This window comes from Pseudomonas sp. KSR10 (assembly GCF_022355455.1).
Taxonomy (GTDB): domain Bacteria; phylum Pseudomonadota; class Gammaproteobacteria; order Pseudomonadales; family Pseudomonadaceae; genus Stutzerimonas; species Stutzerimonas stutzeri_E.
Map to the genome: position 1 here is coordinate 1 of NZ_JAKOEN010000016.1, position 42147 is coordinate 42147.

The window sequence follows — 42147 nt, forward strand, 5'->3', positions numbered from 1 at the left end:
CGCGCCTCCCACAAGGGGAGCGTCGTGCACAGATCGCTTTCGTGGGAGGCCCGCCCCCGGGGCGAAGCTTCTCGGGCGCCGAGCCGTCGTCGTTCGCCGCGGGTCGCGCCTCCTACAAGGGGAGCGCTGTGCGCGGCCTGTTTTCTTGAAAGATTAAAACGGCCCCGACGAATTCGGGCCGAAGCAAAACAACAAAGAGGAATCCGCAATGTCCGTCTTCACCCATCCCGATTTCGATCATCACGAGCAGGTGGTGTTCTGTCACGACAAGGCATCGGGTCTGCGTGCGATCATCGCCATCCATGACACCACGCTCGGCCCGGCGCTGGGCGGCTGTCGGATGTTCCCTTATGCCAGTGACGACGATGCCGTGCGTGATGTGCTGCGTCTCTCGCGCGGCATGACGCTGAAATCCTCGCTGGCCGGTCTCAAGCTCGGTGGCGGCAAGGCGGTAATCATCGGCGACCCGCACACCGGCAAGAGCCAGGCGTTGCTGCACGCCATGGGCGATTTTGTCGACAGTCTCGGCGGACGCTATATCACCGCGGCTGACTCCGGCACCGGCGAGCCGGAAATGCAGGCCTTCGCCCAGCGCACGCGTCATGTCATTGGTGCAACGCCGCGCGCCACACTTGACGGCAGCATCGCCAGTGGCGACCCGTCTCCTTCCACCGCCCTTGGTGTGTTTGTCGGCCTGCGTGAAGCGGTGCGCCAGCGTCTTGGTCGGGACAACCTTCAAGGGCTGAAAGTGGCGATCCAGGGCGTTGGTCACGTTGGCTTCGGGCTGGCCCGGCACCTCAAGGCAGCCGGTGCCGAGCTGTGGGTTTGCGACATCTTCGAGGCCAACGTACAGCAGGCGGTGGACGAGCTCGGTGCACACGCCGTGCGTCCTCAGCATATCCACGGCCTGGACGTGGATGTGTTCGCGCCCTGCGCCATGGGCGGCATCCTCAATGCCGAAACCCTGCAGACCCTGCGCGCGCCGGTGATAGCCGGCGCGGCGAACAACCAACTGGCGAACCCGCAGATCGGCGTCGAGCTGCAGCGGCGCAATCATCTTTACGCGCCGGACTACGCGATCAACGCCGGCGGCATCATCGACGTCTATTACCAGCGTATCGGGGGCAGCGCGGCGCAGACCGACACTCACGTCAAGGGCATCGCCGACACCCTGCGCGAGATCTTCAATCGCGCTGCCGCCAGTGGCGAACCGACCTCGATCATCGCTGACCGCCTGGCCCTCGAACGGCTGCACATCGGTGAATCCAGGGTGCAGCCGAGCGAGCAGCGATTGCACGCCTAGCGATCTTCCGGGCGGCCCTGTACCGCCCGGTTTCTGTCGGCAGCCCAGCCGTACTGCCGAGCCATTGACGGAGGCGTTGAGCCGCTCAGCCAGGCGCAGCAAGGGATGGCGTGCAGGCATCTGGCGTTCCAGGGCCGTACTCGCAAAGCGGACGGTCCTGGCTCCGCTATCGGCGTATCCGTTGTACCTCCCTGACAAAAACAACAAGCAGGAATCCGCAATGACAGACAAAAGCAGCCTCGTCGCCGGCACGCTCGGTGGCGCTTCCGTTCGTACTCAGCAAAGCGCGGCGCGGGGTCTCTGGTCCTCGCGCTGGGTATTCTTCCTGGCCGCTACCGGTTCGGCGGTTGGCCTCGGCAATATCTGGAAATTCCCCTACATCACCGGCCAGAACGGCGGCGGTGCCTTCGTGTTGGTGTATCTCGCCTGCATCCTGCTGATCGGTATCCCCTTGCTGATGGCCGAGGTGATGATCGGGCGCCGTGGTCGGCAGAACCCTGATGGCGCCGTTGCGCGCCTGGCCCGCGAGGCGGGTGCTAGCTCGCGCTGGCGCATCGCCGGGTGGCTCGGTGGGCTAACCGGATTTCTCATCCTGAGCTTCTACCTGGTGGTGGCTGGATGGGCCCTGGCGTACGTCCCAACGACCTTTAGCGGCGGTTTCAATGGCGTCGGTGGCCAAGCCAGTGGCGATATGTTCGGCGCCTTGCTGGCCGACCCGCTGCGGCTGATCGTCTGCGGCAGTCTGGTGCTGGCGGCGACCATGCTGATCGTCGGCCTTGGTGTGCGTGGCGGGCTGGAGCGCTCGCTGCGCTTCCTCATGCCGGGCTTGTTCATCCTGTTGTTGGCGTTGGTCGGCTATGCCGCGGTGAATGGCGAATTCGCGCGTGGCGTGGAGTTTCTCTTCGTGCCCGACTTCTCCAAGCTGACCGCGACCAGCGTACTGGTGGCCCTGGGGCATGCCTTCTTTACCCTCAGCCTCGGCTGTGGCGCGATGATGGTCTACGGGTCCTACCTGCCGGAAGGCACCTCGATCGCCAAAACCTCGATTCTGGTCGCGCTGGCTGATACAGCCGTCGCCCTGCTGGCGGGGCTGGCGATCTTTCCTCTGGTGTTCGGCAACGGCCTGGAGCCGGGCGCTGGGCCGGGGTTGATCTTCGTCACCTTGCCGATCGCCTTCGGTCAGATGCCGCTGGGCCAACTGGTCGGCGGGCTGTTCTTCGTCATGCTGGTGATCGCCGCGCTGACCTCGGCGATTTCGTTGAGCGAACCGAGCATTGCCTGGATGACCGAGCGCTTCGGCATGACTCGCTTGAAGGCTGTGCTGGCCAGCGGTGCGCTGCTGTGGCTGCTCAGCCTGGGCAGCGTGTTTTCGTTCAATCACTGGGCGGAATACCAGCTGTTCGGCAAGACCTTCTTCGACAGCCTCGACTATCTGACCACCAATTGGCTGATGCCCTTGGGCGGGCTGTGCACGGTGCTGTTCGCCGGCTGGGTATTGCAGGAGAAGGTGGTGCGTGACGCCATTGGTATTCGTCAGGGCGGGCTGTTCCGCGCTTGGTGGACACTGCTGCGCTTCGGTACGCCCTTGGCCATCGTGCTGGTGTTTCTCAACCTGAGCGGGTTGATCTGATGTGTGATTACGGTTGAACGGCAGGGTAGTGGGTCCGCCTACATAGCCGATCCAGTCGGTGCGGTGCGACGGGCCGTCGCACCTGGCTGTAAATTTTTCGTTACGACTGGGCCGACGCGATGTCGCCACCGGGCGGTTCCAGAAGGCTGTAAAGAAATGTTGCCAGCGGGTTGGCCGTAGCGCTGTTGATGACGCTTGCAGCGGGCTTGTGCGGCTCCTTTCGCTGGTTTGTGATGGGCGCAGCCAAACCGTGCAGCGGCACCCAAAACAAGAATCAGGAGGCGAAAATGAACGCCGTGACCAAGATCGAACAGCACAACCCTATCGGTACCGACGGCTTCGAGTTCGTCGAATTCACCGCCCCGAACGCCGAGGGTATCGAGAAGCTGCGTCAGCTGTTCAACCAGATGGGCTTCACCGAGACGGCCAAGCACCGCTCCAAGGAAGTCTGGCTATTCCAGCAGAACGACATCAACATCGTCCTCAACGGTAGCCCCACCGGGCATGTCCACGCGTTCGCCGAGAAGCACGGGCCGAGTGCCTGTGCCATGGCGTTCCGGGTGAAAAACGCCGCCCAGGCCGCCGCCTACGTCGAATCCCAGGGCGCCAAGCTGGTCGGCAGTCATTCCAATTTCGGCGAACTGAACATTCCCTGCGTCGAGGGCATTGGCGGCTCCCTGCTGTATCTCGTCGATCGCTACGGCGACAAGTCGATCTACGACGTGGATTTCGAGTTCATCGAAGGCCGCACGCCGAACGACAACGCGGTCGGCCTGATGTGCATCGATCACCTGACCCACAACGTCATGCGTGGGCAGATGGACGTCTGGTCCGGGTTTTACGAGCGCATCGCCAATTTCGCGAGATCCGTTATTTCGACATCGAGGGCAAGCTCACTGGCCTGTTCTCCCGCGCGATGACCGCGCCGTGCGGCAAGATCCGCATCCCGATCAACGAGTCGGCCGACGATAAGTCGCAGATCGAGGAGTTCATCCGTGAGTACCATGGCGAAGGTATCCAGCACATCGCTCTCTCCACCGACGACATCTATGCCACCGTGCGCCAGCTGCGTGCCAACGGGGTAGATTTCATGAGCACGCCGGAGACCTACTACGAGAAGGTCGACACCCGCGTCGCGGGTCACGGCGAGCCCACCGAGGTGCTGCGCGAGCTGAACCTGCTGATCGATGGCGCGCCGGGCGACGATGGCATCCTGCTGCAGATCTTCACCAACACGGTGATCGGTCCGATCTTCTTCGAAATCATCCAGCGCAAGGGCAATCAGGGCTTTGGCGAAGGCAACTTCAAAGCACTGTTCGAGTCGATCGAGGAAGACCAGCTCCGCCGTGGCGTAATCAGCGGCGAATAAGCCGCTGACGGCGAAGAAGAAACGATTCAGGGAATGTCATGAACGACCGCGAAATGAAAGAAACAACCGGCTCACCGATGCTGAAGCTTTACGGCTACTGGCGTTCCAGCGCAGCCTACCGGGTGCGCATCGCGCTGAACCTGAAGGGGTTGGCGTTCGAGAATCTGCCGGTGCATCTGGTCAAGGACGGCGGCCAACAGCATTCGGCCGATTACAAGGTGCTCAATCCGCAAGAACTGGTACCGCTGCTGGTCGATGGCAACGAGCGCATCAGCCAATCGTTGGCGATTCTCGAATACGTGGAGGAAGTCTTCCCGCTTCCGACCCTGCTGCCGCACGATCCGGCCGATCGCGCGCGGGTGCGTTCACTGGCAATGCACATCGCCTGTGATCTGCATCCGCTGAACAATCTACGAGTGCTGCAGTACCTCAGTGGACCACTGGGCGTCGAGGATGAGGCCATGCAGCAATGGATCCGTCACTGGATCGCCACAGGTCTGGCCGGCGTCGAGCAGGGGTTGGCCGCGTTCGACGGCAAGCTGTCACTCGGCAGACGGCCGGGTTATCTGGAGGCATGTCTGGTTCCACAGGTATACAATGCGCGCCGTTTTTCCTGTGACCTCAGCGCCTACCCGCGCATTTTGCAGATGACCGAGCAGTGCGAAACCCTCGAAGCATTCGCCAATGCCGCTCCGGAGGTGCAGCCCGACGCTCAATGAAATAAAGGTCGATCCGCCTTGCCACTCCGTCGCGTCACAAGCGCGGCGGGTTCGATTTCCGTCACAGATAACAACAAGCAGGTGACGCATGACCCGTGAAACACCCAAGAACCTCTGGCTTTCCCGCTGGGGCTTCATCCTCGCCGCGACCGGTTCGGCCGTCGGCCTTGGCAACATCTGGAAATTCCCCTACATCACCGGACAGTACGGCGGTGGCGCCTTCGTGCTGATGTATCTGGCGTGCATCCTGGCCATCGGCATCCCGGTGATGATGACCGAGATCGCCATCGGCCGCCGCGGCCGTGGCAGCCCCATCGATGCGATCGGCCGCGCCGTGCGTGAGAACGGCAGCAGCGCCCTGTGGAAGGGTGTCGGCGGCATGGCCATGGCGGCCGGTTTCCTGATTCTGTGCTTTTACGTGGTGGTAGCCGGGTGGGCCTTCGCCTACACGGTCAAGATGCTCGACGGCTCGCTCGCCGCCAGTTCCGTCGACAGCCTGGCGCAGGTGTTCGAGGCACACAACGCCAACCCCTGGCAGCTCGGCGGCTGGAGCGTGCTGGTGGCGTTGCTTACGCTGTGGATCGTCGCCAAGGGCGTGCAACAAGGCATCGAAAGTGCGGTGCGCTGGATGATGCCGGGGCTGGCCGTGATGCTGCTGATCCTGGTGGGTTACGCCTTCACCAGCGGCGGCTTCGACGAAGGCTTCGCCTTCCTGTTCAGCTTCGATACGTCCAAGCTCACCGGTGAAGCGCTGCTGGCTGCGCTCGGCCACGCCTTTTTCACCCTCAGCCTGGCCTCCGGGGCGATTCTCACGTACGGCTCCTACATCCCTGACGGCCAGTCCATCACTCGCACCACCTTCATGGTGGCCATCGCCGACACCGCGGTGGCGCTGCTGGCGGGCCTGGCGATCTTCCCGATCATCTTCGCCAACGGCATGGATCCGACCGCCGGCCCCGGGCTGATCTTCATGAGTCTGCCGCTAGCCTTCCAGCAAATGCCGTTCGGCACCCTGTTCGGCACCTTGTTCTTCGCCATGGTCTCGATCGCGGCACTGACCTCGGCCATTTCGATGATCGAGGCGACGGTCGCCTACCTCAACGAGAAGCACGGCGTCAGCCGCCTCAAGGCCGCAGTGGGCGCTGGTGCCGTGTTGCTGGTGATCAGCTTGCTGGCGATGCTCTCGTTCAACCTGATGGCCGGCTGGACGCCGCTGGGCAAGAACTTCTTCGACTGGTTGGACTACCTGACCTCGCGCTGGATGATGCCGTTGGGTGGGATCTTCGTCGTGGTCTTCGCCGGCTACGTACTGCGCAGCGAAATCATGCGCGACGAGCTGGACCTGCCACCGCTGGGCTATGCGCTGTGGTTGTTCATGGTGCGCTATGTCTGCCCGGTGCTCATCACCATGGTGTTCCTGCACGCCCTGGGCTGGCTGGGCTTCGACCCGCTGGTGCGCTGGTACTGGATCGCTGGAGCCATCGGCGCGCTGACCATCCTCGGCGAGGGTCTGCGGCCACGGGTGATGCCGGCGCTGGCCGGACGCTGACTTCACCGGCCGGTTATTGAGATAGCCGAGCGGCACACCTGGCAACGGGTGTGCCGTTTTTTTGTTCGTGGCTCAGGGTGTGCTATCGCGGTGTCGGAAGTTTGCTCAGATCTCCGATCACCTTGCTAGAACCCACGGCTGACGGCACTTGAGCGCTATTCGGAAGCGATGATCGGCTGTAAAGGTTCGTTGATCGTGGCCGACAGAATGGCTAACGCAACGGATGCTTATTCGGACGAGGGATCGCCAATTCGATCCAGCCCATCCGGACACGCACCCATGCCTAGCCGTCTCAAGTTCAGCCACAAGATTTTGCTGGCCGCGTCACTCGTAGTGATCGCGACCTTCGCTCTGTTCACGCTCTACAACGATTATCTACAGCGCAACGCTATTCAGGCCAAGCTGGAAAGCTATCTGGACGAGATGGGCAAGGTCACTGCGCACAACATCCAGAACTGGTTGTCCGGCCGCCTCGTGTTGCTGGAAAACACAGCGCAGACCATTGCCCGCGACAGTTCCGGATCGGCCGTCGAGGCGCTGGTGCAGCAGCCGGCGCTCAGCTCTACCTTCGCCTTCACCTACCTGGGGCGCAGCGATGGCGAATTCATCGTCCATCCGCGCTTCGAGTTGCCGGCAGGCTACGATCCGCGTCAGCGTCCCTGGTACAAGGACGCGATCAATGCCGGCAAGACCACGCTGACCGAACCCTATCAGGATGCGGCCACCAACGAGCTGATCATCACTGCGGCGACCCCGGCCAAGGCCGGTAGCCAGAACCTGGGCGTGGTCGGTGGCGACCTCAGCCTCAAGGTGCTGGTGGACATCATCAATGCCCTTAACTTCGACGGCATGGGCTATGCCTTTCTCGTCAGCGGCGACGGCAAGGTGCTGGTCCATCCTGACCAAAGCAAGGTGATGAAGACCCTCGCCGAGCTCTATCCGCAGAACACTCCCGCGTTGACCAGCGGCTTTACCGAGGCCGAGCTCGATGGTCAGGAGCGCATCCTCAGCTTCAGTCCGGTAGCCGGCCTGCCGTCGGTAACCTGGTACGTCGGTATCTCGGTGGACAAGCAGAAGGCCTACGCGGCGTTGTCCAGTTTTCGTACCTCGGCCCTGGTTGCTGCGGTGATTGCTGTGGTGTTCATCCTGATCCTGCTGGGTATGCTGATTCGCGTGCTGATGCGCCCGTTGACCGAAATGGGGCAGGCAATGGAGAACATCGCCGCGGGCGAGGGTGATCTCACGCGACGCCTGAAGGTCGAATCGAACGACGAATTCGGCACGTTGGCCACGGCGTTCAATCGATTCGTCGAGCGTATTCATGGGTCGATCCGGGACGTGGCGTCCGCGACCGAACAGGTCAACGAGGTGGCGCAGCGGGTGCTCGCGGCCTCCAACTCATCGATGGTCAATTCCGACGAGCAAGCCAGCCGGACCAACAGCGTTGCCGCGGCGATCAACCAGCTCGGCGCTGCTGCCCAGGAAATTGCCCGCAACGCTGCCGACGCCTCGCAACAGGCCAGTGGCGCCAGCCATCAGGCCGAAGACGGACGCAAGGTAGTCGAGCAGAACATCGAGGCGATGCGGCAGCTGTCGAACAACATCAGCGCGTCCTGTGCGCAGATCGAAGCGCTGAACAGCCAGACGGTCGGCATCGGGCAGATCCTCGACGTGATCAAGGGCATCTCCGAGCAGACCAACCTGCTGGCACTCAACGCGGCCATCGAAGCGGCCCGCGCTGGTGAAGCCGGGCGTGGTTTCGCAGTGGTTGCCGACGAGGTGCGCAGCCTGGCGCATCGCACCCAGACCTCGGCGCAGGAAATCCACGGGATGATTGAAAAGCTGCAGGTCGGCGCGCGTGATTCGGTGAGCACCATGACCGAGAGCCAGCGCCAAAGCGAGGCCAGCGTGGGCATCGCCAACCAGGCCGGCGAGCGCCTTGGCAGCGTGACCCAGAGCATCGGCGAGATCGATGCGATGAACCAGTCGGTGGCCACCGCCACTGAAGAACAGACTTCGGTGATCGAGTCGCTGAACATGGACATCACGGAAATCAACACGCTGAATCAGGAAGGGGTGGAGAACCTGCATTCGACGTTGCGTGCCTGCGGGGATCTGGAGCAGCAGGCTGCGCGGTTGAAGCAGTTGGTGGGGAGTTTTCGGATCTGATCAGGGGTTGATGAAAAGGGCGCTTCGGCGCCCTTTTTGTTTAGCTGAGTTTGCCATCCGCTGCCCTACATCCGTGGGATGCCTAGTTCTCTCACGCTATCCATGCCGCTCGCCCGCTGCGCAGCGATTCCATTCGGCCTGCTGAATGGGGCATTCGGCGTTGTCTGGTAGTTCGGTGGGCAAGGATTCGGGTTCGTGGGTTACCCCGATTGGCCGGGTGGCTGAGGCATTGGTTTCGCCCTGCTGGGCGAGTCACTTTTTCTTGAGTGGCCAAGAAAAAGTAACCAAAAAGAAGGCCACCCCCGGCATCCGGGTTTTGCTTCGCAAAACTTCCCTCCCTCCGGCGCCGCTCCGGGGTCGTCGCGAAGGGACATCCATGTCCCATCGCTCCTCGCTCGGCATCCATGCCTCGCGTCCCCCTGCGCAGCACCTGCGCTCGGCCTTCTGAAGGGGATCGGGTCCGAGTCGTCTGAAGTTTTTGAACAGCGACAGCAACAAAGCACGTCAATCGCCGGAGGGCTTGGTAGGGTGGAAAACTGCGAAGCATTTTCCACCACAATCCACGCTGCAATCGGTATCGAATTTTGCCGACAAAATCGGTGGGTAAGCTTCGTGTTACCCACCCTACAGAGGGCCTCTGCAAACGCGTCGTTGCACAGCCCAACAGACGCCACCGAATCGCCCCATCAGGAGGCCGAATGGAATCGCTGTGTAGAGGGGCGAGCGGCATGGACGCCGCGAGAGCCGTGAAGGGCCATGGATGGCCCTTGCGCGGCGACCCTCGGAGCAGCGATGGAATGAGGGAAGTCGAGCGCCGCGAGACCCGGATGCAGGGGCAAGCGTTTTTGCTTACTTTTTCCGCGTTTGGAAAAAGTGAGTCGCCCAGCAGGGCGAAACCAATGCCCCAGCCATCCCGGCCAACAGGTGTAAACCAGATGACTCCAGCCCACTAAAGCTTCGCAGCCAAGGCCACTCCTATAACAGCGCATTGTGCAGGGCTCTCGAACTTGCAACAGTCTCGTCGTAGCCCGGCATTACGGCTCGTCACGGGGCCGAGTTCGTGGCAGCGGGCAACCGCGGCCTCGGCGCCACGCCCACCCGTTGACCCATTTCCTACTCCCACGGTCCAGATAAACCAAGGCCCCGCCAATCTCGGGCCACCCGACCACAGGAGACCCCCATGAAAATCCTCATCGTGCTCACCTCCCACAACAAGCTCGGCACCACCGGCAAACCCACCGGCTTCTGGCTAGAAGAATTCGCCGCGCCTTATTACGTATTCAAGGACGCCGGCGCCGAGATCGTCCTGGCCTCACCCAAGGGCGGGCAGCCGCCGCTGGATCCGAAAAGCGATGCGCCGGATGCCCAGACCGAGATGACCCAACGCTTCAAGAACGATGCCGAGTCCCAGGCCCTGCTGGCCAACACCCGCACGCTGGACGAGGTGTCGTCTGAGGATTTCGATGCGGTGTTCTATCCCGGTGGCCACGGACCGCTGTGGGACCTGTCCGGCAATCCCACCTCGATCTCACTGATCGAATCCTTCATCAAGGCGGGCAAGCCAGTGGGGGCGGTCTGCCATGCGCCGGCGGCGCTGATCGAGGTGCGCGGCGAGGACGGCGAATACCTGGTAAAGGGCAAGCAGGTGACCGGTTTCACCAACACCGAGGAAGCAGGCGTGCAGCTCACCGACGTGGTGCCCTTCCTGTTGGAGGAGAAGCTCAAGGAGATCGGTGGCGACTACAGCAAAGGGCCGGATTGGTCATCCTACGTGCGGGTAGACGGCCTGCTGGTCACTGGGCAAAACCCGGCGTCCTCGGAAGAGGCCGCTCGGGCATTGCTCAAACTAATGAATGCCGGTTGAAGGACTTCAGCGCGGGAGGCCGTTCGGCCATACCAGGATATCGGCCTGGCTGCAGGCTTCGAACAGCGGTTTGCTGAACAGATAGCCCTGCATCAGGCTGATACCCAGATCATGCAGGGCGCTGCATTCATCCAGCGTTTCCACGCCTTCGCCGATCACCTGGATGTTCAGCTCCTGGCACATCGCAACCGTTGCCCTGACGATGGCCTGGCGGGGGCGGCTCTGGTCGATGCCACGTATCAGGTCCATGTCCAGCTTGATGATGTCCGGCTGGAAGTCGGCAAGCAGATTGAGACCGGCAAAGCCGGCACCGAAATCATCGATGGCGGTGAGAAATCCAATGCGCTGGTATTCGCGCAGTACTTCGGCCAGCCACTTGGCATCGCTGATGCGCTCGCCTTCGACGGTCTCGAAAATGATCCGCTCGACCGGAAAGTCATGCGCGCGGGCTGCTTCCAGCGTCGAGCGAATGCACAGCTCCGGCCGGTAGATGGCGTTGGGCATGAAGTTGATCGACAGCCGGCTTTGCATGGCGAGCTTGGCGGCGGTCTTGATCGCCTTGATCCGGCCGGCCTGGTCGAAGCGGAAGCGGTTGTCCTCGTTGACCTGCGACAGCACGCTCGGTGCGGGCTCGCCCTCAGGGCCACGGACCAATGCTTCATGAGCGAAAATCTCGCGTTTGCCTAGATCCACGATCGGCTGATAGGCATAACTGAAACGAAAGCCCAGGCGTTCGCCATTGGCGCAGCTGGGACAGGCGCCATGTTCGCTGGCCGCATGGCAGACATATTCGCTTGGGGCAGGGTTGCCGTCAGTGCTGCGTTGAATCATGGGCGAGCTCGCTCGAAACCTGTTGCTGAAGATAGCGGCCGGGCCGGCCGCGGCTGAAGTCCATTCGTCACCAGGCTGCGCATTCCGCAAGATTGACCAAGCGTCATATTGAGTTAGAAATTCAAGATGTGATGGCTAAATGCTGCGGCCTGGCGCGGTCAGTCGAGTTCCGCCTGAGCTATCGATGTGGAGCGGCAATCATCGGAAAGATGGCCTGGGGCCCGGTTGCAGGCTTGGCCCCGGTGCGTTCGAGATGCGCAGCGCGCCCGGTCGTGACATGTCATGTCCGGCCTGCGCATAACGACGGTGTAGGGCATCCATGGCAAAAAAAGGCCAGCATGGTTGCCGGCCCGATGCCCTTCACGGGGAGTGCTTATGCCGTGACGCGTGCGATCGCCGCCGCCAGCTGATCCAGCCGCGCGGCATCCAGCCCGGCAATGTTGGCGCGGCCGCTTTCCACCAGATACACCGAATTCTCGCGGCGCAGGCGCAGCACCTGCTCGGCGGTCAGGCCGGTATAAGAGAACATGCCGCGTTGCTGTGTAATATGCGCGAAGCGCTCGGCCAAACCATGCGGTGCGAGGGCTTCGACCAGGCCCTTGCGCAAGCCGGCGATCCGTTCACGCTTGGCGGCGACTTCCTGCTGCCAGAGCTGACGCAGTTCAGGGTTGGCCAGGATCGTCGCGACCACGGCCGCGCCATGTGACGGGGGCGTGGACCAGAGGTTGCGTGCCACCGAAGCGAACTGGCTGCGCACGTCGAGCAGCGATTCGCCATTGGCGGCCACCACAATCAGTGCACCGGTGCGTTCGCGGTACAGGCCGAAGTTCTTCGAGCAGGAGCTGGTAATCAGCACTTCCGGCAGCGCCTCGACGAACAGACGAACCGCCCAGGCGTCTTCATCGAGACCGTCGCCAAAGCCCTGGTAGGCGAAGTCGAACAGCGGCAGCAGTTCGCGCCGACGAACGATCTCCAGCACCTGGTGCCACTCGTCCCGGCTCAGGTCGTAGCCGGTGGGGTTGTGGCAGCAGGCGTGCAGCAGCACCACATCGCCGCTGGGGATCCGCTGCAGCGCTTCGAGCATAGCGGGTACGTCGAGGCGGTTCTGCGCGTCGACATAGGGGTAATGCTCGACCTTCAAGCGGGCAGCGGCGAACAGGGTTTCGTGGATAGGCCAGGTTGGGTCGCTGAGCCAGAGGCCGCGGCTCGGCAGGCACTTGGCGATGAAGTCGCCCACCAGCCGCAGGGCGCCGGTGCCACCGGGTGTCTGGGTGCAGCCAGCGCGGTTTTCGATCAGGGCTGGCGAGCCCTCACCGAGCACCAGCTTCAGCAACTGCTCACCGAACAGCGGATCGCCATGGCCGCCGATATAGCTTTTGGTCTGCTCGCTGTCGATCAACCGCTGTTCGGCCAGCTTCACCGCCTTGGGGATCGGCGTCAGGCCCAGCGCATCCTTGTAGACGCCGACACCGAGGTCGAGCTTGGCCGGATTGGGGTCGGCGCGATAAGCGTCCAGCAGACCGAGAATCGGGTCGCCGGGAACCCGTACGACATCAGCGAAATGCTTCACTTGCGGCCCTCGGCAGTCTTGGCCACCTCATCGGTGCGCGCGGCCATGATGAAGTCGTTGCGGTGCAGGCCCTTGATCGAGTGGCTCCACCAGGTCACTGTGACCTTGCCCCATTCGGTGAGCAGGCCGGGGTGGTGGCCTTCGGCTTCGGCTATTTCGCCGACGGCATTGGTGAAGGCCAGGGCGTGGCGGAAGTTCTTGAACGCGAAAACCTTCTCCAGCTCCATGTGGCCGTCGCGGGTCTCGATGTTCCAGTCCGGGATCTGCTTGATCAGCTCGGCCAGTTCGTCGTCGGAGACCTTGGGTGCGTCGGCGCGGCAGGCTTCGCAGTGGGATTGGGTGAGAGCGGTCATGGTTGGGTCCTTGTGATGAGAGTCATAAGAGTTAAGCAGCGTAGGGTGGACAACGCCGCAGGCTTGTCCACGCGTCGGGTTCGGTCCGGCACGTTGCCGAGGGCTCATCCACCAATCGGCCGAAACGACCGGCATCGCCGCGAGACGTCGTTGTGGCCGAAATCAACGCGTGGAAAATGCTTCGTAGTTTTCCACCCTACGCCGCTTTCGGCGGGAATTTCGGCTGGTGCAGGCCCAACTGCATGGCGGTGCGGACGTGGGCCATGATGTCTTCATGAGCGACGTCGAACAGTCGCTTGAGTTCCGGCAGGGCGAAGTACACCGGCTGCAGGATGTCGATGCGATACGGCGTGCGCATCGCTTCGACCACGTCGAAGGGCTGATGCTCTGGCGCGTCCGAGAGGCAGTAAAGCGTCTCCTTCGGTGAGGAGAGGATGCCGCCGCCATAGATGCGGCGCCCGGCCGGCGTGTCTACCAGGCCGAACTCGATGGTCATCCAGTACAGCCGCGCCAGGTAGACGCGTTCTTCCTTGCTGGCCTTGAGGCCGAGCTGGCCGTAGGTGTGGGTGAATTCGGCGAACCAGGGGTTGGTCAGCAACGGGCAGTGGCCAAAGATCTCGTGGAAGATGTCCGGCTCCTGCAGATAATCCAGTTCCTCCGGGGTACGGATGAAGGTGGCGACCGGAAATCGCTTGCTGGCCAGTAGTTCGAAAAAGGTCTGGAAGGGAATCAGCGCCGGCACTCGCGCCACCTGCCAGCCGGTGGTGGACTGCAGCACGCGGTTGATCTCGTCCAGTTGCGGGATGCGGTCGCGGGGCAGGGCCAGCTGTTCGATACCGTCCAGATACTCCTGGCAAGCGCGACCGTCGAGTAGCTTCAACTGGCGTTCGATCAGCGTCTGCCAGACCGCGTGTTCGGCGTCCGGATAATGAATCTGGCCGTGCGCATCCGGTTCGCGGGCGACGTATTTCGTAGCTTTCATCTGACCTCCTGAGCGGGATGGCCGCGTAAATCTTGTTGTTATGGATGCCTCATCTGAACGCGCTGTAGATGCGCTGGGAAGTGCTTCGGACGGTCTTTCGCGAAAAGATATGCATCGGTTCGTAAAGAAAAGCTTACGGGTAGGCGGGTTGGCGTGATGATCGACTTGCTCGGTGCTGCTGCTGTCAAATAATCTTGACGATAATCAGCGGCAAGCGATAAAAATCGCCGGCGCTACCAACGACAACGGAGGCTTTCTCGCATGCGCATCAGGATTCTCTGCCAGAATCGCATCGGCATCCTCCGGGACATGCTCGAGTTGCTGGTGGATTACGGGATCAACGTCGCGCGTGGCGAAGTCGGCGGTGAGCATGGCAATGCGGTTTACCTGCACTGTCCCAACCTGATGAACCTGCAGCTGCAGGCCTTGCGGCCGAAGATCGAGGCCCTGCAGGGTGTGTTCGAGGTGCGCAAGGTTGGCTTGATGCCCAGCGAGCGGCACTCGCTGGAGCTCAACGCATTGCTTGGCGCGCTGGAATTCCCCGTGCTGTCCATCGACATGGCCGGCGCGATCGTTGCCGCCAACCGTGCCGCGGCGCAGCTACTCGGGGTGCGGGTAGACGAGGTGCCGGGCATGAGCCTGTCGCGCTATGCCGAGGATTTCGATCTGCCGGAGCTGGTGCGGGCGAACAAGGCGCGGATCAACGGCCTGCGGGTGACCATCAAGGGCGACGTGTTCCTCGCCGATATCGCGCCGCTGCAATCGGAACACGACGACAGCGAGGCGCTGGCCGGTGCGGTACTGACCTTGCACCGGGCCGATCGTGTCGGTGAGCGCATCTATAACGTGCGCAAGCAGGAGCTACGCGGTTTCGACAGCATCTTCCAAAGCTCGAAAGTGATGGCGGCGGTGGTCCGTGAAGCCCGCCGGATGGCGCCGCTGGACGCGCCGCTGCTCATCGAAGGCGAGACCGGCACCGGTAAGGAACTGCTGGCGCGTGCCTGTCACCTGTCCAGCCCGCGTGGACAATCCCCGTTCATGGCCCTCAACTGCGCGGGCCTGCCGGAATCCATGGCCGAAACCGAGTTGTTCGGCTACGGCCCAGGCGCCTTCGAGGGCGCGCGCCCGGAAGGCAAGCTCGGCCTGTTGGAGCTGACCGCCGGCGGCACGTTGTTCCTCGATGGCGTCGGCGAAATGAGCACACGCTTACAGGCCAAGCTCGTGCGCTTCTTGCAGGACGGCTGTTTCCGCCGGGTGGGCAGCGACGAGGAGGTCTACCTGGACGTGCGGGTGATCTGCGCGACGCAGCTGGACCTGTCCGAACTCTGCGCCAAGGGCGAATTCCGCCAGGACCTGTACCACCGGCTCAACGTACTGTCGCTGCACATCCCGCCGCTGCGTGAATGCCTGGACGGGCTGGAGCCGCTGGCATTGCACTTTATCGATCAGGCCAGTCGGCAGATCGGTTGCGCCTTGCCGAGGCTGTCAGCGCAGGCTCTGGAGCGGCTGGCCGCTTATCACTGGCCCGGCAACGTGCGGCAATTGGAAAACACCCTGTTTCAGGCGGTTTCGCTGTGCGAAGGCGGGTTGATCAAACCCGAGCACATCCGTCTCCCGGATTACGGCACGCCGCAGCCGCTGGGTGATTTCTCCCTGGACGGCGATCTGAACGGTATTGTCGGGCGCTTCGAGAAGGTGGTGCTGGAGGCGCTTTACCAGCAGCATCCGAGCAGCCGCCTGCTGGGCAAGCGGCTGGGCGTCTCACACACCACCATCGCCAATAAACTACGCGACTACGGGATCGGCAAGGACGGCTGAGCGGCGGCTCAGCGCACCGCCTGCAGCACCGCGTCGATCAGCGCCTGCAGATCGATCGGCTTGCGCAGGTGTAGGGTAAAGCCCGCGCTTTTGGCCTTCTCCACGTCGCGCAGGGTGCCGTAGCCGGTCAGTGCGATGCTCGGGGTCTGGGCATTGGTGGTGCCGCGTCGTATTTCGCTCATCATCTTGTGGCCGTCGATGACCGGCATGCCGATATCGGACACGATCACGTCGAAGCGCGACTGCTCCGCGAGTTCTATACCCTGGGCGCCGCTGTCGGCGACAGTCACCTTGGCACCTTCGCTCTCCAGCAGTTCGCGCATGGTGTCGAGAATGTCCGGTGAGTCGTCGACCAGCAGAATTCGGATGCCGAACAGGCCGCCGTTGAGCTCATGCGACGCCAGCCCGCTGAGTTCAAGTTCGGTCTGCAGGTGCATCGGCAGCCAAATGCTGAAGCGTGCGCCACGGCCCAACCCTTCGGAAAAGGCCTCGATACGCCCGCCGTGCGCTTCCACCAGCTGTTTGACCAGCGCCAGGCCGATCCCCAGGCCGTGCTTGGAGCGCTGAGCATGCTGCATCTCCGCCTGGCCGAACATGTCGAAGACCTTGGGCAGGAAATCCGCAGTGATCCCTTCGCCGGTATCGATGACGTCCAGGCGGGCCAGATCGCCGTCGCGTTCGAGCTGCATGCAGATGCGGTCGCCGCCCTTGGTGAACTTCCAGGCGTTGTTCAACAGGTTCCAGATGATCTGCTCCAGGCGCGTTGGGTCGGCATGAATGAAAACCGGTTGCTCCGGCTTGAAGGTTTCGAAGCTGACACCTTCGGCCTGAGCCAGCGGGCCGAACACCGCCTCGATGCCCTTGAGCAGTTCCTGATAGGACAGCGTGATGAAGTTGAGCTTGAGCTTGCCGGTGCGGATGCGCGAAACGTCCATCAGATCGTCGATGATTCGCGACTGGCTGCGCACCGCGTTCTGAATCGCCTGGGTGGCTTTCTGCAGAGAAGGTGTGTTTTTCGCGGCTTGGGAGCGGGCAATCAGGTCGGCATTGAGCTGGATGAGGTTCAGCGGGTGCTTGAGCTCGTGAGAGAGCACCGCGAAGAATTGATCCTTCTGCTGGTTGGCCGCCTGAATGCTCTCCAGTTCGTTCTGTTGATCGTGGCTGCGCTGTCGGTCCTCGGTGATGTCGCGCGCAATTTTGGCGAAACCGGTCACTTTGCCGCCGCCATCCACCAACGGATTGACCAGGCCGCTGAAGAAGCACTGGGTACCGTCCCGGCGCAGGTGCCATCTTTCGTCGGCAGCCTGACCCTGCTCCAGGGCACGCTGACGTTCGGCTTCCGGTACTCCGAGCGACCGATCCGCCTCCGTATAGATCAGCCGGATGTTCTGGCCCAGGACCTCCTTCTCGGCATAGCCGAAGATGTTTTCGGCGCCGCGGTTCCAGGTGGTGATGATGCCATCGCAGTCCAGGGTGATGATGGCGTAGCCCTTGGTGCTCTGCGCCAGCTGTTTCATATGGGCTTCGCCAGCGCGCACCTGCTCTTCGGCCCGGCGGCGGTCGGTTATGTCGATGAAGGTCAGCACGGCGCCCTGAATTCGATCGTCCAGGGTTCGGTAGGGCAGCACGCGCGCCAGGTACCAGTGGCTGCGGTCGAGGTTGCTGATCTCACGTTCGACCAGGTGCAGCGATTCGAAGGCTTCGGTGGCGTCCTGATGCAGCTGCGGATAGTCGAGACGATGGGTGATGTCCAGCAGCGAGCGCCCGGCGTCATTGTCAATCACGTTGAAAACGTCCTGCGCGCGCGGGGTGAACCACTTGATGCGCATGGTGCGGTCGACGAACAGGGTGGCGATGTCCGTCGAGGCGATCAGGTTCTGCAGGTCGTCGTTGATCTTGCTGGTTTCGTCGACCTTGGTCTTCAGTTCGAAGTTGACCGTGGTCAGCTCCTCGTTGATCGACTGCAGCTCTTCCTTGCTGGTTTCCAGCTCTTCGGTGGCCGAGCGCAGCTCTTCATTGATTGCCTGTAGCTCCTCGTTGGAGGCACGCAGCTCTTCGGTCGAGCTTTCCGAGTGCTCCATGGTCACCTGCAGCTGCTCCTTGGTCTGCTGCAGTTCGGCCTCCAGCTGGGTCAGCACCCGGTCCTTGGTGGTGGGATTTGCCAGCGTGTTGCCGTCCATGCAGTCTTCGACTTCATCGAAGATCACCAGCATGTATTCGCTGCCGGCTTCGTTATCGCGGAACGGCCGCACCACCATATTCACGTAATAGTGCCGGCCGTCGCGCTCCAGCCGTACCCGCCGCGCCTCGACGCTCTTGCCGGTGTGGGTGGCCTGGTATAACGCAGTGCGCAACTCCAGGCGCAGCTGCGGGTGTACCAAGATGGTCAGGTTCAACGAGGGCTCACCGCCGACATAACGCAGGAAGTTTCCGGCGCGGTCGGACATGTGGACGATCTCCGCGTCGTGATTGACGATCACACTGGGCGGTGCGTACTGCTCGAGCGCCCGTTGGTGCACGTCGGCAAAGGAGAACTTGCGGTTGCGTCTGTGCGGCTGGCTGGTCTGGGATTGGCTCAGCGGACCGGTCGCAGTCAACGAGTGAAAAGGGGCTGTGGGCGCGCGGCGCAACCCCGATCCGACATTCTTGGCACGGTAGATACGGTTCTTTTTGTCGACCGGCTCGAACAATTGGCTGCAGGCATCGGCGGTTTCCGAGCTGCCGAGAAACAGATAGCCACCGGCATTGAGCGCAAAGTGGAACATGCGCAGCACTTCGATCTGGATGTCCCGGTCCAGGTAGATCATCAGGTTCCGGCAGGAGATCAGATCGAGCCGGGAAAACGGGGGATCGCGAAGGATGTTGTGGCGGGCGAAGAGAATGCGCTCGCGCAGCTCCTTCTGCATACGGTAGTGGTTCTGCTCCTTGACGAAGTACTGGCGCAGGCGCATGGGCGGTACATCAGTGATGATGGCTTCCGGATAGACGCCGGTGCGCGCAGCTTCCAGAGAGCGATCGTCGATGTCGGTGGCGAATAGCTGCAGGTGCACCTCGTCGTCATGGTGAGGGCGTATCTGCGCATAGTCGGAGAACAACATGCCCAGCGAGTAGGCCTCTTCACCGGTCGAACAGGCGGCGGACCAGATGCGCAGCGACTTATCTTCGGCCTGGGCTTTTTCTTCGAAGAGCGCCGGGACGATGTCGCGCTCCAGCGCCTCGAACGCCTCGCGGTCACGGAAGAAGTTGGTCACGCCGATCAGCATGTCGGCAAGGAGATTGGGTGTCTCGTCCGGATGGTTCTGCAGGTATTTGGCGTAGCTGGGCATGTCGCGTAGCGCATTGACCTGCATGCGTCGCTCGATGCGGCGCAGCACGGTGGCCTGCTTGTAATGCCGGAAGTCGTGGCCGGTCCGGCTGCGAAGCGCCGCGAGGATTTCCCGTAACGCCAGCTCGTTGGGCTTGGACTGAGTGTGCGCGCGCTCGCTTTCCAGATCGCCCTGGTCCTGTTCGACGTCGCCGGGCGACGGGATGGGTGGGCGCTGGGTCAGCAACTCCACCATGTTTCGCCCCAACTCAACCAGGCGCTGCGGCATTTCCGCCACCGGCAGCACGATATCGACCATGCCGGTCTCGATGGCGTTGAGCGGCATCGAGTCGTATTCGGCGTCCTCGGGGCTCTGCGCCAGGGTCACCCCGCCTTGTTCCTTGATGCGCGCCAGACCGACCGAGCCATCGGCACCGCTGCCGGATAGCACGATGCCGATGGCGTGGGTGTGGTGCACGTCCGCCAGCGTGCGGAAGAACAGATCGATGGCGACCTGAGGCCCGCGTTCGCGGGTGGACTTGAGCAGGCGAAGGTAGCCGTCGCTCATCGACAGGTCCATCGCCGGCGGAATCACATAGATGTTGTTGCGCTCGATGGGGACGGGCTGCTGAACCTGCAGCACACGCATCCTGGTGACGTTCTGGAGAATCTTGTCGGCGTTGCTTTCGTGTTTGGGCGACAGGTGCATGATGACCACAAAGGCCATGCCGCAGTCGCTCGGCATCTGCTCGAAGAAGGTCAGCAGCGCTTTCAGGCCTCCCGCCGAGGCACCTATGCCAACCACCGGGTAATCCAGCGTGCTTCTGGCCACTTGGCTGTTTTTCGGCGTAGAAGGCTCAGAGCTGGTGTTCATCGATTCCTCGGCATTGGGTGCGCATTTTTTGTTCTGGCGGCTTGGAAAGAAGACAGCAGGCCCGCTGGGCGAATTCCTCTGAACGCCGGTTTTGTCGCGAAAGGGTCAGATGATACGGCTTGCCGCTGTCGATTGGCGCATTTTGCAGGGCGATGCGACGAGCCGGGCGGCTCAGCATTCGATGATATTGACCGCCAGGCCTCCACGGGCGGTTTCCTTGTATTTGCTTTTCATGTCCGCGCCCGTCTGGCGCATGGTGCGGATCACCTTGTCCAGCGAGATGAAGTGGCTGCCATCACCACGCAGCGCCATCCGCGCGGCGTTGATCGCCTTGACCGCGCCCATCGCGTTGCGCTCGATACAGGGCACCTGCACCAGGCCGCCGACCGGGTCGCAGGTCAGCCCGAGGTTGTGCTCCATGCCGATTTCGGCGGCATTCTCGACCTGTCTAGGGTTGCCGCCCAGCACTTCGCAGAGCGCGCCCGCGCCCATCGAGCAGGCGACGCCGACCTCGCCTTGGCAACCGACTTCGGCGCCGGAGATCGACGCGTTTTCCTTATATAGGATGCCGATCGCCGCGGCGGTGAGTAGAAACCGTACGACCCCGTCTTCGTTGGCGCCGCGGATGAAACGCACATAGTAATGAAGCAACGCCGGGATGATTCCGGCCGCACCGTTGGTCGGTGCGGTGACTACGCGCCCGCCGGCAGCATTTTCCTCATTCACTGCCAGCGCATAGAGATCGACCCAGTCGAGCACGCTGAGCGAATCGCGCAGGCTGGCTTCGGGATGCTCGCTGAGCTGCCGATACAGGCCGGCCGCGCGCCGTTGCACCTTGAGCCCACCGGGCATCACCCCTTCGGTGCGGCATCCGGCCTTGACGCAGTCCTGCATGACTTGCCAGATCTTCAGCAGGCCGGCACGGGTTTCGGCTTCCGGGCGCCATGCGGCCTCGTTGGCAAGCATCAGTTCGCTGATCGACAGACCCTGTTCACCGCACAGCGCCAGTAACTCGGCGGCGCTACGGAACGGGTAGGGCAGGGGTGTGCGATCTTCGACGATACGGTCGCTGCCGGCTGCCTGTTCGTCGACCACGAAACCGCCGCCCACTGAATAGTATTCGCGGCTGCGCAGTTGCAACCCGGCGCCATCGAAGGCGCGCAGAATCATGCCGTTGGGGTGATAGGCCAGCGGTTTGCGGATGAACTGCAGGTCGTTGCTGACTTCGAATCTAATCGGTTTCTCGCCCAGCAGTCGCAGCTCGTGGGACTCACGGATGGCCGCCATGCGCTGCGGGATGCTGTCGGTATCGACGGCCTCCGGCAGCTCGCCTTCGAGCCCGAGGATCACCGCCTTGTCGCTGCCGTGGCCCTTGCCGGTGGCGCCGAGCGAGCCGTATAGCTCGACCCTGACGCGCTCGGTGGCGCTCAGCAGCTCGTCATCGCGCAGGCCTTCGGCAAACCGCAGCGCCGCGCGCATCGGCCCCACCGTGTGTGAGCTGGACGGGCCGATACCGATCTTGAACAGGTCGAATACACTGAGTGACATGACAGGCTCCGGGCGAACAGACGTATATTGAGCCTAGACCCTCGATGCCGCTCAGCTGTTGCAATCGCGTCACTGCGACGGTGAATGGGGGTGGTTTCAGCGCGTCGCCGCCGAGCCGCCCCAGGGCTTGGCTTCCAGGCTGTTGTGCACCGCCGTGGCGGCCTGTGCGGCCTGACCAACGGCGACACTCATCTGTTTCAGGCCCTGGGTCACGTCGCCAATGGCGTAAAGCCCGCGCACCGAGGTTTGCATATGCTCGTCCACGCGTATGCCGCCGTCATCATTGCAACCCACATCCAGTTGCTGGGCGAGTTCCGAACGAAAGCGCGCGCCCAGACAAGGGTAGACGATGTCGAAATGATAGGTGTCGCCTCGGCAGGTGATCATCTCGATTCCGGTTGCGCAAGGGCGCAGCGCTTCGACGCGATCGCTGATCAGGTGCACGTCGTAATGCTCGGCCAGGGCGATGGCTTGGTCGCAGGCATCCTGCTCGCCATGCACCACCACCGTGACCTGGTCGGTGAAGGTGCGTAGAAACACCGCATGGCCGATGGCGCATTCCGCCTCGCCGTAGACCGCGACGTTGTCGCCGTTGACCTCGTAGCCATCGCAGATGGCGCACAGCCGCAGCTTGCCATCGCCGATGGCCTGCTCGACATCCGGCATGTCCGGCAAGGTATCTTCGATGCCGGTGGCCAGAATGATCCGCCGGGTCACACAGCTTTTGTCCCCGTAGCGCACGCTGAAGCCATCGGCGTGGGGCTCGATGTGTTCGACCCGACCATGCTCAAGCTCTGCGCCGTAGCTGCGGGCCTGTTCACGCAGACGAATCAACAGATCGTTGCCGTTGATGCCTGGCGGGAAGCCTGGGTAGTTATGCGACCGCGGTATCCATGAGGCGCGGCTGGAGCCTGCATCGACCACCCTGCAGCTACGGCGAAAGCGCGCCAGATAGAGCGCAGCGGTCAGTCCGCCCGGCCCCCCGCCAATAACCAGGCAGTCGATCAGGTCGGGGTTCGGCGGCGGTGGGGTCGAAACGTCGTTCATGGCAGATCGGAATGGCTGGGGATGTTGCCTGTAGAAGTGGCGGGCGATTTGAAAGTTCGCTTCTTCCGATGAGTGAAATGTTCCGTTTTGAGAGCTGATCGGACCTTCAACCCTTGTGCTAGAGCGTCTGATGGCCAAAACTGCGCCGCTCGGTGACTGGGCGGATTCAATCCGTACTGACCGGTCATCGCCATTCCAATAAAGGCCAGCCTGCGATTCGTCGCGGTGCTCTGGTCACCCCGCTTTACCCATTCAGGCGTACCACAACAGGTTCCGGCTGAACGCATATCGAACCGCAATACACCACTCGAACGGTGCTCACGAGGCGCCGCATCGAGCTTATTTCCCGTGGGGGTCAAAATGTTCAAATCATTCTTCGTTGCGCCTTGTACGGCGCTTTTCCTGTTGTTCGCGCCAATGGCCAGCGCCGCGGAGCCCATTGTGATCAAGTTCGCCCATGTGGTCGCGGACGACACGCCAAAGGGCAAGGGCGCCTTGCTGTTCCAGAAACTGGTTCGCGAGCGGCTCGCTGGCGCGGTGGAGGTCGAGGTCTATCCGAACTCGACGCTGGTTGGCGACGCCGATGAGATGCAGGCGCTGCTGGATAACAAGGTGCAGATGCTGGCGCCCTCGCTGTCCAAGTTCACCGAGTACTCACCGAAGCTGGAAGTCTTCGACCTGCCGTTTCTGTTCGATGACGAGGCGGCAGTGGCGCGCTTCCAGAAGCGCGAGATGAGCCGCGAGCTGCTGCGCTCGATGGCCCACCGTGGGATCTACGGTCTGGCTTATTGGAATAACGGCCTCAAACAGTTGTCGGCCAGCCAGCCATTGCGCAGCCCGGCGGACGCGGCGGGTCTGGCGTTCCGTATTCAGCCCTCATCGGTGCTCGAGGCGCAGTTCGCGGCAGTGGATGCCAAGACCATCCGGTTACCGTTTGCCGAAGTGGCAAAAGCCATGCAAAGCGGTACGGTGCAAGGCACTGAAGGCCCCTGGTCCAACATGCGCGGACAGAACGCGGGCATTAAACGGAGCTACGTCACCGAGACCAATCATGGCGTGCTCAATTACATGTTGGTGACTAACTCCAAATTCTGGACCAGCATTCCTTTTGCGGTGCGCTCCGAGCTGGAAAACATCCTGCTCGAAGTGACACAGACCGTGAATGCAGAAGCCGCGGCAATCAACCAGCGCGAGCGTGAACGCATTCTGGCCAGCGGCAGCAGCACGCTCGTTACGCTAACCGCCGAGCAGCGCCAGGCCTGGCGAGACAAGATGCAGCCGGTATGGAAATCCTTCGAGTCGCAGATCGGCGCCGACGTCATGCGCGCGGCGCTGACGGTCAATCGCCGCTAACGCGGTCTGCGCCGGCGTCCGTATGGAGGCGCCGATGCTTCAGCACTCCTGCCGAGCGCGCACTCATTCGCGCGCTCAACCAATGTGTCGTTTTGAGAGCTGGTTGGACTTTCTGGCCTTGTGCCACGCCCGGTGATCGCGAAGACTTCCGCTCGGTTGGTAAAGGCTCTAGCGCTCTGCTTTTCGCCAACCGCATTCCAATAAAGGCCAGCCGCCGACCGCCGCAGTCGAGATGATCTGGCCAACTCGAACTGAAAAAACGAACCGACCACGCCGCTGCGTGAGTCAGGCCTTATCGTTGTCGACTAACCACTCGAACGGTGCCCACAAGGTGTCGCTTCGGGCTTTTCCCGTTGGGGGGTAGATGTTCAAGTCTTGTGTCGCTGCGCTGGTCGCAGTTATGTGTGGGTTGAGTGCCTCGGTCATGGCGGCCGAAGGCGAGCCGTTCGTCATCAAGTTCGCTCACGTGGTGGCCGATGACACGCCCAAGGGCAAAGGGGCATTGCTGTTTCAGAAGCTGGTGCATGAGCGCCTGGGTGGCAAGGTCAAGGTCGAGGTCTATCCGAATTCGACATTGGTTGGCGATGCCGACGAGATGCAGGCGCTGCTGAACAACGACGTCCAGATCCTCGCGCCTTCGCTGTCCAAGTTCGGCAAGTACACGAACAAGTTGCAGGTCTTCGATCTGCCCTTCCTGTTCGATGACGAAGCGGCGGTTCAGCGCTTCCAGAAGCGCGAAATGAGCCGTGAATTGCTGCGCTCGATGGCCGACTCCGGCATCTATGGCCTGGCGTACTGGAACAACGGCCTTAAGCAGCTTTCCGCCACCAAGGCGTTGCATCTGCCCGAAGATGCCGCCGGATTGGCGTTTCGCGTACAGCCTTCGGCGGTACTGGAAGCGCAGTTCAACGCGGTTGGGGCCAAGCCGGTGGTGCTGCCTTTCGCCGAGGTGTACAAGTCGCTCCAGGCTGGCGTGGTCCAGGGCGCGGAGAACCCATGGTCGAACATTGCCAGCCAGAACATGCACAAGGTCCAGCCGTTCATCACCGAGAGCAATCACGGGGTGCTCAACTACATGCTGGTGACCAGTTCGAAGTTCTGGATGAGCATGCCCTTTGCGGTGCGCTCGGAACTCGAGGGCATCATTCTCGAAGTGACCCAGGCGGTGAACCGTGAGGCTGCGGCGCTGAACCAGCGTGACCGTGACCGCATCCTCGCCAGTGGCAGCAGCAAGCTGATCACACTCACGCCGGAGCAGCGTCAGGCCTGGCGCGAGAAGATGATGCCGGTGTGGCAGTCCTATGAAGCGCAAATCGGTGCAGACGTAATCCGCGCAGCACTGACGGTCAATCGCAAACGCTAACCTCGTGCCTTCCGCTCGCCGGCACTGCCGTGCGGCGAGCTCGGCGCACCCGCGCCGCTTCCGTTCCCCTTCTTTCCTCTCCTTGTGGCCTGTCCACGCCGGACGTTTGCCGCGGTGCATCAGCAGACTAACGCGTTGTCAAGCCCCGCCCCGCCGCCTGACGGTTCTAAGCTTGTCGATGCCGGTCCCTGAACGTTGGGCTTGATACCTGGCTGCTAGCATCATCTAGCAGGCGGAACCAGCCCGGTTGCAACAGGGGGCTTGTTCGTCCGTTGTGCGTGTGTTTCGAAGTGCCAACCAAGAATAAGGAGAACAGCAGGTGGCGACTAATCCTGGAAAGAACACGGCGTCGGCCGTGGAGAGTATCCCCGCCCCGACCGGGGCGGCCAACCTGATCGATACCGACTACGTCATCGGTCAGGACAACATCAAACGCAAGTTTTTCGACATTCATGGCAAGGTTTTCACTATCTCCGCCCTGACCATCGTGCTTTTCGTGGTCGTTACGCTCGCCCTGCGCAGCGATGTCGAGCCGCTGTTCACTGCGCTTCGCGACTGGCTGACCAGCAATCTGGCCTGGTTCTTTCTCGGCTCGGCGAACATTTTCGTCCTGCTGTGCCTGGGGCTGATCCTTTCGCCGTTGGGCAGGGTACGCCTGGGCGGCAGGGACGCGACCCCGGATTATTCCTACACGGGCTGGTTCTCCATGCTGTTCGCCGCCGGCATGGGCATCGGCCTGATGTTTTACGGCGTCGCCGAACCCATGTCGCATTTCTCCACGGCCATGGGGGGAACCACCGTCGAGAATGGCGTGCGAACCGACTGGGCTCCCCTGGGCGCCGCGGCGGGCGATGCCCAGGCTGCTGCCAGCCTGAGTATGGCTGCCACCATCTTCCACTGGGGCCTGCACCCCTGGGCAATCTACGCCATCGTGGCCTTGGCCTTGGCGCTGTTCTCCTTCAACAAGGGATTGCCGTTGAGCATCCGCTCGATCTTCTACCCGCTGCTCGGTGAGCGGGTGTGGGGTTGGCCGGGCCATATCATCGATATCCTGGCGGTGTTCGCGACCCTGTTCGGTTTGGCCACTTCGCTGGGCCTGGGTGCGCAACAGGCAGCGGCCGGTCTCGAGTTCCTGTTCGACATGCCCAATACGGACACCAGCAAGGTTCTGCTGGTAGCTGGTATCACCGTGATCGCCCTGATGTCGGTGCTGGCTGGCTTGGACAAGGGGGTCAAGCGCCTGTCGGAAATCAACATGGTGCTGGCCCTGTTGCTGCTGTTCTTCATCATCGTAGTCGGGCCGACCCTGGCGATCGTGACCGGCTTCTTCAGTAACTTGGGCAGCTACCTGACCAACTTGCCGGCACTGTCCAATCCGATCGGTCGCGACGACGCCAACTTCAGCCAGGGCTGGACAGCGTTTTACTGGGCCTGGTGGATCAGCTGGTCGCCCTTCGTCGGCATGTTCATCGCCCGGGTCAGCCGCGGCCGTACCGTACGTGAATTCCTGATCGCCGTGCTGCTGGTACCGTCGCTGGTATCGGTACTGTGGATGACCGCGTTCGGCGGCACGGCCCTCGGCCAGTTCGTCACCGATGGCTTCACCGGGGTGCAGGATGCGGCGCTGGAACTGAAACTGTTCGCCATGCTCGGCGAGCTGCCGCTGACGCAGATCAGCTCCTTTGTCGGAATCGTGCTGGTGGTGGTGTTCTTCGTCACCTCGTCGGACTCCGGTTCCCTGGTGATCGACACCATCACCGCCGGCGGCAAGGTCAACGCGCCGGTTCCGCAGCGGGCGTTCTGGGCCGTGTTGCAGGGAATCGTGGCCATTTCCTTGCTGCTCGGGGGCGGCCTGGTCGCGTTGCAAGCCATGGCGGTATCGACTGGTCTGCCGTTTACCATCGTGCTGCTGGTGGGCTGCGTGTCCATCGTCAAAGGTTTGATGAGTGAGCCGCGGTAGTTAACGGACGTATCCGGGGGTGCATGCCGATCAGGTGTGTACCCCAGTGTTCTACAAAGAAACGCGACCCATGGCGGTCGCGTTTTTTTAGTTCCAGAGATCGCCCACCGCCGTCGTCGGTGGATAGTGCCTGGCCGCCTGCGCCTGCAGCAGTTCGGCGGTGGCCAGGGCGTCGGTCAGGGCATGGTGTGCCTGGTACAGCGGCAAGCCGTAGCGCAGACGGCTGTCGGCCAGCCGGATCGATACCGGCCGCTGCTTGTCGATCAGACGGCGCAGCCAGCCGGGCCGGCGTCGGCGCGGATGCAGCCGTGCTTCAAGCTGCATGGTGTCGATCACCGGGAATTGCAGCCCTTCACCCAGCAGGTGGCGCACCGCTTGGTCTAGAAAACCCCGTTCGATGTTGCGGTAATGCACCACCACGATCTTGCCGGCCATGGCGGCGAGCAGCTCGTCGAGCACGGTGGCCAGTCGTGGCGCCTCGCTGATATCCGAATGGGTGATGTGATGGAAGGTGACCGATTGGCTGCTCAGCTCGCAAATCGGTTTGACCACCCAGTAACTGGCCTCGCGGCAGCGGATGCGGCGCAGGTCGAAGGGCACCAGGCCGAGACTGACGATCGAGTCGCGCTGACTGTCCAGGCCGGTGGTCTCGACATCCAACGCGAGCAAGGGCACCTGCTCCAGGGGCGTGTCGGCGCTGACCGTGCCGGCTTGGTAGAAGCGTACCAGGCGTGGATCGCGGGCCGTTTGCGCCAGTTGGGCGAACAGGCTTGGCCAATCGGGGGTTGGCGTATGGGCGTTACGCTTCATAGTGGTCGGCTTTGAGCTTGACCAGGGTAGCGGAAGCGCAGGAACTGCTGCGCATTGCTCAACACCTGGAAGGCCGACTTGAGGTTGTGTCGTTCGTTGGCTGACACCTTTTCCGGTTCTATGTAGTTATCCGGCTCGCGCCCCTCCAGCAGGTCCATGGCCTGATGACGGATGCGCACGATCGAGAGGAACTCCAGGGCATTGCGCAGCTGGGTGATGGCGTCTTCGGTCAACAGTTTGGTGGCGGCGATGGCGTCCAGGCGCTCCAGCGAGTTCTGGGCTTTGGAGCCGACGGCCAGGGCGTGTACCCGGATCAGGTCGGTCAGAGGCGCGGTGCCGCGGCCCTTGAGGTTGATGATGTTGTTCTGCTGGCCGTCCTTTTCCATCACGAAGGTGCGAAAGAAGCCCAGCGGTGGTGTGCGGTTGAGCGCGTTGCGTGCCAGGCTGGCGAGAAACAGCGGGTTGCTGCTGGCTTTCTGCGCAATCAGATCCTTGAGGCCTTCCACCAGGCTGGCCTCGCCGTAAACACTGTCGAGGTCGAAGAAGATCGAACTGTTGAGCAGGGTTTCCGGGTTGGGCTGCTCGATCCACTGGGTGAAATAACTTCTCCAGACCCTCAACGGCTGGCGCCACTTGGGGTTGCTGGCCATGATCCCACCCTTGCAGTAGCTGTAGCCGCAGGCAGCCAGACCGTCGCTGACGAAGCTCGCCAACTGGAGGAAATATTCGTCGTGGATTCGCGGGTCGAAGCGGTTGTCGATTACCAGGGCATTGTCCTGGTCGGTAACGATCAGCTGTTCGTCACGCGCCATGGATCCCAGGACCATGTAGCAGTAGGGCACCGGCGGTGGTCCCAGCCGTTCCTCGGCCAGTTCCAGCAGGCGATGGGTCAGGCTGCGGCCGATCCCTGACATGGCGCTGCCGATCATGTGCGCGGTGGCCTCTTCATTGACCATGCGCAGGAAGGTTGCGCGCAGGTCCGGCAGCAGGGCCTGCAGTTCGGCCACCGATTGCTTGTTGAAGATGCTGTTGACCAGATACAGGCTGCTTTGCGATTCGTACTTGATGATGTCCGACAGGTTGATCACCCCAACCGGGCGCTGGCGATGCATCACCGGCAGGTGATGGATGTTATGGCGCAGCATGCACAGCATCGCCTCGAATACCGAGTCGTCGGCCTGAATGGTGATCGGGTTGGGTGACATCACCTGGTCGACCGGGGTATCCAGTGCCAGGCCTTCGGCTAATACTCGAGTGCGCAGGTCGCGATCGGTGGTGATGCCGGTCATAATCTGGATGCTGGACGGCGCGGAAGCGGTCGCTGGTGGGCCCAGGATCACCAGCGAGGAGACCCCATGTTCGGTCATCACCTGCGCCGCCTCCTGCACGCTGGTGCCCAGCGGTACGCTGACGGTGCGCCGGGTGATCAGCTTGCGCACCTTGATCTTCATCAGCTCGCTGGCCTTGCCGTTCGGCTCTTCCGGCTTCAACCGCGACTGACCTTCGGCCTCGACGAAGTCGGCGAAGGCGTCATGCGCCTCGCACAGCTGTTCGAACAGCTGGCCGGGAATGAAGTAGATCAGGCTGTCTTCGATCGCCCGTGCCGGCAGGCGCACCCTGTGCCCGCGCAGCAGGCCGAACTGGCCAAACACCTCACCCTCGGACAGGCGGTTGTACAGCTCGCCGTTGCGCCGGTAGATTTCCACCGCGCCGCTGCGAATGTAGTGCAGGTCCTCGATCGGTTCGCCATAGCGGAGGATGTCGCTGCCGGCCTTGAAATAGCTGACCTCGACCTGCCGGGCGATTTCGTCGAGGGTGTCGTCCGGCAGTCCGTCGAAGGGGGCGAAGCGACTCAGGTGGTCGCGTATCTCTATCAGCTCGACCTGCATGCAAATCTCCTGGCAGCACGCTCACGCTATTGAATGCATTGAACCATAGCCGCGGCTCTCAGCGTCGGGGCGCGGTGGCGCGAGTCGTTGGCTGGCAGCTGCATGTCGTTCGGTGGCGCGCTCGGGTTCGTTTGAATGCTGGTGCGAGGAGATCCTGTCCTATGGCCGTCGTATGACGCGCAAATCAGAGCCGACGTGATGCGTGCGCTGACGGTCAACCGCAACCCTGCCCCTCACGCCATCCGCTCGCCGGCATAGCAGGTCGGCGAACTCGGCGCGCCACGCCGTTCCAGCTCTTCCTCCAGCCATTCGGCCAGTACTCGCGCGTTGTTCTGCTGCTCGTCGCGGGCGGCGTAGATCAGCGTCAGCGGGCCTTTAGTGGCGATGTCCAGTAGCGGCCACCAGTGCTCCGGGTGGCCCGCCAACTCTCGCCGGTAATCGTCTCGAAAGGTCTCGTATACCTTTTCGCCTGCCTTGAACGCGCGTCGCAGCTCGGTCGAGGGCGCCAGATCCTTGCGCCAGTCATCCAGCGCCAGCGCTTCCTTGCGCAGGTTTCGCGGCCAGAGCCGATCAACCAGCACACGATGTCCATCGTTGGGTTCCGGAGTCTCGTAGGCGCGTTTGCAGCGGATCATCGGCCGGCTCCATCAGCATGAAATATAAGGCGATCAAATAAGGGTTAAAAAAACTTATCGCTAGGTCGTTATAACCATATGGATGGGGGTAAAAAGTACATCACCTGTTTCAGGTGTTTGAAAAATAAAGAAATTAAAAGCGGCACGCTTCGTGATTGTCATCAAGGGAACGACACAACACCTTGAAGGAGCATCGCATGAAAAATCTAGTCGCTTTGGTTACCTGTGCAACCCTATTGTCCAGCTCGCTGGCTGTCGCTGATTCGGTGGTAACGGCGCAAGAGGACCGCGTCGTCGGCGGCGGTTTCGGCGGGCTCAGTGGATTCATGCTCGGGGCCGCTGCCGGTGGGCCAATCGGCGCGCTGGTCGGCGGTGGCTTGGGCTATTTTGCCGGGCAGGGCGTGCAGAAGGCGGCGGGGCTCGAACAGACGCTCTATGTTGTTGAGCACGAAGATGGCAGCCAATCACGCCTACGCAGTTCTCACAATGGCCTGGTCGCCGGGGAGCAGGTACAACGCGACGGCACGCTCATCAGCGCAGACAACCGCTAGGGCCCCGCAGCGCAGGTCTGCCGTTCTGATAGGCTGGCCGGCATCAGACGCGAAGGAGCCGAGATGAGCTACTCCTTGTTACACATCACGCATCTACTGGCGGCGATCTTCTTTATCGGCGCGCTGTTCGTCGAGGTCGCCGTGCTCGCCCGGGTGCGCCAGCAGATCGAGCCGGCGACCATGCAGACCGTCGACAAGGCGGTCAGTGCTCGCCTGCGGGTGGTGCTGCACTGGGTGGTGGTGTTCGTCTATGGCGCCGGCATCGGCCTGGCCTGGCATCACCGCCAAGCACTCGCCGATCCCTTCTCCAGCAGCTTCGCGACGTTGTTGTCGTTGAAAATCCTGCTGGCGATCGGGGTGTTCTTCACCTTCGGCCTGGTCGCGATGTTGCTGCGCAGCGGGCGCATGACGCCGGCGCGCTATCGGCGCGTTCATTGGGCAATATTTGCCCAGATGATTGGCATCGTGCTGCTGGCCAAGGGCATGTTCTACCTGCACTGGTAACGGGCCGCGGCCGCCCAGGCCGTTATCCCCAACGGGCCTCACTGCGGGCCTTCGGCTTGTGCCTGTTGTCGATCGGGCGGTTTATGCCAGTCGCGTCTCTACTGCATCGACACAGGGTCGGCGATGACCTCGGTCAATCCCCATGCGCTATCGGCTGGCGTGATTGTGGGCAGATTCAGCCGCTTTAGCCTTGTTTGTTTCGGCTCCCATCGCGCCTATCGTCAGCGCATCCCTGCCCGTCAGATCAACGAGGTATCCGATGAATTTCGCCTACAGCCCACGTGTTGAGGCCTTGCGCCAGCAGCTACTGGCCTTTATGGATGAGTACGTTGTGCCGCGTAACGGCGCCTGGCACATGGAGGTCGCCGCCGGAGCCTACCCGGTGTCGTTCATGGAGGATCTGAAGGCGCTGGCACGCTCTGAAGGGCTGTGGAATCTGTTCCTGCCTTCGCTCGGCGAGGACGAACCGGGCACGGGTCTGAGCAATCTCGAATACGCCCCGCTGGCCGAAATCATGGGCCGTGTGCATTGGGCATCGGAGGTGTTCAACTGCAACGCGCCGGACACCGGCAACATGGAGTTGCTGCACCTGTTCGCCACGCCGGCGCAGCGTGAGCGCTGGCTCAAGCCTCTGCTCGAGGGCGAGATCCGCTCGGCCTTCGCCATGACCGAGCCGGACGTGCCATCCTCCGATGCCACCAACATCCAGACACTGATCCGCCGCGACGGCGACGACTACGTGATCAACGGTCGCAAGTGGTTCATCACCAATGCCTCGCACCCCAACTGCAAGCTGCTCATCGTCATGGGCAAGACCGACCCGGACGCCGATACCCATCGGCAGCAGAGCATGATCCTGGTGCCGTTCGACACGCCCGGTGTCGAGCGAGTGCGCAATATCCCGGTGATGAACCACGTCGCGCCGGAAGGCCACTGCGAGCTGCTGCTGCGTAACGTGCGGGTGCCGGCCACCAACTTGCTGGGCCAGGAAGGGCAGGGCTTCATGATGGCCCAGGCTCGGCTCGGCCCAGGGCGCATCCATCATTGCATGCGCTCGATCGGCATGGCCGAGCTGGCGTTGGAGTTGATGGTCGAGCGCTGCCAGGAGCGCAAGGCGTTCGGCAGGTACCTGCAACAATATTCGAATATCAGCGACTGGATCGCCGAGTCGCGTATCGAGATCGAACAGGCGCGGCTGCTGGTGCTCAAGACCGCCTGGATGATCGACGAAGTCGGTGCCAAGGCAGCGCGCAAAGAGATCGCAATGATCAAAGCGCTGGTGCCGCGCATGCAGACGCGGGTAGTCGACCGCGCCATGCAGGTCTATGGCGGCATGGGGCTGACCCCCGATACGCCGCTGGCCGACATGTGGACCGCCGGCCGTGCCCTGCGCTTCGCCGACGGTCCGGATCAGGTGCACCTGCGCAGCATTGCGCGGATGGAGATCAAGGCCAGCGAAGCCACCCGCGGTGCGACCATGGTCTACCTCACCCCGCCCGGACGTCACGGCGTGTAGCTGGCTGGTGGGCTGAAGCGGAACGCCGCTCGGCCCATCCTACCGGGTGCGAATCCTTCATTCACGGTGAGCGCCAGACCGCCACGGTCAATGCTCGATGGTCATTGCGACTGAACCGCGAGCAGACCAGCTAACCGCTCTTGCTTCGGACGGGCGCGAGACTATCGGCGCTCCGCCAGATCCCGTCTCGTTGACATGGCTCAATGCAATCAGGGTTACCCGTGCAAGCTTGATCCGAGTCAAGGAGAGCGCCCGACCCACTCCCTACCATCGCTTCACATTCGATAAGTGAAGTGGGTAGGTCATGAAGTCCCGTCTATCTCTCGCAGTAGGTGCCAGGCGTGCATGGGGGCTTGGCTTCACCCTGCTGATGACGTTGATGTTGGGCGCCGTAACCCTCGAGGCCAAGGAATACGAAGCCGAACAGCAGCGACTCGAACAGTTCTTTCCTGGCACCAGCCTCTCCGCGCCCGAGGGCGACTATCAGGTGCGCACCATCCGCAAGGGTGACGAGGTGCTCGGTTACGCCTTCCAGACCATCAACGTGGTCGACATTCCGGCCTATTCCGGCAAGCCGATCAATATCCAGGTGCTGCTCGATCCGCAGGGCGTGATAGTCGACGCCTATGTGCTTGAGCACCACGAACCGATTCTGCTGGTGGGCATCCCGGTGGAGAAGCTCCACGCATTTACCGCCAAGTACCAGGGCATCAAGATCGATCAGCGGGTGGTCGTTGGCCATTCCAGTGACGAAAAGGCCGTCACCATCGATGCCGTGACCGGCGCCACGGTCACTGTGATGGTGGTCAACGAGATCGTCATGCGTGCCGGTCACGACGTCGCGGTATCGCTCGGGCTGGTCGAGGACAAGGGCGGCGCGACGCAGAAACCGGCCACGATTCGCCAGGATGACTATCAGCCGGCCAGTTGGAGCGAGCTCACCGGCAACGGCGCGATCCGCCGATTGCACCTGACCAAGGGCGACATCGACCAGGCGTTCAAGGGCACCGACGCCGAGGGCATCGACGAAGCCGCCCCGGAAGCTGCCAACGAGACCTTCATCGACCTCTATGCCGCCGAAATCAACCCGCCGACCATCGGCCGCAACCTGCTGGGCGACAGCCAGTACCAGTCGCTCATGGGAGCGCTGAAGCCGGGCGAGCATGCCGTCGCGGTGATGGCCAGCGGCGAATATTCCTTCAAGGGCTCGGGGTACGTGCGCGGTGGCATCTTCGATCGGGTGCAGCTGCGCCAGTTTGGCAATGTCATCAGCTTCCGCGACATGGACTTCCAGCGCCTCGATGACGTCTATGCCGAGGGCATGCCGGATTTCGGTGAAATGGCCGTGTTCATTGTCCGCCAGCACAGCGCCTTCGACCCCGGCTCACCCTGGACGCTGGAGCTGCTGGTGCGGCGCCAGACTGGCCCGGTCAGCGGCGTGTTCACCAGTTTCGAGCTGCCGTACCAGATGCCCGAGGCCTACCTCGATCGCCCGCAGCCGAGTGCCGAGGAACTGGCTGCGGCCGAGGAGGCCAGCCGGCCGATGTGGGTCAACATCTGGTACCAGAAGAGCTTCCAGATCGGCGTGATCCTGGTCGCCCTGGCGTTGCTGACCGTCATCCTTTTCCTGCAGGACACCTTTACCCGGCGCCCACGCTTCATGCACTGGCTGCGTCGCGGCTACCTGGTGTTCACCGTAGTGTTCATCGGCTGGTACGCCTTAGGGCAGCTGTCGGTGGTCAATGCGCTGACCTTCGTCCATGCGCTGTTTCAGGATTTTCGCTGGGAGCTGTTCCTCACCGACCCGGTGATCTTCATTCTCTGGACCTTCACCGCGGCGAGCATCCTGCTCTGGGGACGCGGTGTGTTCTGCGGCTGGCTGTGTCCCTTCGGTGCCCTGCAGGAGCTGATCAACGAGGCCGCGCGCAAGCTGAAGATCCCGCAGTACGAACTGCCGTTTGCCGTGCATGAGCGGCTCTGGGCGATCAAGTACATCGTGCTGCTGGTGCTGTTCGGCATCTCGCTCGAGTCGATGATGATGGCCGAGAAGGCCGCCGAGGTGGAGCCGTTCAAGACGGCCATCACCCTGCACTTCGATCGTCAGTGGTGGTTCGTCGCTTACGCGGTGGCGCTGCTGGTCATCAACGTTTTCACCCGCAAGGTGTACTGCCGCTACATCTGCCCGCTGGGCGCGGCGCTGGCGATCCCCACCAAGTTCCGCCTGTTCGATTGGCTCAAGCGACGCAAGGAATGCGGCAACCCCTGCCAGCTGTGCGCCAAGGAATGCGAAATCCAGGCGATTCATCCGGACGGCCACATCAATGCCAACGAGTGCCATTACTGCCTCGATTGCCAGATGACCTACCACAACGAAAACAAGTGCCCGCCGCTGATTCTGAAGAACAAGCGCACCAAGCGCGGCAAGAAGGCCCCTGCCGGCCCGACGCTGATTCCCGTAGTGCAAGTGATGGACCCCGCGAGCGAGGCGCCGTAGCGCGAAAGCTCGCAATGATCCTCTGACCAAAAGCTGTCCCCTAAGGAGCAATCTCATGAGCGACAAAGAAACCAAGAACCCCCAGGCGCTGGAGAAGAGTGGCCTCAGTCGCCGCGGCTTCCTCGGGGCCAGCGCCATGACCGGCGCGGTGGTAGCGGCTACGGCCCTGACCGGCGGCGTGATGACGCGCGAGTCGTGGGCGGCTGCGGTCAAGGAAGCGAAATCGAAGATCCACGTCGCGCCCGGTGAGCTCGACGATTACTACGGTTTCTGGAGCGGCGGCCACCAGGGCGAAGTACGCGTGGTGGGCGTGCCGTCGATGCGTGAGCTGATGCGTATCCCTGTGTTCAACGTCGATTCGGCCACTGGTTGGGGACTGACCAACGAAAGCCGCCACATCATGGGCGACAGCGCGAAATACCTGAACGGCGACTGCCACCATCCGCATATCTCGATGACCGATGGTAAGTACGACGGCAAATATCTGTTCATCAATGACAAGGCCAACAGCCGCGTCGCGCGGATCCGTCTGGACATCATGAAGTGCGACAAGATGCTCACCGTGCCCAACGTCCAGGCCATTCACGGCCTGCGTCTGCAAAAGGTGCCGCACACCAAGTACGTGTTCGCCAACGCCGAGTTCGTGATTCCGCACCCCAATGACGGCAGCAGTTTCGACCTGCAGGCCGAGAGCGCCTACACCCTGTTCAACGTCATCGATGCCGAGAAGATGGAGATGGCCTTCCAGGTCATCGTCGACGGTAATCTGGACAACACCGATGCCGACTACACCGGCAAGTATGCCGCCTCCACCTGCTACAACTCGGAAAAGGCCTACGACCTGGGCGGCATGATGCGCAACGAGCGCGACTGGGTCGTGGTGTACAACATTCCGCGCATCGAGGCCGCCATCAAGGCCGGCAAGTTCAGCACCATCGGTGATTCCAAGGTGCCGGTGGTCGACGGTCGCGCAGGCTCCGAGTTCACCCGCTACATTCCGGTGCCGAAGAACCCGCACGGCTGCAACACGTCCTCCGATGGCAAGTACTTCATCGCAGCCGGCAAGCTGTCGCCGACCGTCACCATGATCGAGATCGCCAAGCTCGATGACCTGTTCGATGGCAAGCTGAAGGATCCGCGCGATGTGGTCGCCGCCGAACCGGAACTGGGCCTCGGCCCGCTGCACACCACCTTCGACGGTCGCGGCAATGCCTACACCACGCTGTTCATCGACAGCCAGGTGGTCAAATGGAACATGGCCGACGCGGTGCGCGCCTACAACGGCGAGAAGGTCAACTACATCAAGCAGAAGCTCGATGTGCAGTATCAACCGGGCCACCTGCATGCCTCGCTGACCGAAACCAGCGAAGCCGACGGTCAATGGTTGGTGGCGCTGTGCAAGTTCTCCAAGGATCGCTTCCTCCCGACCGGGCCGCTGCACCCGGAAAACGACCAGCTGATCGACATTTCCGGCGACGAGATGAAACTGGTGCATGACGGCCCGACCTACGCCGAGCCGCACGACTGCATCCTTGCCCGTCGCGACCAGATCAAGACGCGCAAGATCTGGGAACGCAACGATCCATTCTTCGCGCCGACCGTCGAGATGGCGAAGAAGGACGGCATCACCCTGGAAACCGACAACAAGGTCATCCGCGACGGCAACAAGGTGCGCGTCTACATGACCTCGTCGGCACCGACCTATGGCCTGACCGAGTTCAACGTCAAGCAGGGCGACGAAGTCACCGTGGTCATCACCAATATCGACCAGATCGAGGACGTGTCCCACGGGTTCGTCATGACCAACCACGGCGCGAGCATGGAGATCAGCCCGCAGCAGACCTCGTCCATCACCTTCATTGCCGATAAGCCGGGCCTGCACTGGTACTACTGCAGCTGGTTCTGCCACGCGCTGCACATGGAAATGGTCGGCCGCATGCTGGTCGAGCCGGCGTAACACGACCGGGCGGGGGCGATCGCTCCCGCCTTTCACCTGCCTGGAAGCTGAAGAGGAACAACGCAGTGCTCAGATCTCAGGCGATATCCAGGCTTCAACCGCTGGCAGCGCTGCTGCTGGCACTGTTCTGCGGGGTGGCCGTGGCGGCCCCGCAACCCATCACCGTGCTGCCGTTACAGGCGGACGGCGAACAGCGCTGGCGCTTGCCCGCCGGTGAGTACAGCGGCTCGTTCAGTATCGACGAGTCGCTGCAGATCCGCTGCGAACCCGGTGCGGTCATCGACGCACAAGGCGAGGGCAACGCCCTGACCATCACCGCACCCGACGTCAGCGTCGAGGGCTGCGCCCTGCGCAATTGGGGGCACAACCTCACCGACCTCAATTCCGCCGTGTTCATCGGACCGAAGGCGCACGGCGCGGTGATCGAGGACAACCGGATGCAGGGCCCGGGCTCGGGCGTCTGGGTCGACTCCACCCACGACGTCAGCCTGATCGGCAACCGCATCCAGGGCGACCCGAACATCCGTTCGCAGGATCGCGGCAACGGCATCCACCTGTACGCCGTGAAGGGCGCGCAGGTGATCGGCAACCACGTGCGCGAAACCCGTGACGGCATCTACATCGACACCTCCAACGGCAACCTGCTGCAGAACAACGTGCTGGAGGATCTGCGCTACGGGGTGCACTACATGTTCGCCAATGACAACCGGGTGATCGGCAACATCACCCGTCGAACCCGTACCGGTTATGCGCTGATGCAGAGCCGCAAGCTGGAGGTCATCGGCAACCGCTCCGAGCAGGACGAGAACTACGGCATCCTGATGAACTACATCACCTATTCGACCATTCGCGACAATGTCGTCAGTGACGTGCGCAGCGGCTCGACCGGCGACAGCATGATCTCGGGCGCCGAGGGCAAGGCGCTGTTCATCTACAACTCCTTGTTCAACACCATCGCAGGCAACCGTTTCGAGAAAAGCGCGCTGGGCATCCACCTGACTGCGGGCTCGGAAGACAACCGCATCTCTGGCAATGCCTTTATCGACAATCAGCAGCAGGTCAAGTACGTGGCCACTCGCACTCAGGAATGGTCCATCGACGGCCGTGGCAACTACTGGAGCGACTACCTGGGCTGGGACCGCAACGATGATGGGCGGGGCGACGTAGCCTACGAGCCCAACGACAACGTCGATCGTCTGTTGTGGCTCTACCCGCAGGTGCGGTTGTTGATGAACAGCCCGAGCATCGAGGTGCTGCGCTGGGTTCAACGGGCCTTCCCGGTCATCAAGTCGCCTGGGGTGCAAGACAGCCATCCGTTGATGAAGCCGCCAACCGAACCATTGATGAGCAAAACGCAGGAGCCAACGCCATGAGCGCTGTAGATATCCAGGGCGTGAACCAGCGTTACGGAAGCATGACCGTGCTGCATGATCTGAACCTGACCCTCGGCGAGGGCGAGGTGCTGGGCCTGTTCGGCCACAACGGCGCCGGCAAGACCACCAGCATGAAGCTCATCCTCGGCCTGCTGATGCCCAGCGAAGGGCAGGTGCGGGTGCTGAGCCATGCGCCGAACGACCCGGCGGTGCGCCGCCAGCTCGGCTATCTGCCTGAGAACGTGACCTTCTACCCGCAGCTCAGCGGCCGCGAAACGCTCCGGCATTTCGCCCGATTGAAGAGCGCGCCGCTGAAACAGGTCGACGATCTGCTGGAGCAGGTGGGCCTCGCCCATGCGGCCGACCGGCGGGTCAAGACTTATTCCAAGGGCATGCGTCAGCGCCTCGGCCTGGCCCAGGCGCTGCTCGGCGAGCCGCGCCTGCTACTGCTCGACGAACCTACCGTGGGCCTTGATCCGATTGCCACCGGCGATCTGTATCAGCTGATCGACCGCCTGCGTCAGCGCGGCACCAGCATCATTCTCTGTTCGCACGTGCTGCCTGGCGTCGAGGCGCACATCAACCGCGCGGCAATCCTCGCTAAAGGCCGCTTGCAGGCGGTCGGCAGTCTGGCGCAATTGCGTGTCGAGGCGGGCCTGCCGGTGCGCATCCGTGCCAGCGGCATGGACAACGGCGCGGCCTGGGTCCAGCGCTGGGATGCGGCCGGTCACCCGGCCCGCACGCTGGGCGAGCGCAGCGTCGAGGTTTCCGCCATCAACGGCCACAAACTGCCATTGCTGCGCGAGCTGCTCGGCGAAGGCGAGCCGGATGACATCGAGATCCATCAGCCTTCGCTGGAGGACCTGTACCGCTATTACATGGAGCGCGCCGGCGACGTCCGGGCCTCGGAGGGCACGCTATGAACCAGGTCTGGAACATCGCGCGTAAGGAACTCAGCGACGGCCTGCGCAACCGCTGGCTGCTGGCGATCAGTCTGCTGTTCGCGGTGCTGGCGGTGGGCATCGCCTGGCTCGGCGCCGCGGCGTCCGGTCAGCTCGGCTTCACCTCGATCCCGGCCACGGTCGCCAGCCTGGCCAGTCTGGCGACTTTTCTGATGCCATTGATCGCACTGCTGCTGGCCTACGATGCCATCGTCGGCGAAGACGAGGGCGGCACCCTGATGCTGCTGCTGACCTATCCGCTGGGGCGCGGGCAGATTCTGCTCGGCAAGTTCGTCGGCCACGGCTTGATTCTGGCGTTGGCGGTGCTGATCGGCTTCGGCTGCGCGATGCTGGCCATCGCGGTGCTGGTCGACGACATCGAGATCGGCCTGCTGCTCTGGGCGTTCGGTCGCTTCATGGTGTCTTCGACGCTGCTTGGCTGGGTATTTCTGGCCATGGCCTATGTGCTGAGCAGCAAGGTCAGCGAGAAATCCAGTGCGGCCGGCTTGGCGCTCGGCGTGTGGTTTCTCTTCGTGCTGGTGTTCGATCTGGTCCTGCTGGCGCTGCTGGTGCTCAGCGAGGGCACCTTCAGCTCCGAGGCGCTGCCCTGGTTGCTGCTGCTCAACCCCGCCGACATCTACCGCCTGATCAATCTGTCCGGTTTCGAAGGTGGCAACGCCATGGGTGTGTTGTCGCTGGGCGGCGATCTGCCGCTACCGGGTGCCGCGCTCTGGCTATGCCTGCTGCTCTGGGTGGGCGTTTCGCTGCTACTGGCCTATGGCGTGTTCCGCCGCCGTTTGGCATGACTACGAGAAGGAAACTGTAACCATGAATGCGCTATACATCCGTTCGTCACGACTGCTGCTAACCGCGGCGCTGCTGTTGGGTTTGGCTGCCTGCAACGAGCCGGAGACCAACGAACAGGCGCTGGCGCCGGTGGCCTTCCATGCCAGCGATGAGTGCCACGTTTGCGGCATGGCGATCAGCGATTTCCCCGGCCCCAAGGGAGAGGCGGTGGAGAAGGGCAAGGTGAGGAAATTCTGTTCCACCGCGGAACTGCTCGGCTGGTGGTTGCAGCCGGAAAACCGCACGCTGCAGGCCAAGCTCTATGTTCACGACATGGGCCGCAGCAGTTGGGAGAAACCCGATGATCACTACCTGATCGATGCAACCAGCGCCTACTATGTGGCCGGTACGAAACTAAAGGGCGCGATGGGCGCGGTACTGGCGACCTTCGCCAAGGAAGCCGACGCACAGCGCCTGGCAGCCGAGCAAGGTGGGCGGGTGCTGCGCTTCGACGAGATCGACCAGGCTGTGCTGCAACCCCAAGCCACCATGTCCATGGACATGACCGATCATCAACAGGCCCACGGCGGCCACTGATCGGCCGTCGGCACCGGCCGATCAACACAACTTGAAACGAGGTATTTGCAATGATGGGTATCAGTATCTGGCAACTCCTGATCGTGCTGATGATCGTGGTCATGCTATTCGGCACCAAGCGCCTGCGCGGCCTGGGCTCCGACCTGGGCGGCGCGATCAGTGGCTTTCGCAAGTCAATGAACGACGGCGACAGCAGCGCCGCCGATGTGGTCAAGCACGAGCCGAAATAGCGTCGCAACCGACTGTCTTTGCGCTTTTCCTGTAGGAACCGCCCTCGGGGCGAGGCTTTTCGGCGCTGACTTGGCGCCATTCGCCGCGGGTCGCGGCTCCCACAGAAAAAGTGTGCGACCTGCACAACGCAGCGTCACGCACGGGCTCGATTTGTGGGAGCCCCGACCCGGGGCGAAGCTTTTCCGGTGCTGACTTGGCGCCATTCGCCGCGGGTCGCGGCTCCCACAGAAGAAGTGTGCGACCTGCACAACGCAGCG

General features: G+C 62.4%; 30 protein-coding genes and 1 pseudogene. 21 read left to right on the forward strand and 10 right to left on the reverse strand.

The annotated features are described in order from the left end of the window. Positions 1–208 precede the first annotated feature (208 nt). From MCB86_RS07005 to MCB86_RS07035, 7 genes and pseudogenes are all read left to right on the forward strand, one after another. Positions 209–1303, forward strand: a complete 1095-nt coding sequence (locus MCB86_RS07005; protein WP_239610435.1) for a Glu/Leu/Phe/Val dehydrogenase dimerization domain-containing protein — start codon at positions 209–211, stop codon at positions 1301–1303. 220 nt (positions 1304–1523) lie between these two features. Beyond that, entirely contained in the window at positions 1524–2933 is a 1410-nt protein-coding gene (locus MCB86_RS07010) for a sodium-dependent transporter (protein WP_045160708.1), read from the forward strand. A gap of 287 nt (positions 2934–3220) precedes the next feature. Further along, positions 3221–4302: pseudogene (gene hppD / locus MCB86_RS07015) on the forward strand (4-hydroxyphenylpyruvate dioxygenase). A 77-nt stretch (positions 4303–4379) separates the two neighbouring features. After that, on the forward strand, positions 4380–5021 hold the full coding sequence (maiA, locus tag MCB86_RS07020; protein ID WP_239610552.1) for a maleylacetoacetate isomerase: 642 nt from the start codon (positions 4380–4382) through the stop codon (positions 5019–5021). A gap of 88 nt (positions 5022–5109) precedes the next feature. After that, positions 5110–6570, forward strand: a complete 1461-nt coding sequence (locus tag MCB86_RS07025) for a sodium-dependent transporter (protein WP_045160710.1) — start codon at positions 5110–5112, stop codon at positions 6568–6570. A gap of 279 nt (positions 6571–6849) precedes the next feature. Beyond that, a complete protein-coding gene (locus tag MCB86_RS07030; RefSeq protein WP_239610436.1) occupies positions 6850–8739 on the forward strand; it encodes a methyl-accepting chemotaxis protein in 1890 nt (629 codons plus the stop codon). 1180 nt (positions 8740–9919) lie between these two features. Continuing rightward, positions 9920–10603 carry a type 1 glutamine amidotransferase domain-containing protein gene (locus MCB86_RS07035; protein WP_239610437.1) on the forward strand — a complete coding sequence of 228 codons (684 nt, stop codon included), beginning with the start codon at positions 9920–9922 and terminating at the stop codon, positions 10601–10603. A gap of 6 nt (positions 10604–10609) precedes the next feature. Here the strand turns inward: MCB86_RS07035 and MCB86_RS07040 are convergent, their stop codons facing one another. The 4 genes from MCB86_RS07040 to phhA all read right to left on the reverse strand — a co-directional run bounded on the left by MCB86_RS07040 (position 10610) and on the right by phhA (position 14339). Beyond that, on the reverse strand, positions 10610–11434 hold the full coding sequence (locus tag MCB86_RS07040; protein WP_239610438.1) for an EAL domain-containing protein: 825 nt from the start codon (positions 11432–11434) through the stop codon (positions 10610–10612). Positions 11435–11807: 373 nt separating this feature from the next. Further along, complete coding sequence (locus tag MCB86_RS07045) at positions 11808–13004, reverse strand: amino acid aminotransferase (RefSeq protein WP_239610439.1); 1197 nt, start codon at positions 13002–13004, stop codon at positions 11808–11810. Further along, entirely contained in the window at positions 13001–13357 is a 357-nt protein-coding gene (locus MCB86_RS07050) for a 4a-hydroxytetrahydrobiopterin dehydratase (RefSeq protein WP_239610440.1), read from the reverse strand. Before MCB86_RS07050 ends, MCB86_RS07045 begins: the two co-directional genes overlap by 4 nt. 196 nt (positions 13358–13553) lie before the next feature. Then, a complete protein-coding gene (phhA, locus tag MCB86_RS07055) occupies positions 13554–14339 on the reverse strand; it encodes a phenylalanine 4-monooxygenase (RefSeq protein ID WP_239610441.1) in 786 nt (261 codons plus the stop codon). A 261-nt stretch (positions 14340–14600) separates the two neighbouring features. On the opposite strand from phhA, the gene MCB86_RS07060 reads away from it, so the two are divergent. Next, positions 14601–16157, forward strand: a complete 1557-nt coding sequence (locus MCB86_RS07060) for a sigma-54-dependent transcriptional regulator (protein WP_239610442.1) — start codon at positions 14601–14603, stop codon at positions 16155–16157. A gap of 8 nt (positions 16158–16165) precedes the next feature. On the opposite strand, the gene MCB86_RS07065 is transcribed toward MCB86_RS07060, so the two are convergent. The 3 genes from MCB86_RS07065 to MCB86_RS07075 form a co-directional block, all read right to left on the reverse strand. Next, a complete protein-coding gene (locus MCB86_RS07065; RefSeq protein ID WP_239610443.1) occupies positions 16166–20335 on the reverse strand; it encodes a CheR family methyltransferase in 4170 nt (1389 codons plus the stop codon). Between the two features lie 171 nt (positions 20336–20506). Beyond that, a complete protein-coding gene (locus MCB86_RS07070; protein ID WP_239610444.1) occupies positions 20507–21883 on the reverse strand; it encodes an L-serine ammonia-lyase in 1377 nt (458 codons plus the stop codon). A gap of 96 nt (positions 21884–21979) precedes the next feature. Then, positions 21980–22930, reverse strand: coding sequence for an NAD(P)/FAD-dependent oxidoreductase (locus MCB86_RS07075; protein ID WP_239610445.1), 951 nt, complete (start codon positions 22928–22930; stop codon positions 21980–21982). Between the two features lie 360 nt (positions 22931–23290). Between MCB86_RS07075 and MCB86_RS07080 the strand changes: the two genes are divergently transcribed. The 3 genes from MCB86_RS07080 to MCB86_RS07090 all read left to right on the forward strand — a co-directional run bounded on the left by MCB86_RS07080 (position 23291) and on the right by MCB86_RS07090 (position 27606). Then, positions 23291–24283: a TRAP transporter substrate-binding protein gene (locus MCB86_RS07080; RefSeq protein WP_239610446.1), complete on the forward strand. Its 993-nt coding sequence runs from the start codon at positions 23291–23293 to the stop codon at positions 24281–24283. Positions 24284–24647: 364 nt separating this feature from the next. Next, positions 24648–25646 (forward strand): TRAP transporter substrate-binding protein, encoded by a 999-nt coding sequence (locus MCB86_RS07085; RefSeq protein ID WP_275589451.1) that lies wholly within the window; start codon positions 24648–24650, stop codon positions 25644–25646. Positions 25647–25965: 319 nt separating this feature from the next. Continuing rightward, positions 25966–27606 carry a BCCT family transporter gene (locus MCB86_RS07090; protein ID WP_045163627.1) on the forward strand — a complete coding sequence of 547 codons (1641 nt, stop codon included), beginning with the start codon at positions 25966–25968 and terminating at the stop codon, positions 27604–27606. An 87-nt stretch (positions 27607–27693) separates the two neighbouring features. Here MCB86_RS07090 and MCB86_RS07095 read toward each other — a convergent pair whose 3' ends face one another. The 3 genes from MCB86_RS07095 to MCB86_RS07105 form a co-directional block, all read right to left on the reverse strand. After that, entirely contained in the window at positions 27694–28416 is a 723-nt protein-coding gene (locus MCB86_RS07095) for a 3'-5' exonuclease (protein WP_045163626.1), read from the reverse strand. Next, the gene (locus MCB86_RS07100; protein WP_045163625.1) at positions 28413–30305 is read right to left on the reverse strand and encodes a DUF294 nucleotidyltransferase-like domain-containing protein; all 1893 of its coding nucleotides are present in this window, start codon (positions 30303–30305) and stop codon (positions 28413–28415) included. The genes MCB86_RS07095 and MCB86_RS07100 overlap by 4 nt, the downstream gene beginning before the upstream one ends. Positions 30306–30538: 233 nt before the next feature. Beyond that, positions 30539–30940, reverse strand: coding sequence for a DUF488 family protein (locus MCB86_RS07105; RefSeq protein ID WP_045163624.1), 402 nt, complete (start codon positions 30938–30940; stop codon positions 30539–30541). A gap of 197 nt (positions 30941–31137) precedes the next feature. On the opposite strand from MCB86_RS07105, the gene MCB86_RS07110 reads away from it, so the two are divergent. The 10 genes from MCB86_RS07110 to tatA all read left to right on the forward strand — a co-directional run bounded on the left by MCB86_RS07110 (position 31138) and on the right by tatA (position 41889). Further along, on the forward strand, positions 31138–31491 hold the full coding sequence (locus MCB86_RS07110) for a hypothetical protein (RefSeq protein ID WP_239610447.1): 354 nt from the start codon (positions 31138–31140) through the stop codon (positions 31489–31491). A 63-nt stretch (positions 31492–31554) separates the two neighbouring features. Further along, the gene (locus tag MCB86_RS07115) at positions 31555–31995 is read left to right on the forward strand and encodes a membrane protein (RefSeq protein WP_045163622.1); all 441 of its coding nucleotides are present in this window, start codon (positions 31555–31557) and stop codon (positions 31993–31995) included. 259 nt (positions 31996–32254) lie between these two features. Next, on the forward strand, positions 32255–33511 hold the full coding sequence (locus tag MCB86_RS07120; RefSeq protein WP_045163621.1) for an acyl-CoA dehydrogenase family protein: 1257 nt from the start codon (positions 32255–32257) through the stop codon (positions 33509–33511). 304 nt (positions 33512–33815) lie between these two features. Continuing rightward, positions 33816–36005, forward strand: coding sequence for a NosR/NirI family protein (locus MCB86_RS07125; protein ID WP_239610448.1), 2190 nt, complete (start codon positions 33816–33818; stop codon positions 36003–36005). A 55-nt stretch (positions 36006–36060) separates the two neighbouring features. Continuing rightward, on the forward strand, positions 36061–37962 hold the full coding sequence (gene nosZ / locus MCB86_RS07130; protein ID WP_045163619.1) for a TAT-dependent nitrous-oxide reductase: 1902 nt from the start codon (positions 36061–36063) through the stop codon (positions 37960–37962). 65 nt (positions 37963–38027) lie between these two features. Next, positions 38028–39335 carry a nitrous oxide reductase family maturation protein NosD gene (locus tag MCB86_RS07135; protein WP_045163618.1) on the forward strand — a complete coding sequence of 436 codons (1308 nt, stop codon included), beginning with the start codon at positions 38028–38030 and terminating at the stop codon, positions 39333–39335. Beyond that, entirely contained in the window at positions 39332–40258 is a 927-nt protein-coding gene (locus MCB86_RS07140; RefSeq protein WP_239610449.1) for an ABC transporter ATP-binding protein, read from the forward strand. Before MCB86_RS07135 ends, MCB86_RS07140 begins: the two co-directional genes overlap by 4 nt. Continuing rightward, complete coding sequence (locus MCB86_RS07145) at positions 40255–41082, forward strand: ABC transporter permease subunit (RefSeq protein WP_239610450.1); 828 nt, start codon at positions 40255–40257, stop codon at positions 41080–41082. The genes MCB86_RS07140 and MCB86_RS07145 overlap by 4 nt, the downstream gene beginning before the upstream one ends. Before the next feature lie 22 nt (positions 41083–41104). Further along, positions 41105–41659, forward strand: a complete 555-nt coding sequence (locus MCB86_RS07150; protein ID WP_239610451.1) for a nitrous oxide reductase accessory protein NosL — start codon at positions 41105–41107, stop codon at positions 41657–41659. Between the two features lie 53 nt (positions 41660–41712). Continuing rightward, on the forward strand, positions 41713–41889 hold the full coding sequence (tatA, locus tag MCB86_RS07155) for a twin-arginine translocase TatA/TatE family subunit (RefSeq protein WP_239610554.1): 177 nt from the start codon (positions 41713–41715) through the stop codon (positions 41887–41889). Positions 41890–42147 lie beyond the last annotated feature (258 nt).

Excerpts from the sequence above, each read along its gene's own strand:
- MCB86_RS07100 (WP_045163625.1), bottom strand. The coding sequence starts at position 30,305 with ATGCAGGTCGAGCTGATAGAGATACGCGACCACCTGAGTCGCTTCGCC.
- MCB86_RS07070 (WP_239610444.1), bottom strand. The coding sequence starts at position 21,883 with ATGTCACTCAGTGTATTCGACCTGTTCAAGATCGGTATCGGCCCGTCC.
- MCB86_RS07025 (WP_045160710.1), top strand. The coding sequence starts at position 5,110 with ATGACCCGTGAAACACCCAAGAACCTCTGGCTTTCCCGCTGGGGCTTC.
- MCB86_RS07120 (WP_045163621.1), top strand. The coding sequence starts at position 32,255 with ATGAATTTCGCCTACAGCCCACGTGTTGAGGCCTTGCGCCAGCAGCTA.
- MCB86_RS07110 (WP_239610447.1), top strand. The coding sequence starts at position 31,138 with ATGAAAAATCTAGTCGCTTTGGTTACCTGTGCAACCCTATTGTCCAGC.
- tatA (WP_239610554.1), top strand. The coding sequence starts at position 41,713 with ATGGGTATCAGTATCTGGCAACTCCTGATCGTGCTGATGATCGTGGTC.
- MCB86_RS07140 (WP_239610449.1), top strand. The coding sequence starts at position 39,332 with ATGAGCGCTGTAGATATCCAGGGCGTGAACCAGCGTTACGGAAGCATG.
- MCB86_RS07035 (WP_239610437.1), top strand. The coding sequence starts at position 9,920 with ATGAAAATCCTCATCGTGCTCACCTCCCACAACAAGCTCGGCACCACC.
- MCB86_RS07005 (WP_239610435.1), top strand. The coding sequence starts at position 209 with ATGTCCGTCTTCACCCATCCCGATTTCGATCATCACGAGCAGGTGGTG.
- MCB86_RS07060 (WP_239610442.1), top strand. The coding sequence starts at position 14,601 with ATGCGCATCAGGATTCTCTGCCAGAATCGCATCGGCATCCTCCGGGAC.
- MCB86_RS07065 (WP_239610443.1), bottom strand. The coding sequence starts at position 20,335 with ATGAACACCAGCTCTGAGCCTTCTACGCCGAAAAACAGCCAAGTGGCC.
- MCB86_RS07040 (WP_239610438.1), bottom strand. The coding sequence starts at position 11,434 with ATGATTCAACGCAGCACTGACGGCAACCCTGCCCCAAGCGAATATGTC.
- MCB86_RS07105 (WP_045163624.1), bottom strand. The coding sequence starts at position 30,940 with ATGATCCGCTGCAAACGCGCCTACGAGACTCCGGAACCCAACGATGGA.
- MCB86_RS07030 (WP_239610436.1), top strand. The coding sequence starts at position 6,850 with ATGCCTAGCCGTCTCAAGTTCAGCCACAAGATTTTGCTGGCCGCGTCA.
- MCB86_RS07150 (WP_239610451.1), top strand. The coding sequence starts at position 41,105 with ATGAATGCGCTATACATCCGTTCGTCACGACTGCTGCTAACCGCGGCG.
- MCB86_RS07145 (WP_239610450.1), top strand. The coding sequence starts at position 40,255 with ATGAACCAGGTCTGGAACATCGCGCGTAAGGAACTCAGCGACGGCCTG.
- MCB86_RS07085 (WP_275589451.1), top strand. The coding sequence starts at position 24,648 with ATGTTCAAGTCTTGTGTCGCTGCGCTGGTCGCAGTTATGTGTGGGTTG.
- phhA (WP_239610441.1), bottom strand. The coding sequence starts at position 14,339 with ATGAAAGCTACGAAATACGTCGCCCGCGAACCGGATGCGCACGGCCAG.
- MCB86_RS07080 (WP_239610446.1), top strand. The coding sequence starts at position 23,291 with ATGTTCAAATCATTCTTCGTTGCGCCTTGTACGGCGCTTTTCCTGTTG.
- MCB86_RS07010 (WP_045160708.1), top strand. The coding sequence starts at position 1,524 with ATGACAGACAAAAGCAGCCTCGTCGCCGGCACGCTCGGTGGCGCTTCC.
- nosZ (WP_045163619.1), top strand. The coding sequence starts at position 36,061 with ATGAGCGACAAAGAAACCAAGAACCCCCAGGCGCTGGAGAAGAGTGGC.
- MCB86_RS07095 (WP_045163626.1), bottom strand. The coding sequence starts at position 28,416 with ATGAAGCGTAACGCCCATACGCCAACCCCCGATTGGCCAAGCCTGTTC.
- MCB86_RS07115 (WP_045163622.1), top strand. The coding sequence starts at position 31,555 with ATGAGCTACTCCTTGTTACACATCACGCATCTACTGGCGGCGATCTTC.
- maiA (WP_239610552.1), top strand. The coding sequence starts at position 4,380 with ATGCTGAAGCTTTACGGCTACTGGCGTTCCAGCGCAGCCTACCGGGTG.
- MCB86_RS07075 (WP_239610445.1), bottom strand. The coding sequence starts at position 22,930 with ATGAACGACGTTTCGACCCCACCGCCGCCGAACCCCGACCTGATCGAC.
- MCB86_RS07125 (WP_239610448.1), top strand. The coding sequence starts at position 33,816 with ATGAAGTCCCGTCTATCTCTCGCAGTAGGTGCCAGGCGTGCATGGGGG.
- MCB86_RS07050 (WP_239610440.1), bottom strand. The coding sequence starts at position 13,357 with ATGACCGCTCTCACCCAATCCCACTGCGAAGCCTGCCGCGCCGACGCA.